This window comes from Bradyrhizobium sp. P3_C3 (genome assembly GCF_056402655.1).
Genome location: NZ_JBFUGY010000046.1, coordinates 1 through 56260, shown reverse-complemented (window position 1 = coordinate 56260; position 56260 = coordinate 1). Strand labels below are relative to the sequence as shown.

56 protein-coding genes (1 of these 56 cut by a window edge) are annotated in these 56260 nt (G+C 64.8%); 28 read left to right on the top strand and 28 right to left on the bottom strand.

What is annotated here, in order from left to right; genetic code table 11:
• The 7 genes from smc to AC1DW2_RS36085 form a co-directional block, all read left to right on the top strand.
• Window positions 1-1512 carry the end of a chromosome segregation protein SMC gene (smc, locus tag AC1DW2_RS36115; RefSeq protein ID WP_354179145.1) on the top strand. Its footprint begins 1953 nt before the window's first position, so the window shows 1512 of its 3465 coding nt (coding positions 1954-3465); its start codon lies beyond the left edge, outside the window; its stop codon occupies window positions 1510-1512.
• Between the two features lie 154 nt (window positions 1513-1666).
• A complete protein-coding gene (locus AC1DW2_RS36110; protein WP_477008364.1) occupies window positions 1667-2644 on the top strand; it encodes a small ribosomal subunit Rsm22 family protein in 978 nt (325 codons plus the stop codon).
• Window positions 2645-2781: 137 nt separating this feature from the next.
• On the top strand, window positions 2782-3342 hold the full coding sequence (locus AC1DW2_RS36105) for a LemA family protein (protein ID WP_014497379.1): 561 nt from the start codon (window positions 2782-2784) through the stop codon (window positions 3340-3342).
• A gap of 32 nt (window positions 3343-3374) precedes the next feature.
• Window positions 3375-4577: a M48 family metallopeptidase gene (locus AC1DW2_RS36100; RefSeq protein WP_477008363.1), complete on the top strand. Its 1203-nt coding sequence runs from the start codon at window positions 3375-3377 to the stop codon at window positions 4575-4577.
• A 194-nt stretch (window positions 4578-4771) separates the two neighbouring features.
• Window positions 4772-5524: a P-loop NTPase family protein gene (locus AC1DW2_RS36095; RefSeq protein WP_477008362.1), complete on the top strand. Its 753-nt coding sequence runs from the start codon at window positions 4772-4774 to the stop codon at window positions 5522-5524.
• Window positions 5525-5584: 60 nt separating this feature from the next.
• On the top strand, window positions 5585-6253 hold the full coding sequence (locus AC1DW2_RS36090; protein ID WP_354131801.1) for a hypothetical protein: 669 nt from the start codon (window positions 5585-5587) through the stop codon (window positions 6251-6253).
• Between the two features lie 93 nt (window positions 6254-6346).
• Window positions 6347-6679, top strand: a complete 333-nt coding sequence (locus AC1DW2_RS36085) for a GIY-YIG nuclease family protein (protein WP_477008361.1) — start codon at window positions 6347-6349, stop codon at window positions 6677-6679.
• A 24-nt stretch (window positions 6680-6703) separates the two neighbouring features.
• Here AC1DW2_RS36085 and AC1DW2_RS36080 read toward each other — a convergent pair whose 3' ends face one another.
• The 5 genes from AC1DW2_RS36080 to petA all read right to left on the bottom strand — a co-directional run bounded on the left by AC1DW2_RS36080 (window position 6704) and on the right by petA (window position 13234).
• Entirely contained in the window at window positions 6704-7243 is a 540-nt protein-coding gene (locus tag AC1DW2_RS36080) for an adenine phosphoribosyltransferase (protein WP_038943444.1), read from the bottom strand.
• 9 nt (window positions 7244-7252) lie between these two features.
• Window positions 7253-9418, bottom strand: a complete 2166-nt coding sequence (locus AC1DW2_RS36075) for an anthranilate synthase component I (RefSeq protein WP_477008360.1) — start codon at window positions 9416-9418, stop codon at window positions 7253-7255.
• Between the two features lie 233 nt (window positions 9419-9651).
• Window positions 9652-10326 (bottom strand): dienelactone hydrolase family protein, encoded by a 675-nt coding sequence (locus AC1DW2_RS36070; RefSeq protein ID WP_477008359.1) that lies wholly within the window; start codon window positions 10324-10326, stop codon window positions 9652-9654.
• Between the two features lie 251 nt (window positions 10327-10577).
• Window positions 10578-12641, bottom strand: coding sequence for a cytochrome b/c1 (gene fbcH, locus AC1DW2_RS36065; protein WP_477008358.1), 2064 nt, complete (start codon window positions 12639-12641; stop codon window positions 10578-10580).
• Window positions 12642-12703: 62 nt separating this feature from the next.
• Window positions 12704-13234, bottom strand: a complete 531-nt coding sequence (petA, locus tag AC1DW2_RS36060) for a ubiquinol-cytochrome c reductase iron-sulfur subunit (protein WP_063985148.1) — start codon at window positions 13232-13234, stop codon at window positions 12704-12706.
• 278 nt (window positions 13235-13512) lie between these two features.
• On the opposite strand from petA, the gene AC1DW2_RS36055 reads away from it, so the two are divergent.
• From AC1DW2_RS36055 to AC1DW2_RS36030, 6 genes are all read left to right on the top strand, one after another.
• The gene (locus AC1DW2_RS36055; protein ID WP_071916175.1) at window positions 13513-13971 is read left to right on the top strand and encodes a tRNA (cytidine(34)-2'-O)-methyltransferase; all 459 of its coding nucleotides are present in this window, start codon (window positions 13513-13515) and stop codon (window positions 13969-13971) included.
• 18 nt (window positions 13972-13989) lie between these two features.
• Window positions 13990-14625, top strand: a complete 636-nt coding sequence (queE, locus tag AC1DW2_RS36050; protein ID WP_477008357.1) for a 7-carboxy-7-deazaguanine synthase — start codon at window positions 13990-13992, stop codon at window positions 14623-14625.
• Between the two features lie 17 nt (window positions 14626-14642).
• The gene (locus AC1DW2_RS36045; protein WP_028153666.1) at window positions 14643-15008 is read left to right on the top strand and encodes a 6-pyruvoyl trahydropterin synthase family protein; all 366 of its coding nucleotides are present in this window, start codon (window positions 14643-14645) and stop codon (window positions 15006-15008) included.
• A gap of 116 nt (window positions 15009-15124) precedes the next feature.
• Window positions 15125-16012, top strand: a complete 888-nt coding sequence (gene hemF, locus AC1DW2_RS36040; RefSeq protein WP_477008356.1) for an oxygen-dependent coproporphyrinogen oxidase — start codon at window positions 15125-15127, stop codon at window positions 16010-16012.
• Complete coding sequence (locus tag AC1DW2_RS36035; protein ID WP_175618024.1) at window positions 16003-16752, top strand: HAD family hydrolase; 750 nt, start codon at window positions 16003-16005, stop codon at window positions 16750-16752. The genes hemF and AC1DW2_RS36035 overlap by 10 nt, the downstream gene beginning before the upstream one ends.
• A gap of 329 nt (window positions 16753-17081) precedes the next feature.
• On the top strand, window positions 17082-17288 hold the full coding sequence (locus AC1DW2_RS36030; RefSeq protein WP_028153663.1) for a YodC family protein: 207 nt from the start codon (window positions 17082-17084) through the stop codon (window positions 17286-17288).
• Window positions 17289-17364: 76 nt separating this feature from the next.
• Here the strand turns inward: AC1DW2_RS36030 and AC1DW2_RS36025 are convergent, their stop codons facing one another.
• From AC1DW2_RS36025 to AC1DW2_RS36010, 4 genes are all read right to left on the bottom strand, one after another.
• On the bottom strand, window positions 17365-18297 hold the full coding sequence (locus AC1DW2_RS36025) for an outer membrane protein (protein WP_477008355.1): 933 nt from the start codon (window positions 18295-18297) through the stop codon (window positions 17365-17367).
• A gap of 115 nt (window positions 18298-18412) precedes the next feature.
• Window positions 18413-18994, bottom strand: a complete 582-nt coding sequence (locus tag AC1DW2_RS36020; protein WP_477008354.1) for a TetR/AcrR family transcriptional regulator — start codon at window positions 18992-18994, stop codon at window positions 18413-18415.
• A 146-nt stretch (window positions 18995-19140) separates the two neighbouring features.
• Window positions 19141-20607, bottom strand: coding sequence for an amidase family protein (locus AC1DW2_RS36015; protein ID WP_477008353.1), 1467 nt, complete (start codon window positions 20605-20607; stop codon window positions 19141-19143).
• Between the two features lie 299 nt (window positions 20608-20906).
• Complete coding sequence (locus tag AC1DW2_RS36010) at window positions 20907-21842, bottom strand: LysR family transcriptional regulator (protein ID WP_247314656.1); 936 nt, start codon at window positions 21840-21842, stop codon at window positions 20907-20909.
• Between the two features lie 98 nt (window positions 21843-21940).
• On the opposite strand from AC1DW2_RS36010, the gene AC1DW2_RS36005 reads away from it, so the two are divergent.
• Window positions 21941-22267, top strand: a complete 327-nt coding sequence (locus AC1DW2_RS36005; RefSeq protein WP_071917664.1) for a hypothetical protein — start codon at window positions 21941-21943, stop codon at window positions 22265-22267.
• 139 nt (window positions 22268-22406) lie between these two features.
• Here AC1DW2_RS36005 and AC1DW2_RS36000 read toward each other — a convergent pair whose 3' ends face one another.
• From AC1DW2_RS36000 to AC1DW2_RS35990, 3 genes are all read right to left on the bottom strand, one after another.
• Window positions 22407-23105 (bottom strand): helix-turn-helix transcriptional regulator, encoded by a 699-nt coding sequence (locus AC1DW2_RS36000; RefSeq protein ID WP_477008352.1) that lies wholly within the window; start codon window positions 23103-23105, stop codon window positions 22407-22409.
• Window positions 23106-23192: 87 nt separating this feature from the next.
• Complete coding sequence (locus AC1DW2_RS35995) at window positions 23193-23819, bottom strand: NAD(P)-dependent alcohol dehydrogenase (protein WP_477008351.1); 627 nt, start codon at window positions 23817-23819, stop codon at window positions 23193-23195.
• A 13-nt stretch (window positions 23820-23832) separates the two neighbouring features.
• Window positions 23833-24213, bottom strand: coding sequence for a nuclear transport factor 2 family protein (locus AC1DW2_RS35990; RefSeq protein WP_259258786.1), 381 nt, complete (start codon window positions 24211-24213; stop codon window positions 23833-23835).
• Between the two features lie 231 nt (window positions 24214-24444).
• Between AC1DW2_RS35990 and AC1DW2_RS35985 the strand changes: the two genes are divergently transcribed.
• A complete protein-coding gene (locus AC1DW2_RS35985; protein ID WP_259258787.1) occupies window positions 24445-25452 on the top strand; it encodes a class I SAM-dependent methyltransferase in 1008 nt (335 codons plus the stop codon).
• A gap of 52 nt (window positions 25453-25504) precedes the next feature.
• Here AC1DW2_RS35985 and AC1DW2_RS35980 read toward each other — a convergent pair whose 3' ends face one another.
• The 6 genes from AC1DW2_RS35980 to AC1DW2_RS35955 form a co-directional block, all read right to left on the bottom strand.
• Entirely contained in the window at window positions 25505-27694 is a 2190-nt protein-coding gene (locus AC1DW2_RS35980) for a PQQ-dependent dehydrogenase, methanol/ethanol family (RefSeq protein WP_477008350.1), read from the bottom strand.
• A 308-nt stretch (window positions 27695-28002) separates the two neighbouring features.
• Window positions 28003-28773 carry a sulfite exporter TauE/SafE family protein gene (locus AC1DW2_RS35975; RefSeq protein WP_477008349.1) on the bottom strand — a complete coding sequence of 257 codons (771 nt, stop codon included), beginning with the start codon at window positions 28771-28773 and terminating at the stop codon, window positions 28003-28005.
• Window positions 28770-30026 (bottom strand): CCA tRNA nucleotidyltransferase, encoded by a 1257-nt coding sequence (locus tag AC1DW2_RS35970; RefSeq protein WP_477008348.1) that lies wholly within the window; start codon window positions 30024-30026, stop codon window positions 28770-28772. Before AC1DW2_RS35970 ends, AC1DW2_RS35975 begins: the two co-directional genes overlap by 4 nt.
• A gap of 10 nt (window positions 30027-30036) precedes the next feature.
• Entirely contained in the window at window positions 30037-30300 is a 264-nt protein-coding gene (locus AC1DW2_RS35965; protein WP_028148642.1) for a DUF6111 family protein, read from the bottom strand.
• A complete protein-coding gene (locus tag AC1DW2_RS35960; RefSeq protein WP_135216917.1) occupies window positions 30297-30968 on the bottom strand; it encodes a CoA pyrophosphatase in 672 nt (223 codons plus the stop codon). Before AC1DW2_RS35960 ends, AC1DW2_RS35965 begins: the two co-directional genes overlap by 4 nt.
• On the bottom strand, window positions 30965-31576 hold the full coding sequence (locus AC1DW2_RS35955; protein WP_477008347.1) for a DUF1285 domain-containing protein: 612 nt from the start codon (window positions 31574-31576) through the stop codon (window positions 30965-30967). The genes AC1DW2_RS35960 and AC1DW2_RS35955 overlap by 4 nt, the downstream gene beginning before the upstream one ends.
• A gap of 257 nt (window positions 31577-31833) precedes the next feature.
• On the opposite strand from AC1DW2_RS35955, the gene AC1DW2_RS35950 reads away from it, so the two are divergent.
• The 6 genes from AC1DW2_RS35950 (at window position 31834) to AC1DW2_RS35925 (ending at window position 41742) form a co-directional block, all read left to right on the top strand.
• Window positions 31834-32832 (top strand): AAA family ATPase, encoded by a 999-nt coding sequence (locus tag AC1DW2_RS35950; protein ID WP_071916189.1) that lies wholly within the window; start codon window positions 31834-31836, stop codon window positions 32830-32832.
• A complete protein-coding gene (locus tag AC1DW2_RS35945) occupies window positions 32832-33776 on the top strand; it encodes a DUF58 domain-containing protein (RefSeq protein WP_028148638.1) in 945 nt (314 codons plus the stop codon). Before AC1DW2_RS35950 ends, AC1DW2_RS35945 begins: the two co-directional genes overlap by 1 nt.
• Window positions 33773-36586 carry a DUF4159 domain-containing protein gene (locus AC1DW2_RS35940; protein ID WP_477008346.1) on the top strand — a complete coding sequence of 938 codons (2814 nt, stop codon included), beginning with the start codon at window positions 33773-33775 and terminating at the stop codon, window positions 36584-36586. Before AC1DW2_RS35945 ends, AC1DW2_RS35940 begins: the two co-directional genes overlap by 4 nt.
• Before the next feature lie 7 nt (window positions 36587-36593).
• Window positions 36594-38657: a hypothetical protein gene (locus AC1DW2_RS35935; RefSeq protein ID WP_166350186.1), complete on the top strand. Its 2064-nt coding sequence runs from the start codon at window positions 36594-36596 to the stop codon at window positions 38655-38657.
• Window positions 38658-38802: 145 nt separating this feature from the next.
• Window positions 38803-39207, top strand: coding sequence for a DUF2946 domain-containing protein (locus tag AC1DW2_RS35930; protein ID WP_063985167.1), 405 nt, complete (start codon window positions 38803-38805; stop codon window positions 39205-39207).
• 147 nt (window positions 39208-39354) lie between these two features.
• On the top strand, window positions 39355-41742 hold the full coding sequence (locus AC1DW2_RS35925; RefSeq protein WP_477008345.1) for a TonB-dependent receptor: 2388 nt from the start codon (window positions 39355-39357) through the stop codon (window positions 41740-41742).
• A gap of 99 nt (window positions 41743-41841) precedes the next feature.
• Here AC1DW2_RS35925 and AC1DW2_RS35920 read toward each other — a convergent pair whose 3' ends face one another.
• Genes AC1DW2_RS35920 through AC1DW2_RS35910 form a run of 3 tightly spaced genes read right to left on the bottom strand, consistent with a single transcriptional unit; the run spans window position 41842 to window position 44096 of the window.
• A complete protein-coding gene (locus AC1DW2_RS35920) occupies window positions 41842-42324 on the bottom strand; it encodes a GNAT family N-acetyltransferase (protein ID WP_477008366.1) in 483 nt (160 codons plus the stop codon).
• 30 nt (window positions 42325-42354) lie between these two features.
• Entirely contained in the window at window positions 42355-42870 is a 516-nt protein-coding gene (locus tag AC1DW2_RS35915; RefSeq protein WP_063986635.1) for a GNAT family N-acetyltransferase, read from the bottom strand.
• A 53-nt stretch (window positions 42871-42923) separates the two neighbouring features.
• Window positions 42924-44096: a hypothetical protein gene (locus AC1DW2_RS35910; protein WP_477008344.1), complete on the bottom strand. Its 1173-nt coding sequence runs from the start codon at window positions 44094-44096 to the stop codon at window positions 42924-42926.
• A 124-nt stretch (window positions 44097-44220) separates the two neighbouring features.
• Between AC1DW2_RS35910 and AC1DW2_RS35905 the strand changes: the two genes are divergently transcribed.
• From AC1DW2_RS35905 to AC1DW2_RS35895, 3 genes are all read left to right on the top strand, one after another.
• A complete protein-coding gene (locus AC1DW2_RS35905; RefSeq protein ID WP_477008343.1) occupies window positions 44221-44970 on the top strand; it encodes a glycosyltransferase family 2 protein in 750 nt (249 codons plus the stop codon).
• A gap of 64 nt (window positions 44971-45034) precedes the next feature.
• Window positions 45035-45415: a DUF2304 domain-containing protein gene (locus tag AC1DW2_RS35900; protein WP_063985170.1), complete on the top strand. Its 381-nt coding sequence runs from the start codon at window positions 45035-45037 to the stop codon at window positions 45413-45415.
• Between the two features lie 55 nt (window positions 45416-45470).
• Window positions 45471-45875 (top strand): VOC family protein, encoded by a 405-nt coding sequence (locus AC1DW2_RS35895; protein WP_477008342.1) that lies wholly within the window; start codon window positions 45471-45473, stop codon window positions 45873-45875.
• A 50-nt stretch (window positions 45876-45925) separates the two neighbouring features.
• On the opposite strand, the gene AC1DW2_RS35890 is transcribed toward AC1DW2_RS35895, so the two are convergent.
• Window positions 45926-46417 carry an NUDIX domain-containing protein gene (locus AC1DW2_RS35890; protein ID WP_477008341.1) on the bottom strand — a complete coding sequence of 164 codons (492 nt, stop codon included), beginning with the start codon at window positions 46415-46417 and terminating at the stop codon, window positions 45926-45928.
• 128 nt (window positions 46418-46545) lie between these two features.
• On the opposite strand from AC1DW2_RS35890, the gene AC1DW2_RS35885 reads away from it, so the two are divergent.
• The gene (locus AC1DW2_RS35885; RefSeq protein ID WP_354131825.1) at window positions 46546-47427 is read left to right on the top strand and encodes a metallophosphoesterase family protein; all 882 of its coding nucleotides are present in this window, start codon (window positions 46546-46548) and stop codon (window positions 47425-47427) included.
• A 134-nt stretch (window positions 47428-47561) separates the two neighbouring features.
• On the opposite strand, the gene AC1DW2_RS35880 is transcribed toward AC1DW2_RS35885, so the two are convergent.
• The 3 genes from AC1DW2_RS35880 to AC1DW2_RS35870 all read right to left on the bottom strand — a co-directional run bounded on the left by AC1DW2_RS35880 (window position 47562) and on the right by AC1DW2_RS35870 (window position 50178).
• On the bottom strand, window positions 47562-48116 hold the full coding sequence (locus AC1DW2_RS35880) for a hypothetical protein (RefSeq protein WP_477008340.1): 555 nt from the start codon (window positions 48114-48116) through the stop codon (window positions 47562-47564).
• 188 nt (window positions 48117-48304) lie between these two features.
• Entirely contained in the window at window positions 48305-48514 is a 210-nt protein-coding gene (locus AC1DW2_RS35875; protein WP_008137787.1) for a DUF4170 domain-containing protein, read from the bottom strand.
• A gap of 29 nt (window positions 48515-48543) precedes the next feature.
• Complete coding sequence (locus AC1DW2_RS35870) at window positions 48544-50178, bottom strand: isocitrate lyase (RefSeq protein WP_166350172.1); 1635 nt, start codon at window positions 50176-50178, stop codon at window positions 48544-48546.
• Between the two features lie 241 nt (window positions 50179-50419).
• On the opposite strand from AC1DW2_RS35870, the gene AC1DW2_RS35865 reads away from it, so the two are divergent.
• Window positions 50420-51865 (top strand): helix-turn-helix domain-containing protein, encoded by a 1446-nt coding sequence (locus AC1DW2_RS35865; protein ID WP_071916200.1) that lies wholly within the window; start codon window positions 50420-50422, stop codon window positions 51863-51865.
• Between the two features lie 176 nt (window positions 51866-52041).
• Here AC1DW2_RS35865 and AC1DW2_RS35860 read toward each other — a convergent pair whose 3' ends face one another.
• Window positions 52042-52335, bottom strand: a complete 294-nt coding sequence (locus tag AC1DW2_RS35860) for an antibiotic biosynthesis monooxygenase (protein WP_014497428.1) — start codon at window positions 52333-52335, stop codon at window positions 52042-52044.
• A 224-nt stretch (window positions 52336-52559) separates the two neighbouring features.
• Here AC1DW2_RS35860 and AC1DW2_RS35855 point away from each other — a divergent pair, with 224 nt between their 5' ends.
• Window positions 52560-53366, top strand: a complete 807-nt coding sequence (locus tag AC1DW2_RS35855; protein WP_354248047.1) for a hypothetical protein — start codon at window positions 52560-52562, stop codon at window positions 53364-53366.
• A 162-nt stretch (window positions 53367-53528) separates the two neighbouring features.
• Window positions 53529-53882: a hypothetical protein gene (locus AC1DW2_RS35850; RefSeq protein WP_247314390.1), complete on the top strand. Its 354-nt coding sequence runs from the start codon at window positions 53529-53531 to the stop codon at window positions 53880-53882.
• Between the two features lie 181 nt (window positions 53883-54063).
• Here AC1DW2_RS35850 and AC1DW2_RS35845 read toward each other — a convergent pair whose 3' ends face one another.
• Together AC1DW2_RS35845 and htpX are read right to left on the bottom strand one after the other, a co-directional pair.
• Window positions 54064-54705 (bottom strand): tetratricopeptide repeat protein, encoded by a 642-nt coding sequence (locus AC1DW2_RS35845; RefSeq protein WP_028158277.1) that lies wholly within the window; start codon window positions 54703-54705, stop codon window positions 54064-54066.
• Between the two features lie 149 nt (window positions 54706-54854).
• Window positions 54855-55811, bottom strand: coding sequence for a zinc metalloprotease HtpX (gene htpX, locus AC1DW2_RS35840; protein ID WP_477008339.1), 957 nt, complete (start codon window positions 55809-55811; stop codon window positions 54855-54857).
• Window positions 55812-56260: the final 449 nt, after the last annotated feature.

Sequence of the window (56260 nt, the reverse complement as noted above, 5' to 3'; positions counted from 1 at the left end):
CAGATCAAGCGTCAGGCGCTGGAGAACGCCGAGTCCGAGCTGCAGATGGCCGCCAGCAGCGAAGGTGCGAGCCGCGAGGCCTGGCGCGCCGCCCAGCGCGAGCTCAACGTCGCGCGTGAGCGCCATGCCACGGCCGAACGCGAGATCAGCCGCCGCGCCGCGCGCAAGGCGACGCTGTCGGAAGCCCATAGCCGCCTCGCCGCCGACCGCGCCGAGGCCGAGGCCGCGTACGAATATGCCGAGGCCGGCATCACCGAGCTGCCGTCGAGCGAGGACACGGAGACCCGTCTCGCCGCCGTCCGCAGCGACATCGAAGGCCATCGCCGCATGGCCGCCCAGGTCCGCGCCGAGGCGCAGGCACTGGCGCGCGAGGCGGAGCTCGCCGACCGGCGCGTGCAGGCGATCCTCGCCGAGCGCACCGAGTGGCAGAACCGCAAGGAGAGCGCGGCCTCTCACATCGACACCATCCAGACCCGCATCACCGAGGTCTCGATCGAGCGCAGCGATCTCGAAAACGCGCCCGCCGTGTTCGCCGAGAAGCGCAGCGCGCTGATCACCGAGATCGAATACGCGGAAAACGACCGCCGCATGGCCGCCGACGCGCTCGCCTCGGCTGAGACCGCGATGGCCGAAACCGACCGCGTCGCCAAGCTGACACTCGAAGCGCTGTCGAGCTCCCGCGAAGCAACCGCCCGCGCCGAGGAGCGCATGGAAGGCGCACGGCGCCGGCTCGAGGACATCGAGCGCGAGATCCGCGACATGCTGGAGGTCGAGCCGCAGGCCGTTGCCGGCCTCGCCGAGATCGAGCCCGGCGCTGAGCTGCCGCCGCTGCACGGCATCGAGGAAGACCTCGAAAAGATGCGCCGCGACCGCGAGCGCCTCGGCGCCGTCAACCTGCGCGCCGAGGAAGAGCTGCGCGAGGTCGAGACCCAGCACACCGGCCTCGTCACCGAGCGCGATGACCTCGTCGAAGCCATCAAGCGGCTGCGCCAGGGCATCCAGAGCCTCAACAAGGAAGCGCGCGAGCGGCTCCTGACCTCGTTCGAGGTCGTCAACAACCACTTCAAGCGCCTGTTCGTCGAGCTGTTCGGCGGCGGCGAGGCCGCGCTGCACCTGATCGAGAGCGACGATCCGCTCGAAGCCGGTCTCGAGATCATCGCAAAACCGCCGGGCAAGAAGCCGCAGACGCTGTCGCTGCTCTCGGGCGGTGAGCAGGCGCTGACCGCGATGGCGCTGATCTTCGCGGTGTTCCTCACCAACCCCTCGCCGATCTGCGTGCTGGACGAAGTCGACGCACCGCTCGACGACCACAACGTCGAGCGCTACTGCAACCTGCTGCACGAGATGACCGGCTCGACCGACACCCGCTTCATCATCATCACGCACAACCCGATCACGATGGCGCGGATGAACCGGCTGTTCGGCGTCACCATGGCCGAGCGCGGCGTCTCGCAGCTGGTGTCGGTGAGCCTGTCAGAGGCGGTGGACATTCTCGACCAGAACGTGGCGTGACGCTGCGGTCGCCCCACACCCATTGACGTCATCATCCGCCTTGTGCGCAAATTGCGCACTGGAGCGGATGATCCAGTACGCCGCGGCCTCTCGGTTCACGGCGCCGTCTCGGAATACTGGATGCCCCGCCTACGCGGGGCATGACGATGAGAAAATGATCTCTCCCACCCTCCCCGCCGAACTGAAAGCCGCCCTCGACGGCAAGCTCCAGGGCTTCTCCCGCACCGACGCCGCACAGCGCTCGCAAAAAATCTCGACCGCCTATCGCGCAGGCGGCAGCTCCGGCACCATCAAGTCGGAGGCCGATGCGCTCGCCTACGCGCTGGCGCGCATGCCGGCGACCTATGCGGCCGTGGCCGTCAGCCTGAATGCGCTGACCGAGATGGCGCCGGACCTCGCCCCGGAAACCCTGCTCGACGTCGGCGCGGGCCCGGGCACCGCGAGCTGGGCCGCTGCTGAGGCCTTTCCGTCGCTGCAGGATTTTACCCTGCTCGACGCCAACGCCACCCTCAGCCGTCTCGCGCTCGAACTGGCGCATGACAGCACGCGGCTCGCCGATTGCCGCTATCTGCCGGGCGACGCCGGCACCAACCTCGCGGAAGCCTCGCAAGCCGATCTCGTCGTCGCGAGCTACGTCATCGGTGAGCTCAGTGAGACCGATCAGCGCAAGCTGGCGGAAACGATGTGGGCCAAGGCCCGCCACGCGCTGGTCGTGATCGAGCCCGGCACACCGGCCGGCTACGCGCGCATCCTCGCGCTGCGCCAGCAGCTGATCGCGCTAGGTGCCTACGTCGCCGCGCCCTGCCCGCACGAGAAGCCCTGCCCGCTCACGGCACCTGACTGGTGCCATTTCAGCCAGCGCCTGCCGCGCTCGCAAGCGCACCGGCAGATCAAGGGCGCGGAGGTGCCGTTCGAGGACGAGCGCTTCATCTACATCGCCCTGACCCGGACAGCGCCCGTAACACGTGCCGCGCGCGTGCTGGCGCCGCCGGATGTCGGCAAGGCCGAGATCACCGCAAAGCTCTGCATGGAGGGCGGCCTCGCCATCACCAAGGTCCCGCGACGCGACAAGGCGGCCTATGCAAACGCCCGGCGCTGGCGCTGGGGCGACGCGGTCATTGCCGAAAGTTAACTTCGTCGGGCGCTTTTGCCTTGAACTCCGATGGTTCCCCATTCGACCAAGTCTTACCTTCCTCTGCGCCGGGCTCTCGTCCTGCGCCAATTTGGTCTAGGCTGCGCCCGCCTTCTTCCCCCCTTCAGGAGTTCTCCATGTCGACCGGCTGGATCGTTCTCGGCGTCATCGTCGTCCTCGTGTTCCTGGCGTTCAGCGCCTACAACCGGCTGGTGGCGCTGGGCCAGCGCGTCGGCCAGGCGTTTGCCGACATCGATGTGCAGCTCAAGCAGCGCCACGATCTGATCCCGAACCTGGTCGAGACGGTGAAGGGCTATGCCTCGCATGAGCGTGGCACGCTCGACGACGTCATCAAGGCGCGCAACTCGGCGATGTCGGCGCAGGGACCGGCACAGGTATCCGCCGCCGAGAACCAGCTCTCCGGCGCGCTCGGCCGGCTGATCGCGCTGTCGGAGGCCTATCCGGACCTCAAGGCCAACGCCAACTTCCAGCAGCTCGCCAGTGAGCTCTCCGACCTCGAGAACAAGATCGCGGCGAGCCGCCGCTTCTTCAACAACGCGGTCCAGGAGTACAACACCGGCATCCAGCAGATGCCCGCCGCCCTGTTCGCCGGCATGTTCGGCTTCACCAAGAAGGACTTCTTCGATCTCGGCGCCAGCCGCACCGAAGTCGAGGCCACTCCGCAGGTGAAGTTCTGAGTTGAGCCGATAGGCCGGCAGGGCATCGCGTCATGGCCGCGTATGGTCTCTACACGCACATCGCCTCGAACAAGTTTCGTTCGATGCTGCTGCTCGCCGGCCTGTTCATGCTGGTCTACGTGCTGGTCTATGCCGGCGCGCTGGTCGCGGAAGTCGTCATCAACAGCAATGGCACTGTCGCCTACTATCTGAGCCGCGCTTTCCACGACCTCATCGTCGCCGCGCCGTTCGCGACGATCGCGGCGGCGGTCTGGATCGTCATCGCCTATTTCTTCCACCAGTCGATGATCGATGCCGTGACCGGCGGCCGCGACGTCACCCGGCAGGAAGAGCCGCGGCTCTACAATCTGCTCGAAAACCTCTGCATCTCGCGCGGCATCACCATGCCGAAGCTGAAGATCATGGAGAGCCCGGCGCTGAACGCGTTCGCGACCGGCCTCAATCCGCGGCAATATTCGATCACCGTGACCACGGGTCTCCTCAATGCGCTTGATGACAAGGAGATCGAGGCGGTGCTGGGCCACGAGCTGACCCACATCAAGAACGGCGACGTGCAGCTCATGGTCGTCGCCGTCATCATCGCCGGCGTGGTCGGCTTCTTCGGCGAGTTGTTCTTCCGCCTGTTCACGAGCTTCAACTGGAGCTCCGGCTCCGGCGGCTCGTGGTCGTCGGGCTCGTCCTCATCGTCGCGATCGTCCTCGTCATCGAGCGACAGCAAGAGCTCCGGCGGCGGCGCAGTGATCGTGATCATCATCGCGGTCGTGCTGATCGTGGTGGCGTGGCTGTTGTCGCAGGTGGTGAAGCTCGCGCTGTCGCGTTCGCGCGAATATCTCGCCGACGCAGGCTCCGTTGAGCTGACGAAAGATCCGGACGCCATGATCTCGGCGCTGCGCAAGATCGAGAACCGCGGCGAGCTGCCGGGCGCGACCTCGGCGGTGATGGAGCTCTGCGTCGACAATCCGCGCGAGGGCTTTGCCGATTTGTTCGCGACCCATCCCTCGGTGCAGTCCCGGGTCGACGCGCTGGTCAAGTTCGCCGGCGGCCATGATCCCGGCCCGCTGCCGCCGCCCGACGAGGCGGACGAGCCTGAGGCACAGGTGGAGCGGCAGGGCGGCCCGCCGCCGTTGCGCCAGGGGCCTTGGGACGATGCAGGCGGCTCGGCCAGTCCGCCGCCCGTGCCCGCCCCCTCCGGAACTGCAGCCGGCAATCCGATGGGTCCATGGGGCCGTCGTTAAGGGCGGGATTTTAAGCGACTTGCGAAGGGTTGCGTTGCGATTGGGAAAAACCTCGGAAATTGCCACAACCATAGGCCGAGGATTTGAATTCTCCCTTGTTTCTGCCATGTTCGCGCCCAACAGCAGACTTGGGACATCGATTTGGGGCCCGACCGATTGCAAGGCGCAATCGGAGGGCGCGTTAGGGGACAGCAATGGCAAAGCCGGCAGTGGTTGTGGTGGGCGCGGACAAGGGCGGGGTGGGCAAGACCACGGTGTCGCGCACCTTGCTCGATTATTTTTCCGCCAACAACGTACCGACGCGCGCCTTCGACACGGAGTCGCCGCGCGGAACCCTGAAGCGCTTCCACCCCGAGATCACCGAGATCGTCGACATGATGACGACCTCGGACCAGATGAAGATCTTCGACACGCTCAACGCGGCGAGCCCGTCGGTGACCGTGATCGACGTCCGCGCCGGCCTGCTCTCGCCGGCGCTGGCCTCGCTGCGCGACATCGGCTTCCTCGACGCCGCCAAGGCCGGCCAGATCACCTTCGCGGTGTTCCACATCCTCGGCCCCTCGATCGCGTCGCTCGACGAAATCGCCGAGACCGCGGGCTTCATGGGCGGCGCAAAATATTTCCTGGTGAAGAACTTCATCAACGACACCCAGTTCTTCCAGTGGGACCAGGCGACCTACAATTCCTACTTCCACCGCATCAAGGACGCGACCGAGCTGACCATCCCCAAGCTCAACGAAATGGCCTATGAGCAGGTCGAGGTGTCCTCCGTCCCGTTCCTGAAATTCGTCGCCAACAAGGGCATCAACGACGAAGCCGCGAACTATTCCTTCGTGCTGCGCGGCTATGTCCGCCACTGGCTGGCGAATGTCTGGAGCGAATTCGACCGGATCCGGCTGACCGACATCGTCGGTTCGAAGCCCGCCACCCGCCAAAGCGAAAAATAGTTGCAGAGCCCGGGCGGATACGGCTGGATTGGGCGGTGAGTTCGCCTGATATAGCTGTCGATGCCCGCGACGCCCCTTTACATCATCTGCTCGCCCCGCCCGCAGGTCGGCAAGACGCTGCTGGCGCGGCTTTTGAGCGAATTCTTGCTGCTCAAGAACGGCGACGTCGCGGCCTTCGACGTCAACCTGAAGGAGCCGTCGCTGCTCGACTATCTGCCGAAGGTCACCGAAACGGCTGATGTGATCGACACCTACGGCAAGATGCAGCTGATGGACCGCGTCATCGTCGATGACGGCATGGCCAAGGTGATCGACCTCGGCTTCCACGCCTTCGACGAGTTCTTCAAGATGAGCGACGAGATCGGCCTGTTGAAGGAGGCCGCGCGCCGCCACGTCGCGCCGATGATCCTGTTCGTGGCCGATACCGATCGCGTCTCGGCCCGCGCCCACGAGATGCTGCGCGGGCAGATCCCCCGGATGAACCTGATCACGGTGGACAATGAGCACATCGTGCGCGGCGAGCTGCCGGCCGCGATGGCGACCGGGCGGCTGTTCCGCCTGCCCGCGCTACCCGGCTTCCTCAAGACCTATATCGACCGGCTCAACTTCTCCTTCACCGGCTATCTGCGCCAGGAGAAGGACGCCTCCACCGAGCTGCACCAGTGGACCCGGCGGAACTACCTCGCCTTCCGCGAGCTCGAGCTCAGCCTGATCCTGCAAAGCTCCTGAGGCGATAATTTTACCCGGATAATATTGACTGCGGGGCTGACCGCGCCTATTGAGGCGGAGATCGGTATCCCTCTCAGCAAGGTCCCACCCCCCGTGAGCATCGACCGGAAGGCAGCCATCGCCGCCTACAAGGAGCGCAAGACCATTGCGGGCATCTACGTCGTCCGCTGCGCGGCATCGGGCGAGGCCTGGGTCGGCCAGGCGCCGAACCTGCAGACCATCCAGAACCGCATTTGGTTCTCGCTCCGCCAGGGCAGCCACACCTGCCGTACCCTCCAGGCTGCCTGGAACACGCATGGCGAGGCGGGCCTGACGTTCGGCGAATGCGAGCGGCTGGAAGATGAGGAGACGGACTACGTCAGGAACGCGCTCCTGAAGGAGCGCATGCTGCATTGGCGGTCGGCATTGAAGGCCGAGGCGATCTGACGACCGCCGGGGCGCCGACGCGGCTCAATGCCCTTCGAACGTCATCAGCGTGCGCACCGGCACGTCCATCGCGCGCAGCTTGGCGGCGCCGCCGAGATCGGGGAGGTCGACGATGAAGCAGGCGGCGACGACATTGGCGCCGATTTGGCGGAGGAGCTTCACCGCGCCTTCCGCGGTGCCGCCGGTGGCGATGAGATCGTCGACCAGGATGACGCGCTCGCCGGGCTGGATCGCGTCGACATGCATCTCCATCTCGTCGATGCCGTATTCGAGCGAGTAGGCAATGCGCACGGTGGTGTGCGGCAGCTTGCCTTTCTTGCGGATCGGCACGAAGCCGGCCGAGAGCTGATGCGCCACCGCGCCGCCGATGATGAAGCCGCGCGCCTCCATGCCGGCGACCTTGTCGATCTTGTTGCCGGCCCAGGGATTGACCAGCTCGTCGACCGCGCGGCGGAAGGCGCGCGCATCGGCGAGCAGCGTGGTGATGTCGCGGAACATGATCCCCGGCTTGGGATAGTCGACGATGGTGCGGACGCTCGCCTTCAGATCGTGGTCAAAAGTCATTGGTGCCTCTCAATCAACGCGCGCATCCAGCCGGAACGCATTCTCGACAATCCGCAGGCCCACCTCGCCGCTGAGCGACATCAGCGATTCCGGGTGGAACTGCACGCCGGCAACCGGCAGGGTCTTGTGCTCGAGCGCCATGGCGACGCCGTCCTCGGTGCTGGCGGTGACATCAAGCACCTCGGGCATGCTGTCGCGCTCGACATAGAGCGAGTGATAGCGGCCGATGACGATCTCGTTCGGCAAATTGCGCATCAGGCGGCCGCCGCGCACCTGCACCCGCGAGGGCCGGCCGTGCGCGGGATGCGTGAGTTGACCGAGCTCCCCGCCGAAATATTCGCCGATCGCCTGCACGCCGAGGCAGACGCCGAACACCGGCAGCTTCTTCTCCAGCGCCGCATCGATGGTATTCTTGATCCCGAAATCTTCGGGCCTGCCTGGTCCGGGTGACAGCACCAGCAAATCCCACCTCTTCCGCTTGAGCATGTCGAGCGCATGCACATGGCGGACCACGGTGACGTCGGCGCCGACCTGGCGGAAATAATCGGCCAGCATGTGCACGAAGCTATCGTCGTGATCGATCAGCAGCACCTGCTTGCCCGAGCCGGTCGCATCGGGCGCGAAGGCCGAGAGCGGCTTTGGCGGATCGCCGCGCAGCGCCTGGAACAGGGCTGCAGCCTTGACCTGGCACTCGCGGTCTTCGGCCGCGGGATCGGAATCGAACAGGCAGGTGGCGCCGACGCGCACCTCGGCGAGACCATCTTTCATGCGGATGGTGCGGATGGTGAGGCCGGTGTTGATGCTGCCGTCGAAATTCACCGCGCCAATCGCACCGGCATACCAGCGCCGCGGCGAACGCTCGTGATCCTCGACGAACTGCATCGCCCAGAGTTTGGGCGCGCCAGTCACCGTCACCGCCCAGGCATGGGTAAGGAAGGCATCGAGCGCGTCGAAGCCGGGACGCAGCATGCCCTCGACGTGATCGACGGTGTGGAACAGTTTTGAGTAGGTCTCGATCTGGCGGCGCGCCAGCACCTTGATCGTGCCGGGCACGCAGACGCGCGCCTTGTCGTTGCGGTCGACGTCGGTGCACATGTTGAGCTCGAACTCGTCCTTCTCCGAGTTCAGGAGCTGGCGGATCTGCTCGGCATCGCCGATCGCATCGGTGCCGCGCGCGATCGTCCCTGATATCGGGCAGGTCTCGACGCGGCGCCCGTCCGAGCGCACGAACATTTCCGGCGAGGCGGAGACGAGGAACTCGCCCTCGCCGAGATTCATCAGCGCGCCGTAGGGCGACGGGTTGATGACGCAGAGGCGCTGGAACACTTCCGCCGGCGAGCGATCGCAGGGCTCGGCGAACAGCTGTCCGGGCACGGCCTCGAACAGATCACCGCGCGCAAACGCCGCGCGTGCGGTTTCGACGGTGGCCTGATATTCGCTGGGCGCGTGATCGGCAAAGCCCTGGCGCGGCGTCTTCAGATACGGGCTCTCGACGGTCTCGCGCGGCAGGCCTTCGGTGGACTTGCCCTTCCACGCAAAATCGTAACTCAGCACAACGCCGCGGCCGGTGGCGCGGTCGTAGGCGAACAGGCGATCGGGGACGTAGAGCACGATGTCGCGCTGGTCCTGCTCGCGTGCGCGCTTCTGCACGAGGTCCTCGATCTGGAACACGAGGTCGTAGGCGAAGGCGCCGAACAGGCCGAGCAGCCCGTCATCGTTGGCGGAGAAGGCGGCGACGAGATCGCGCACCAGCGACATCACGCTGGCGCGCCGCGTGCGCTGGTCTTCCTCGACCGGCGCATCGCCGCGGATGATGTGGCCGGCAAGCCGTGTGGCGCTCTTCTCGGAGATCACGACGCAGGGCTCGCGCAGCACGTCTGCGAGGAAGGCGATCAGCACCTGGCCGCGTTCATTGAGCGCTTCCAGCTTGAAATTGACGCCAGTGGTCTCGAGCTTGAGCGGCGGATCGGAGAAGCCGAGGTCAAAGCTCTCGTAGCGGCCGGGCACGGTCGTGCCCGAGGACAGCACCACACCGCGGCGGCGGTCGAGCAGGTTGATGAGATCGTCGAGCCTGTTGGCGCCGCCGGTGAACTGCTCCGCCACACGCGCGATCGCGAGACCGCCGCGGGTCACGTAGTCACTTCGGGCCGGGAGGGCAAAGATTGTCCTGTTCATGTCGTCCTCTTACGAAACTTGCCGAGGAAACGCCACACAGGACAAACGATCAGGCCGCCGCACTGCGTGGCGACCTTCGACGATTTTGAGAAATGAAATCGCACCGGCCACCTCTTTAGGAGGTGCGCCACCAAAGACGGGCTGGGCGGACGGCGGTGCTCATGGGGCGGATACTCACCATGGCTCGGGGACGGCGTCAAGGGCGGGCCCGATGCCGTCCGGGCTCCAGGCGATCAGCCGAGATGCTTCCTGAAAAACTCCGTCGCCCTGCCCCAGGCGAGCTCGGCGGCTTCGCGGTCGTGCACGGCCTGGCGCTGCTCGTTGACGAAAGCGTGCTCGGCATCATAGCGGAACAGCTCAAGCGACTTGCCGGCGGCCTTCATGCCGTTTTCAAAGGCATCGACCAGTTGCGGCGTGCACCAGTCGTCCTTGTTGGCGAAATGGGCCTGGAGCGGGATCTTGACGTCGGCGGGCTTGGCCGCCTGCTCGGGCGGGATGCCATAGAACACGACGCCGGCCGCAAGCTCCGGAATCTTGGTCGCACCGATGATCGTGACGGCGCCGCCGAGGCAGAAGCCTGTCAGCCCGACCTTGGCGCCGTTGCGCGACAAATATTGCGTGGCGCCGCGCACGGTCTGCGTGGTGGCGTCCATGAAATCGAGCGAGTTCATCTCTTTGCCGGCGGCGTCCGTGTCGTGATACGGCACCACCTTGCCCTTGTAGAGATCGGGCGCCAGCGCATCAAAGCCGGCGAGCGCAAAGCGGTCGCACAGGCCCTTGATCTGATCCGACAGGCCCCACCATTCCTGGATCACCACCACGCCCGGCGCATTGCCGCGCGCGGCGTTGGCGAGATAGCCCGAGGTGTCCTTGCCGTCAGGGCGCTTGAAGGTGATGGCGGTTCCCATGGTGTCCTCCGATGAGTTTCTGGGGGAGCGGTTGAAGGTATTTTGGCGGGTGTGAGGGCGATAGGCAATCGCGCCCGGATGCAATGCAGCGCGCCGCCCTTCGCGCGTGGTGCGTTGCTGATCCGGGGCCGAGCCACAAGCATGCTGGGTCCCGGCTGTGCGCAGCAGCGTTGCACGCTGCAGCGCGTCCGGGACACGGGCAACAAAAAAGCCCCCTCGCGGGGGCTTCTTCATGTCTCGTCTTGCACCGCTCAGTGGGAGTCGGCCCAGACCTTTTTCTTCGTGAAGTACATCAGGCCCGCGAAGATGATCAGGAACACGAACACCTGGAAGCCGAKGCGCTTGCGCGCTTCCATGTGGGGTTCGGCGGTCCACATCAGGAACGTGGTGACGTCCTTGGAATATTGCGCGACCGTGGTCGGCGAGCCGTCGCCATAGGTTACCTGGCCGTCGCTGAGCGGCTTCGGCATCTTGATGGCGTGGCCCGGGAAGTACTTGTTGTAGTAGGAGCCTTCGGGGATGGTGACGCCTTCAGGCACCTTGTCCTCAAAGCCCTGGAGCACCGCCGCGACATAGTCCGGGCCCTGCTCCTGGTACTGGGTGAAGAAGTCGAAGATGAACCAAGGGAAGCCGCGGCCGTAGGAGCGCGCCTTGGTGATCAGCGACAAATCGGGCGGCGCCGCACCGCCGTTCGCCGCACGGGCCGCCTGCTCGTTCGGGAATGGCGAGGGGAAATAGTCCGCCGGCCGGCCCGGGCGCTCGAACATGTCACCCGCATCGTTCGGGCCGTCCTTGACCTTGTAGTCGGACGCAAACGCCGCTGCCTGCGCCACCGAATAGCCGGGGCCGCCGGCTTCCGCGAGGTTGCGGAAGGCGATGTAGGACAGGCCATGGCAGCTCGAGCAGACCTCCTTGTAGACCTGCAGGCCGCGCTGGAGCGCGCCGCGGTCGTACTTACCGAAAGGGCCGGAGAACGACCATTTGTTGCCCGGCGGCCTGTCGCTGCCTTCGGAGGCGCGAGCGTCCTGAAGGCTGCCGAGGAACAGCGCGCCGGCGGCAACGAGCGCGATGGCGACCGAAGCCACCGCCTTGCCGCCCTTGGCCAGGATCGCCTCCGAGATCGAGTTCGGCACCGGCCGCGGCGTCTCGATGCGCGAGAGCAGCGGCAGCACGATCAGGAAATAGGCGAAGTAGCAGACCGTCAGGACCCGGCCGGCGATCACGTAGATGCCTTCCGGCGGTTGCGCGCCGAGATAGCCGAGCAGGATGCAGACCGCGACGAAGATCCAGAAGAATTGCTTGGCCAGCGGCCGGTACTTCGACGACCTGGTCTTGGCGGCATCGAGCCAGGGCAGGAAGCACAGGATGATGATCGCCGAGAACATCCCGATCACGCCCGCGAGCTTGTTCGGGATCGAACGCAGGATCGCGTAGAACGGCAGGTAATACCATTCCGGCACGATGTGCGGCGGCGTCACGCCCGGGTTCGCCGGGATGTAGTTGTCGGCGTCGCCGAGATAGTTCGGCATGTAGAAGATGAACCAGGCGTAGAGCAGCAGGAAGCAGGCGACTCCGAACCCGTCCTTGATGGTCGCGTGCGGCGTGAACGGCACCGTGTCCTTTTCCGTCTTCGGCTCGACGCCGTCAGGATTGTTCTGGCCGGCGACATGCAGCGCCCAGACGTGGAGCACGACGACGCCAGCAATCAGGAACGGCAGCAGATAGTGCAGCGAGAAGAAGCGGTTCAGCGTCGGGTTGCCAACCGAATAACCGCCCCACAACAGCGTCACGATGCTCTCGCCGACATAGGGAATGGCGGAGAACAGATTGGTGATGACGGTGGCGCCCCAGAAGCTCATCTGGCCCCACGGCAGCACGTAGCCCATGAAGCCCGTCGCCATCATCAGGAGGTAGATGATGACGCCGAGGATCCACAACACCTCGCGCGGCTCCTTGTAGGAGCCGTAATAGAGACCGCGCAGCATGTGGACGTAGACCGCGAAGAAGAACATCGACGCGCCGCAGGCATGCATGTTGCGCAGCAGCCAGCCGTAATTGACGTCACGGACGATCAGCTCGACCGACTTGAAGGCGAGATCGGCGTGCGGCGTGTAGTGCATCGCCAGGACCACGCCCGTCAGGATCTGCATCCCCAGCATGAAGGAGAGGATGGCGCCGAAGGTCCACCAGTAGTTCAGGTTGCGCGGGGTGGGATAGACGACGAAGGAGGAATGGACGAGACCGATGATCGGCAGACGTCGCTCGATCCATTGCAGGGCCGGATTGCTCGGCTGGTAGTCGGATGGTCCGCTCATGATGCGATCCTGAGGAAATATAACGACGAGACGGCGCGAAGCATCGGGCGAAGGCCCGAAGCTCAGCCGATCTGGATTTTGGTGTCGGAAACGAACTGGTACGGCGGCACCGGCAGGTTCGCGGGCGCGGGCCCCTGGCGGATGCGGCCGGACGAATCGTACTGCGAACCATGGCAGGGGCAGAAGAACCCGTCGTAATTGCCCTCATGAGCGATCGGGATGCAGCCGAGATGGGTGCAGATGCCGATCACGACCAGCCACTGCTCGTGGCCCGGCTTGACCCGGGCCTCGTCGGACTGCGGATCGGGCAGGCTCGCCACGTTGACGGCGCGCGCCTCGTCGATCTGCTTCTTGGTGCGGTGGCTGACGTAGATCGGCTTGCCGCGCCAGAACACCTTGATGTCCTGCCCCTCGGCGACCGGGCTGAGATCGACCTCGATCGGCGCACCGGCGGCGATGGTCGACGCATCAGGATTCATTTGAGAGATGAAGGGCCAGAGCGCAGCTGCGCCCCCTACTGCTGCAGCTGCCCCCGTTGCAACGAATAAGAAATCACGGCGTGTCGGATGGTCCGCCGAAGACGCTGTCGTCACGATTCCAACCCTTTCTTCTTATGCTGCCGACGGAACCGTTCCGGGAGCCCCCAAGGTCCCCAAAACAGTGTGCCGGCGCCCGCGGCCCCCCGCGGCGGCAGAACTTCACTTGTCCCCACCGAAACAGGGCGAAAACAGCAGTCCAGAATCGTTCTATTGGCACCCTTGCCGGGCGAGCGCAAGCCCGCTAACGGCGTGGGGGCGTGCAATGCACGAATTCCGCAGCCAGCGATGTTTTATTGAGACATTTCCGGCCCGCACCGACCCCGATACAGCCCATGCAGATCGCGCTTTTCCAACCCGACATCGCCCAGAACACCGGCACGATTCTCAGGCTCTGTGCCTGCCTGGGCATGGCCGCCCACATCATCGAGCCGGCGGGCTTCCCGTTCTCCGACCGCTTGTTCCGCCGGGCGGGAATGGACTACCTCGATCATGTCAGCGTGACCCGCCACGACTCTTGGTCGAAATTCGAGGACTGGCGTGCGACACAGGGCTACCGCCTGCTGCTGTTCACCACCAAGGCCGCCACCGATTACCGCGATTTTCATTACCAGACGGCGGACATCCTGCTATTCGGGCGCGAGAGCGCCGGCGTCACCGACGCGGTGGTCGAGGCTGCGGATGCGCGGCTGGTAATCCCGATCACGGCGGGGCTGCGGTCGCTCAATGTCGCCATGACCGCGGCGATGGCCGCAGGCGAGGCGCTGCGGCAGCTCCGGAACCCGCAAGTTTGAGATGTTGAGGAGAGACCATTGAGTTACGCGGTCAAGGAAATCTTCCTGACCCTGCAAGGCGAAGGCGCCCATGCCGGGCGCGCGTCCGTGTTCTGCCGCTTTGCCGGCTGCAACCTCTGGAGCGGCCGCGAGGCTAACCGCGAGGCCGCGACCTGCAAATTCTGCGACACCGATTTCGTCGGCACCGACGGCACGCTCGGCGGCCGCTATGCCTCGGCCGCGGAACTCGCCGACACCATCGCCGCGCAATGGACGGCTGCCGCTGACAACAACCGTTACGTGGTGCTCACCGGCGGCGAGCCGCTGCTCCAGGTCGATGCCGCCCTGATCGACGCCCTCCACGCCCGCGGCTTCGAGATCGGTGTCGAGACCAACGGCACGATTGCAGCGCCTGAGGGGCTCGACTGGATCTGCGTCAGCCCCAAGGGCGGCAGCGAGCTCGTCCAGCGCCGCGGCCACGAGCTGAAGCTGGTCTATCCACAGGCCCTCGCCGCACCCGAGACCTTCGAGAGCCTCGCCTTCGAGCGCTTCTCGCTGCAGCCGATGGACGGACCCGAGGTTGCCCAAAACACCGTGCGAGCGATCGACTATTGCCTGCGCCATCCGCAATGGCGGCTGAGCGTGCAGACGCATAAATCGCTCGGCATCAGATAGGATTGGTTTTCGAACAGATGTGGGAATTGACGAAATCGTTCCGCTTCGAGGCGGCGCACTCATTGTCGGGAACGACCTTTGGCGCCGCGAGCGAGGAGATTCACGGCCACTCCTTCCGCGCCGAGGTGACGTTGCGCGGCACTCCGGACCCTGCGACCGGCATGGTGGTCGATCTCGGCCTCGTCCAGCGCGCGATCGAGGACGTACGGCTCACGCTGGACCACAAATACCTCAACAAGATCGAGGCGCTGGGCACACCGACGCTGGAAAACCTCTCGCGCTTCGTCTGGGAGCGGCTCCAGCATATCGGCAAGCTCACCCGCGTCAGCATCCACCGCGACAGTTGCAACGAGAGCTGCACCTATTACGGTCCGCAGGGGTGAAATTCGTAGGGTGGGCAAAGCGCAGCGCGCCCACCAATCAGGACGACAGTGAAGATGGTGGGCACGGCGCAAGAGCGCCTTTGCCCACCCTACGAGATCGGTTTTTGGAATTGGATATGGACGCCTCAACGATCGAAGACCGCAAGACGCGTGCCCGCGCCTGGTTCGAAGCTTTGCGCGACGACATCTGCACGAGCTTCGAGCGGCTGGAGGATGACGCCCCCCAAAGCCTTTATCCGGGCGAGGCCGGGCGCTTCAAACGCACGCCCTGGCAGCGCACCGATCATACCGGCGCGCCCGGTGGCGGCGGCGTGATGTCGATGATGTCCGGCCGCCTGTTCGAGAAGGTCGGCGTGCATTGCTCGACCGTGCACGGCGAATTCGCGCCCGAGTTTCGCGCCCAGATCCCGGGCGCGGCGGACGACCCCAAGTTCTGGGCCTCCGGCATCTCGCTGATCGCGCATCTGCGCAATCCGCACGTGCCCGCCGTGCACATGAACACCCGCTTCGTCGTCACCACAAAAGCCTGGTTCGGCGGCGGCGCCGATCTCACGCCGGTGCTCGACCGCCGGCGCACGCAGGACGATCCCGACACGCTCGCCTTCCACGCCGCGATGAAGGAGGCCTGCACGGGCCCGAACGGCGTTGCCGACTACGACAAGTACAAGAAATGGTGCGACGAGTATTTCTACCTGCCGCACCGCAAAGAGGCGCGCGGCATCGGCGGCATCTTCTACGACTGGCACGACAGCGGCGACTGGGACGCCGACCTCGCCTTTACCCAGGATGTCGGCCGCGCCTTCCAGAAGATCTACCCCGACATCGTCAGGCGCAATTTCGCGAGCGCATGGACCGCGGAGGATCGCGAGGAGCAATTGATCCGGCGCGGTCGCTATGTCGAATTCAACCTGCTCTACGACCGCGGCACCATCTTCGGGCTCAAGACCGGCGGCAACGTGGACTCCATCCTGTCGTCGCTGCCGCCGGAGGTGAAATGGCCATGAGCACCGCGATGCCTCCGCTGCCGCGCGCCATGCTGATCGACATGGACGACACCATCCTGTCGGCCTACGGCCGGCCCGAGATCGCCTGGAATACGATCGCAGAAGAATTTGCCGACGAGCTCGCGCCGCTGCCGCCGCAGCAGGTCGCGACCGCAGTTTTGGCCTTCGCACGAAACTTCTGGGCGAATGCGGAAGCCGCGTGGCGGATGAAGCTTGGCGAGGCACGGCGGCTCACGGTGCGGGGCGGCTTCGCCGCGCTCGCCGCCGACGGCCACCGCGCCCTCTCCGACGATCTCGCCGATCGCCTCGCCAACCGCTTCACGACCTATCGCGAAGAAGCGATCTTCGTGTTCCCCGGTGCGCATGATGCGATCGATGCGTTCAAGGCACGCGGCGTCAAACTCGCGCTGGTCACCAACGGCGCCGCCGACATGCAGCGCGCCAAGGTCGAGCGCTTCGAGCTCACGCATCGCTTCGATCACATCCAGATCGAGGGCGAGCACGGTTTCGGCAAGCCCGAGGAGCGCGCCTATCTGCACGCGATGGAGGCGCTCGGCGTCACCGCGAAAGACACCTGGATGATCGGCGACAATCTGGAATGGGAAGTCGTGACGCCGCAGCGCCTCGGCATCTACTCGATCTGGATCGACGTGCATGGCGACGGCCTGCCCGAAGGCTCGGCCGTCAAGCCCGACCGCATCATCCGCTCGCTGACCGAACTCGTGCCGGACCAGCCGTAACCCAGGCGAAAACAAAACATCGAAAACAACCCCATGCACAGTAGCCGGCTGCTGCAATTTCAACAGCTTGCCGCAAGCGCAATTCATTGCTGATTTTACGAAATCATTTGACGCGTCGGGCAAAACAGGCGCATGATGCCATCATCGCCGCGCCTGGGACGGAATAGCCCCTGGTGACCTCGAGCGATCCCCCACTCGAACCTCTGCCATCGACGTTTCGGCAGTCTGTGCAAGCCGCAGCAAATTCACGGGTCCCATAGCCCGTGATCGGCCTGTCATGACGGCTTGCTAGCCTCCCCTCTCGTCGATCAACCCCGAAAGGACCATCCATGGAACTGAAAACCGGCGACGTCGTGATGCTGAAATCCGGCGGCCAGCCGCTGACCGTCGCAGAGGTGAAAGGCGACGACATCCTCTGCCTCTGGATGGGCTCGGAAGGCGATCTGTTCCGCGAGACACTGCCGCTGGCCGCGCTCGACCGCCTGGAAGTGGAAGATCACGACGAGGATGAGGACGAAGACGAGGATGACGAGTAGGCACGCCTAAGCGGCCTGCGATTGCGAGAAAGGGAGACCTGAAGTCTCCCTTTCTTCACGTCTTCAGATCCGCTGATCAGAAGCGATAGTTCACACCAACGCGGGCGATGTCGAAGCTCGGCTTGATATCGACGTGAGTCGCGATGACGCCCGTCAACCCGGCCGGCGATTGAAGCGAGCCGGTCAAGTTGTAGCCTTTCGTGCCGAAACCCATGTGCAGATACTCGCCCTTGACCGACCACCCTGCCCCCAGAGCATATTCGAAACCGCCACCAACCGCGTAGCCGATCAGGACGGCGCTGTCAGAAGCGCTCATGGAGCCCAGCGGTCCCAGGGTTGGCGGGAAGAGGGCAGTGACGATACTGCCCGTAGCGTTCGCACTGACCTTGGTATCGGCCAACGCAATACCGCCGGTCGCGTAGAGCAACGCCGGCCCAAACGCATAACCCACTCGGCCACGGAAGGTCGCATACCAATCGGTGCTGACGGAAGTGCTGCCGCTGAAATTGCCGCCGATGAAGACGGGAACAGCAATAGCCGAGTTGCCGGTGCCGGCCTTTGAATTGAGATACTGCCAATCAGCCTCGATGCCGAGCACCGTCTGCTCGATCTGCCAATTGTAGCCGGCCTGGATACCGGCGGTGACGCCATTGCCGTTTCCGGATACGGGGTTGAAGGCATAGATGCCCGAACCGCCATTCGAGTTCACGATTGTCCCAGTGGCGTTCGACGCATCGTAGCTGCCCCAGCCATAACCAACGTTGCCGCCGATATAGAATCCCGTCCAGTTGCCCACCTGAGCGGGAGCCTTCGACGACATACGGACCGGCGCCAGATCCGCAGCCTGGGCTGTGATCGGGCCGAGAGCGACTGTCGACAGCAATACAAGCGAAAACTTCCTCATTTCAACACCCCCCTTATTGAGCCGCACTGGCGGCCTGCCAATCATCATGAAGCAAAACCAACGCAGCATCAAAGCGCGATTGAACGCGCGAATCAGATCGCCCAATCGTTGCGCTCGGAGCCGGCGACGCCCTTCGCTGCTCGGGGCGGACAATGCGACGCGGTGTCTGCTCTGGTTGGTGAAGCGGACCTCGAGCGACTGCCTCTCCCGGCTTCCTAATCTAGGGAGAGGGAGCTCGTGCCAAGTGCAAGGCGGCCTCAACGCCGCCTTCCAGGATCTGCTCGGCCTGCGCAGCGTTGGGCACGGCCCGCGCGAACTGAAGGGTGCCCACCATGAGGCCGAAGATGGCGGTCGCGCGGCGGCGGCTCGCTGATGCATCTGCGTCAGGAAGCAGTGCAGCCAATGTCGCAACGTAGCTTCGCAGCCCCTTCTCGTAATCTTTCCTGGTGGACAGGGGCTGTCGGGCGATTTCGGGGAGCAACGCCGCCGAGGGGCATCCGCCCGTCGGGTCTTCGAGGTGAGCGCGGTTCAGGTATCTCCGGATCGCGCCCTCAAGGTCCAGGCCTCGCCGCTGATCCTCATCGAGGCGATGTTGCTGGTCGTCGAGCGCGCTCGCCAGCACCTCGCGAACGAGCGCGTCTTTGGATTCGAAGTGCGGAGAGAATGCGCCTTTGGTCAGGCCGGCCTCGTCCATGATCCCGGCGATCCCGGCGGCGGAGATGCCGTTCCGGCGCATGCACTTCGACGCCACATCGATGATGTGCCGTCGCGTCGCCGCCTTATGACCTTTCTCGAAGCGCATGTTCTCTCCTCTCCACCAATATCCGGCGGCCCTTACGCTGCGGCCGCTTCCAGCAAAGCCTGGAGGTCGCGATCAAGTTGCTGGGCCACTGGATCGACATTATCGCTGCCGAACTGACTGAAAACGGATGCTGGTCGATCACGACGTTAGATCGCACTCGACTCTGCGCCCAAGATGCCTTCGATGCCGCGGGCAAGGTTTAGAAGTCCCCGGTCGCTCCCTAAGGGGGCATCCAGCTCAAGCCCAATCGGCAGCCCAGCGCGAGACAAGCCAACAGGAAGGCTGACACCAGGCAACCCCACGCTGCTTGCCGACACGGTGTGGTTCGCCAAAGCGAGGTAGCTAACTTCCCGCCCCGCCATATGGACGGCCGCCTGCTCCTCGATCAAAGGCGCCGTGCAGGGCGTGGTCGGTTGCAGAATGACCAGCGCCCCATGAGAGACGAACGCCCTGTTGAGCCGGCGCTGGATTTCCGGCCGGCTCACGTCGAGCGCAGTCTGATAGGCCTCTGCCGAGGTAGCACCTGCACCACTCGGCAGTACGATGTGCCCCCACGCCTGCCGAAGTTGGGGCTTAAGGCCCTCGTAAATGGCCTCGAACGTGGTCGGAATGTCATGGCGGCGAAGAAACTCTGAAATTTCGCCCATCGTCTCATGAGCGAAGATGCCCCATGTTGCGGTTTGGACGAGGGAATTGAAATCGTCGCCAAGATCTACTTCAACGATCTCGGCGCCGGCGTCCTGCAAGCGCCGAACCACCTCGCGGAAGCGGGTCTCGACTTCCGAGTCCACCAGATCCAGGAACTGTCGCGGCGCGAAGGCCAGCCGGGCACCCTTCAGGCCGTAGCCGCCGTCGGAGGACTCGGCAGCCTGTTCACCGGTCACGACCTGATCCACCAGAATGCAGTCCTCAACGCTACGCGCGAACACGCCCGTCGTGTCGAGCGTATGGGAGATCGGCGCAACGCCGTAGCGCGGCCAACGCCCGGTGGTTGGCTTAAATCCCACGACCCCACAGAACGATGCGGGGACCCGGATGGACCCAACGGTGTCACCGCCCAAGGACGCGGGAACGATGCCGGCGGCCACGGATGCGGCGGAGCCGCTCGAGGAGCCGCCCGACACGCGATCTCGTGCGTGCGGATTCTTCACCTGGCCGTAACGTGCGTTGTGACCGGTCAAGCCGTATGACATCTCGACGAGGTTGTTCTTGCCGAAGACCAAAGCGCCCGCACCCTTAATGGCCCGGACAGCGTCGGCATCTTCGCGCGGCACGAAGTGAGCGAGACCTTCGACGCCCAGGCTGGTAGGTAACCCTTTCGTCAAATAACTGTCCTTCACCCCAAGCGGCACGCCAAGGAGCGGGGCCGCCGATCCGGCCGCACGCGATTTGTCTGCGGCCCTCGCGGCCGCCAGCACCCCGGCCTCGTCGATGGTGATGAAGGCGTTCAGCTCGGAAAGCGCTCGGGCGCGCTGTAAAAGCGCCGCGGTGTAGGCCTCCGAGGTAATGTCGCCGTTGCGAACCGCTGCTGCAGCGGTTGCGAGCCCAAGCGAGTCGACATCTGTGGTTTGTCGCGATGCGACGTGGCGTGAGGCCTTGGTCGTGTCGTCCATGAAATCCTCGCTTGGAGCTGTTTGGCGGCACCCGGCCGCCGCCGAACAGCGGCTCAGCTCGATGCCATTACGATCACAATATTAAATTACGATCGTAATTCAATAGAAGTGACGGCTTCGCCGGGGACACATGAGCGTGAGGTGCCGACGGATTGCGGGCAATGATCGGTTTCAACGGCGATTTCTGCTTCGGGTCACAAGCCGGCATCGACCCAGAGCGCTGGAACGTCTGCTAATGGGCTAAAAGGCGACATGCGGCCTGTGGAGTCGGCACCGCTCCACGCCGGGTAGCGGCCAGCTCAAAGCTCGGAGACCAATTCCACCAAGATCTGACGCAGCCACGCATGAGATGGATCGTGATCGTAGGAAGCGTGCCAGAGCAGTGAAACAGCTACGTCCTGCAAATCCACCGGAGGCTGGCTCAGGCTAAGCTTGAGTTCTGTGGCGAACAACCGAGCCAGCCGCGCGTGCATTGTCACGACGACAGGTGCGCGTGCCACCAAGGCAGGGACAGTGAGGAAGCGAGGCGTGGTCAGGACAACCGTCCGCCGCAATCCTAGTTTCTCAAGGGCGTCGTCTACCACGCCGCGCACAGTCCGGCCCGGCCGCAGGCTCGTGAGAACATGAGGTAACCGCACATAATCTTCGAGCGAGATTTGGGCGTCGGTGATGCCCGTTATCTCCGCGTTGAACATGCACAGATAGCTCTCGTTGAACAGCAGACGCCGCTTGTGGTGGATCTGGCCCTGAGGAAAGACGTCATAGCCAATAGCGAGGTCCAGTTCGTCAGCATCGAGATCATCCAGAAGTCTCGACGAGTCGATGTTGTAGAGCCGCAGATGGACGCCAGGCGCGACCTCGCGCAGGCGTGCGAGGAGAGCGGGAAGGACCAGGATTTCCATGCTGTCTGGGAGTCCGAACCTGAAGGTCCGCTCTGCCGTCGCTGGATCGAATGCGTCGTCGCGTGAGACAATCGTTTGGATTTGAGACAGCGTAGCCCGCACCGGCTCTACCAGCATCACTGCACGAGGAGTGAGGCGCAAGCCGTCGGGCCCTCGCGTCAGAAGCTCGTCGCCGAACAGGTCACGCAGGCGGGCGAGGTTGTGGCTCATCGCCGACTGACCAATGCCTACGCGGCCCGCAGCTCGCGTGACGCTACGTTCGCGAAGCAAGGCATCGAGGTGAACCAGTAGGTTTAGGTCGAGATGGCTTAGATTGACGGCATCGATACCCATCATCGATCCAATCTGTTTGATCAATGAGCATAGGCCGCCCATCTTATGTGGCAAGGGAACGGAGGGCGTGGCCCACCGCCCAGCTAAAGGAGATCAACATGTCAATCCGCAGTAGCCTTTTAGCCGCCACACTAGCCTTGGCCACCTTTGGAACCGCTCATGCAGATAGCCTCAGGCCAATTCAGGCAAAGAGCATCGATCTCGGCGGGGTGTCCGGCGTCGCCTACTACACCGTTGAGCGCGATGGGTTCCATGTCGTGACGACCCTTGCTCAGGGCGAGACGGGAACGCCAATCCGCGTAGTCTCTGTTCTTGCGCCAGGCCAAAGCGTTGTTCTCTCAACGTCCCAGCAGCCACGTGCGCTTGAAATCAGCCGGGCGGGCAACGAAGTGTTGGTCCGCAAGGCGGCGCTCGTCACGAACTAAGGTTCGAGCCTAGCGGGCGCGGTAATTTTCGGCGCCCGCTCTAACCCCGGAAGGCGTCAGGCGGCCCTTACGCCGGCGATGGTGAAGCGCACCAGCAGGTGATAGCTCGCCAGCATCGGCGTCGGACCCGGTGGTGAGATCAGCCGAGAGTCTTGCGACGTTCCGCGTCGACTTGAGCCCGCCATTGCTTGACGAGATCGCGCCGGCGACCGGGATAGCGTTCCGTCCTGAGCTTGATCTTTTCTATCCGATCCGCCCGGAATGAGCGGAAGTCTTTCCTGATTTCGCACCAGCCGGCAATGATGCGCCGGGAATCGAAAAAGCCGACGCCAATTGGCCAGATGATCCGCGTGGTCTTCGCGCCTTGCGGGACGCGATACACAATGGAAAGCTTGTGTTGGTCGCGCATGGCTTGCCGCACGACGCGAAGGTCGACGGCTTCGGGCTGCTTAGGCCTGCGCCCTACGTGAAAGGCACTGTCGTCCAGCTTGTGTTGCAGCTCCGAGGGAAGGACCGCGCCAATTTTAGCGAGCGCGTCACGCGCCGCCAGCGCGAACTCGTCATCGGTCTGGCGAGCTACCCATTGGGCGCCCAGCGCCAAGGCTTGGATTTCCTGTTCCGAGAACATCAGGGGAGGAAGGAGGAAGCCGGGTTGCAAGACATAGCCAAAGCCAGGCTCACCGTCGATTTGGGCGCCCAAGCCCTGCAAGTCGGCGATGTCGCGATAAATTGTTCGCAACGACACACCCGCCTCAGCCGCAAGGTCGTTGCCCGACACCGGGGTGCGGTGTCGCCGCAAGATCTGCATGAGGTCGAATAATCGTTGGCTCTTCGACATAGACCAAGTCTAGCACGAATCCTGCCAAAAAATGGCAGTAGGCATCGCGGGCCACGGGCGGCGGGGCTTTACTGGCCCAGACGGCATTTACATCGCTACCAGAGCCTTTCCGGCGAGCTTGTGCCCGGCTTCAAGCGCCGCGATGAGCGGGATCGCATCGTTCAGACGCACGGTCTCAGCAACTGGCAAGCGCAGCTTTCCATTCGCCGAAGCGACGGCAAGGCCGTCAAGGATATCAGCCCGCGCGGTGCAGACGATCGGCTTGAGTTTCCGGTTGAAGATCGCACGGAGGGCAGCCTTGTCCACGAGGCCGTTCCATGCGGTGACCCCCGGCGTAGCCAGGCAAGCCGCGTCCTCGAACGAGACTGAATCCGGCCTCCTGGCGACGAAGGTTTGGGGAGCGATGACGGCTTCCCCAAGCGCGCCGCCATGCTTTATCTGCGCCATGCCGAATACGGGATCGCCAATCTTGAAGCGCGTGACACCAGCGCCGACAGCGGTCACGATGCCGGAAAAATCGCTGCCCATGGCACGCGGAAATTTCTTCCCCGTCACCATTTTGAGATAGCCATTGCGCACCTTCCAATCGATGGGATTGATGGCAGCGAACTCGACCTTGACCGCGACTTCGCCGGTCCCCGGAGCCTTCAGCTCGAAGGCTTCGAGCTTCATCGTTTCAGGGCCGCCGTAGCTGTCATATTGAATCCGTTTCATGGTCGATCGTGCCTTAGTGCGGTTGGACGGTCGCCGTGTAGGCGGCGAACGGAGTCGCGTCGTAGATCACTTCGGTCGACGCGATCTTGCCGTTCTTCACCTTGAGGAGTTCCGCGACGACGGCGTTGGCAACCGGATGGGTGTCCGCGCTGTAAACGACGACAGCCTGATCATCGTCGCCGTAGACGGCGAGAACCGTGACCTTCTTGATCATGCGGGCGAAACCCTCGTGGAATTCGCGAAACTTCTGCATGCCGGCGATCCGCCCGCGTGGCGACGTGCAAACAACGTCGTCCGCCGACACGGAAGTAATCGTATCCACGCTCCTGCTGGCGATGGCCTCGATGTAGGTCCTGGCGATCTGCAGCGCCTGGCCGTTGCTCTGGGTTTTCATCGTCTTCCTTTCAGTAAAAATGCCCTGAAAGAAGACCTAGCGCAGGCCAGTGACAGATTCTGGCAGTAGGAAATCGGCGCAGCCAAAGGCGCCTTCGCGCCGCGAGCGGCCTGCCTCCCCTGTCCTGTCCACTGCCCCGGACCTCGCGCTCCGCCAACCTTCATTTGAATGATGACGAGACAATTGGTCGCAACCACTTTCCACCGAAAGACCTGAATGAGGTCAGGAGAGATGAGCACTTGTCCAGCATGCGGCAGTGGATCAACTGCCAAACTGTTTGAAGTGACCGCAGATCAGGCCTCTCGATCCTTCGTCAGTCCGCGCCAGTATCCGGATCGCTCTCGAAAGTTAATAAGCCACCTGTCGCTGCTCTGGGGCCGCGACACCTGCGATATCCGCAAATGCGCGGATTGCGGATTTGGATTTGCAGATCCGTTCGTCGCGGGCGGCGCCGAGTTCTATAACCTGGCCGCGCCCCACCCTTCCTATCCAACCATGAAATGGGAGTATGAGAGGACGATCGAGGAGCTGAGCGGCCTCGGCACTGCCGGAAAAACGGCGATCGATGTCGGGGCCGGGTTTGGCTATTTTCTCGATCACATCAAGGACAAACTCTTTCGCGCGTCCGATATTTACGCGGTCGATTACAACGAAGCAGCGCAACAGGCATTGCGTTCGAAAGGCTACAAGACCTTTTCGGTCGACCTTCGGGAGGATGGCTTCACTCCGATGAAGGAGGCCTTCGACATCATCTTCATGTTTCAGGTGTTCGAGCACATGGACCGGGTGGATGACGTCTTCGCGCGATTGAAATACCTTCTCAAGGCGCAAGGCTCTGTCTTCATCGCCGTGCCGAATGATATCCGAACGCACTACATGGAGGGCCACGGATCGCTCATCGACATGCCGCCGAACCACATTGGCCGCTGGACGAAGGACGCGTTTGATGCGGTATGTCGACGACACGGCCTGCAATTGAGCATTTGCGAGCGGGAGCCATTCGATCTCCTGAAGTTCCTCAGGGAAGACATCGTGGACAGCTTTTTGCGCAGGGCGGAGAAACCGGGCAGCGTCAGTGAATTCGTGCGCGGCCTGCCGCGAAGCAAAGCGCAGCGGATTGGGCAGGCCGTGATCGCACTTGCGCTTGCACCATTGCGCTTGCCGGCATGGGCCTACGCGGCCAGGAACTCATCGACGCTGGGGAGTGCGCTCTGGGTGAAGATCGACAAAGGCGCGTGACGGGCGGCCACGGTCGAACGGGCCGCTCGCTGCCGCAGCGCCTGCTGGCTCATCACCTGCTCTTCGGTCTGATGGCATCAACAGTTCCCTGTATGAAGGCCTGAAGTTTCCCGACGTCCCCTTCCGTCAACTTGCCGCTGAAATCCGGCATGCCCTGGTCGCGGAATGGACCGTGGAAGAGGATATGCCTCAGATTGGTGATCTCTTCGGCGCTGGCGTAGCCGAGATTGATGATGTTGCCGCCGCGGCCGACGCCAGGCACGCCGTGGCAGGCGACGCAGGCTGCCGCGACATAGATCTCGCCGCCTTCCCTGATGTCCTTCGGATCATACTTCACGCCCTGCAGCAGACCTTCGGTTTGATATTTGACGAACGCCGGCAGCTTCGCCGTGCCGCCGAGTGCGTAGGTGTAGATCGTTCCCGGGTTCTGGTACTCGGTCGCGCGGTGCGTCAGGCCGTAGGAGCCGCCCCAGCCGACCGCAATCGAGATGTATTGCCTGTCGTCGACCATGTAGGTTGCGGCGGCCGCCACCGCGCCGGTGCCGGTCGGCATTTCCCACAGCTTGGTTCCGTTTGCTGCATCATAAGCGACGAAGCGGCCATCCGCCGTCCCCTGGAAAACCAGGTTGCCGGCGGTGGTCAGCGTCCCGCCGTTCCACGGCGACACGTGCTCGACGCGCCAGACTTCCTTTTGATGCACCGGATCCCAGGCGAGCAGACGTCCGAATGGGGCCGACTTCGGAGGGTTGAAAACGAAACCGATATTCCCGCCCAGCAAGCCGCCGAGCTTGCCCGGCGCAGCAGCATTCTGCGCGAACGACTTTTCCGGCGACAGATTGACCGGGATGTGCTGCGCCGGAAGGTAGACGAGGCCGGTCAGCGGATTGAACGACATCGGCTGCCAATTGTGAGCCCCGTCCGGTCCCGGAATCGACTCGTATTGATCTGCGTCGCGCGCCGCCGGCAGCTCAATCGGCCGTCCGTTGGCGTCGTATCCCGTCGCCCAATTCACATCGACAAAATTCTTCGCCGAGATGAACTTGCCGTTGGTGCGATCGATGACGAAGAAGAAGCCGTTTTTCGGCGCGTGCAGGATCACCTTGCGCGGCACATCGTCGATCTTGATGTCGGCCAGGATCATCGGCTGGGTCGATGTATAGTCCCAATTGTCGCCGGGCGTCTCCTGATAGTGCCAGATATACCGGCCCGTGTCGGCGTTGAGCGCGACGATCGAGCCCAGATAGAGATTGTCGCCACCCGACGGACTGCGAAGCTTGCGATTCCAAGGGCCGCCGTTGCCAGTGCCGACATAGACCATGTTCAGATCGGGATCGAACGTGATCGAGTCCCATGGCGCGCCACCGCCGCCGTTGATCCAATACTTCCCTGAGGGATCCCAGGTCTTCGCCGCGGCTTCCATCGAGGCGTCTTCAAATGGCTTCGATGGATCGCCGGGCACGGTGAACCAGCGCCAGAGCTGATGACCGGTCTCGCTGTCGTAGGCCGTGACGTAGCCGCGCACACCATATTCGGCACCGCTCTGGCCGATCACGACCTTGCCGTTGAAGACGCGCGGCGCGCCGGTGATCGTGTAGGAATGCTCGTGATCGATCAGCGTGTCCGTTTCCCAGAGCTTGGCTCCGGTCGCGGCATCGAGCGCGATCAGGCGCCCGTCATAGGCGGCTTCGAAGACCTTGCCCTTGTAGAGCGCGAGGCCACGACTGACGGCATCGCAGCAGCCGCGATAGGTCTTCGACCGGTCAACACCCGGATCGAACGACCAGATTTTTGTCCCGGTCCGCGCGTCAATAGCATGGACCACGTTCCAGGGTGCCGACTGATACATGATGCCGTCGACGACGAGAGGCGTTGCCTCGATCCCGCGCGATGATTCCAGATTGTAACTCCAGACGAGCCCGATATCCCTGACGTTGTCAGTGTTGATCTGATTGAGCTTGCTGAACCGCGTTTCGGCGTAGTCGAGGCCGACGGTCGGCCAATCCCTGGATCTCTTCGTATTGGCTTCAATGAAGGCGCTGTCGACTCTCGAGATATTCGCCTTGATGCGGTCCGGCTTCGCGTCAGTCCCGGTCTGCGCCCATGCACTGGAAGGGAGAGAAAGACCCAGGAGAGCAGGAAAGAGAACAAGAACGGCACTGATCTCACGGAAGGCAATCTGAATCCTGGACCGATTGCGCGACTTTTTTTCAGGCCATTGGCACTCTGTGTTGGATCGTCCCATGCCTCACCTTCCTCCGTGCATGTCGAGACCACGATGCGTGCGCATGCCTGCGCCCGCTTCCGTTGATATGAAGTCTCAAACCTGCCTCGACGGTGCTACTGAAGCATTTCAGTCCTGACATGCCCGATTGCAGTTGTAAGAAAGCGTCCTGCTTGGCCCACCGGCCCACGGCCGTCATCGGCGGAAATCTTTTCAACCCTCGGCAGTCAGGATCCGCCGTTTCGGCTAGCATTTGGTGGCGTGCAAGCATCGGGACGGAATGTCCGTCCTTGAAAGGACATCGCGAACGCCAATCGGACCGGAGTCATCTATGCTATCAGCGACCTTGCCGCCGCCGAGATCATCACCAGCCCGCCGGTGATCACGGCGACATCGAGGATCGCCGTGTGGATATGCACCGGCATCCGCTCGACGAAAGCCTTTGCCAGAAACGCGCCGGGGATCGCAATCGCGCCGATCAGCAGCGCGAAGGCGAGCACCTGCGCGGTGACGGCGCCGGCCAGCCCGAACACCGAGATCTTGATGAGACCGGTGCCGAGCGAGATCATCGCATCGGTCGCGATTACGGCGGCACCTTCGAGGCCCGTGGCCATCAAGAGCGAGAGCAGGATCACGCCGGAGCCCGAGGTGCCGCCGACCAGCACGCCGTAACCAACGGAGCCGGCAGCAAGGCCGGTGTCGCCGATCCTGACCTGGCGGCGGCGGAGCACGCGGCGCAGCGGCACGCTCAGGATCAGCATGGAGCCGATCACGAGTGCTGCGCCCGCATTGGTCAGCCGCGTGTAGCCGTAGGCGCCGAGCGCGGTCGTCAGCGCCGCACAGGCCAGCACGATCAGCGCGCGACGGCGATCGGCATAGCGCAGATAGGCGAGCGCGCGGCTCGAATTGGTGAAGATCGCGGAGATCGCGATGATCGGCACCACGGGCTCGGCGCCGACCAGCGGCACCAGCACCAGCGGCATCAGGGCGCCGGTGCCGTAGCCGGCGAGACCACCGATGATCGAAGCAAACAACGCCATCAACGCGACCAGCAGGAGCTGAAGGATCGAGATGTCGGCGAAGCCTGAGACGATGGTCACGTTCTCTCATCGCGGCTGACGCGTGCCGCTGCTTGATCGGCGATGGAAGCGAGCGCGGCTTCCTCTAGGGGAAAATCCGCCGCAAGCCAAGCGTCCTCGGCAAGCGTCAGCACATGCCCGAGCGCGGGTCCTTCCGCCATGCCGCGGGCGATGAAGTCGGCGGCGCGAAGTGGAAATTTCGGCGCAGTCCAGCGCTGCGGCAACTCGGCGAGCGCGCGCCAGCGCGACGATCCAACGTCGCCGCCGGCCCGCGCCCAGCCGAGCAACACGCGATCGTGATAGCGCTCCGCGCCGAGCCGGTAGAGCAACCGCCGCGCATTGGCCTCGTCCTTGGTGGCGAAGCGCCACCAGCGGTGCCCCATCGAATCCAGCGCCTTGCTTTCTACATTGGAGAGCCGCAAGCGCGTGGCGACGCGCTTGGCATCTTCGGTCACGGCGACCGTCAGCGCGGCGAGCCGCCGCGTGTTGCTTGCCGGCAAGCCAAGCGCGCCCTCGATCGCGATCATGGCCGACAGCGGCCCGGTATAGACGACGCCTCCGCTCAGCGCTTGCAGCAACCCGCCATCCGCCATCGCGACCGCGGCGTCAGAGGCACCGTGAGCGACCAGCAGCTTCAGCATCTCCATGCGCACCCGCTCGGCCGACAGGCTCGCAAGACCCGCGCGGCCGCGGATGCAGGCGAGATAGCCGTCGCGGTCGGGCTCGCCGGCCCCGAAGGCGGCGTGGATGCGGAAGAAGCGCAGGATGCGTAGATAGTCTTCGGCGATGCGCTGGTCGGGGTCGCCGATGAAGCGTACGCGCCGCACGGCCGCATCCGCGATCCCGCCGACATAGTCGTAGACGACGCCCATCGCATCGGCCGAAAGTCCATTCATGGTGAAGTCGCGGCGCTCGGCGTCCTTCACCCAGTCGCGGCCGAACGCGACCTTGGCCTTGCGGCCGAAGGTCTCGGTGTCCTCGCGCAGCGTCGTGACTTCGTAGGGTTGGCTGTCGATGACCAGCGTGATGGTGCCGTGGTCGATGCCGGTCGGCACGCTCTTGATGCCGGCAGCCTTGGCGCGCCGCATCACCTCGTCGGGCCGCGCCGTGGTCGCGATGTCGATGTCGCCGGGCACGAGACCGAGCAACGCATTGCGCACGGCGCCGCCGACCACGCGCGCTTCCTCGCCGTTGCCGTTGAGCAGCGTCAGGACGCGCGCCGTCCCGCCAGAGGTCAGCCAGGGCGCATTGGCGAGTAACGGCTCTGCGCTCATGGTCCAGCCCCTATTTTTCCACGCCCGGCACGAGCCTGCCGTTCTCGATATGGGCGGGAACGTAGGTCGAATCCGGTGCGGCGCCGGAGAAATGCGCGAAGCCGATCAGCCCCGCGATGACAAGCACGAGCGCGGCCAGGACCAGTCGCGCGACGACGGTGACCGGCCAGGACGATCGCGCGAACAGGCCGGAGCGGGTGGCGGCCAGGAACAGCGCATAGACGGCAAAGGGGATGAGGAAGATTCCGATCTCGGTCAGAATCGGCCGGATCATGATGAGTAGATCCGCTCATACAGCACACGCAGCATTCCTGCCGTCGCACCCCAGATGTAGCGTTCCGCGAACGGCATCGCGTAATAAAACCGCTCCATGCCGCGGAATTCCTTGCTGTGCACCTGGTGGTTCACCGGGTTCATCAGGAAGGATAGCGGTACCTCGAAGGCATCATCAACCTCCGAATGGTTGATGGCGAGCTCGAAGCCGGGCCGCACCTTGGCGACCGTGGGCAGGATGCGGAAGCCGAAAGCGGTGCCATAGAGATCGAGGTAGCCGATCGGCTCGACGAAGTCTCTGGACAGGCCGACCTCCTCCTCGGCCTCGCGCAAAGCCGCATCGAGCGGCGAGGCGTCGATCGCGTCGATCTTGCCGCCGGGGAAGGCGATCTGGCCGGCGTGGTCGTTGAGATGCGCCGAGCGCTGCGTCAGCAGGATGGTCGGCTCGGGACGGTCGACCACGGCGATCAGGACCGCAGCCGGCCGCACCGGCTGCTCGCGCGCGACGATCTCGAGCATCTTGTCGGTGCCGGGATCGCCCGAGGCGGGGATGACGTTCGGATCGTAGAGGCCGGGCGGCACGTCGAAGCCGAGCCTCGCCCTGGATCGGGCGAAGAAATCGGCCGCGCCGATCACGACCGGACCGCTCTTCAGGATAGGCTTGTTCAAAGTGCGGCCCTCACCTGCTCCGCGTCGGCCATGGCGAAGAATTCGCCGGCCGACTCGACGCCGAACATCGGCTGGCCATCGACCATCCGCTCCTCACCCATGTCAACCAGATCGTAGTAGAGCGCGCGGGTGACCTTGGCCCAGAGATCGGCGCGGACATGCAGATATGGCGTCAGCCCGCCTTCCCTGGCCTGTTCGAAGCGCAGCCGGTGCGCGGCATCGCAGGTGACCCAGTCGTCGACATTGGTGCGGAAGCGGAGCACGCGATGGTTGTCCTCGCCGTCCTTCTGCATCTCGACCGCCATGAACGGCGCTTCATCGACGCGAATGCCGATCTTCTCCACAGGCGTGACGAGGAAGTGCTTGTCGCCTTCGCGCTTCAGGACCGTCGAGAACAGGCGAACCAGCGCAGGGCGGCCGATCGGCGTGCCCATGTAGAACCAAGTACCGTCGGACGCGATTCGGATGTCGAGATCGCCGCAAAACGGCGGATTCCACAGATGCACCGGCGGCAGGCCCTTCTTGGCGCCTTCGGCATTGGCGGCACTTTTGGCGGCGGCAGTCAGCCCCTCAAGACCTCGATCGGCGCTCTGCCCTTGGTTCGCCATGGTTTGCCCTGACTTTGTCTGTTGGCACGATTGGTGCAGGTTTTACGTTGTACCCGGGTGCGCGGTTCCACACCGGATTAACCCGGTGTGGAGGTCGCCACTTCGTGATGCCCTACATATCCCTAAGCCGATAAGGTGGGGATAGGTTAATTCAACGAATACATGGCCTTCCTGCAAGTCTAGCATAGGGCCCATGTGCGACTTGTGATGACTTGACGACGCAAGCGGGCCGCGTGGCGGACTTAAGGAGCTGACGGATGGCGGAAAGTGTCGAGAAACTGGAAGACGGAATCGTCCGTTCGGCCGAGCAGGTGTCGAGCCAGATTCGCGCGGCGAAAGACGCAATCGCGTCCGTCATCTTCGGCCAGGATCGGGTGATCGAGAACACGCTCGTCACCATCCTCTCCGGCGGCCATGCGCTGCTGATCGGCGTGCCCGGCCTCGCCAAGACCAAGCTTGTCGAGACGCTCGGCATCACGCTGGGTCTCGACGCCAAGCGCATCCAGTTCACGCCCGATTTGATGCCGTCGGATATTCTCGGTGCCGAAGTGCTCGACGAAAGCACCGCCGGCAAACGCTCCTTCCGCTTCATCTCCGGTCCCGTGTTCGCGCAGCTGCTGATGGCGGACGAGATCAACCGCGCCAGCCCGCGCACGCAGTCGGCGCTGCTCCAGGCGATGCAGGAGCAGCACATCACCGTCGCCGGCGCGCGTCACGACCTGCCGAAGCCGTTCCACGTGCTCGCCACGCAAAACCCGCTGGAGCAGGAAGGCACCTATCCGCTGCCGGAAGCCCAGCTCGACCGCTTCCTGATGGAGATCGACGTCGACTATCCCGATCGCGACGCCGAGCGCCGCATCCTGTTCGAGACCACGGGTGCCGAGGAGACGCTGGCGAAGGGATCGATGAACGCAGATGCGCTGATCACCGCGCAGCGGCTGATCCGCCGTCTGCCGGTCGGCGATTCCGTGGTGGAGGCGATCCTGTCGCTGGTCCGCTCGGCCCGTCCGGGCGAGGAGAGCGGCGAGACCGGCAAGTTCATCGCCTGGGGTCCCGGCCCGCGCGCCAGCCAATCCTTGATGCTCGCCGTGCGCGCACGCGCGCTGATCGACGGACGCCTGGCGCCCTCGATCGACGACGTGCTCGACCTCGCCGAGCCCATATTGAAGCACCGCATGGCGCTGACGTTCCAGGCGCGCGCCGAAGGCCGCACGATTCCGGACGTGATCAAACAATTGAAGGCTCGGATCGGTTGATGGCCGCAGACAACGGGCACACAGCGAAGGAGATCATCGCGATCCGACGTGCCGATGGCGAAAGCCGTACGCTCGCCGCTTCGCTGCCGCGCCTGGTGCTCGAAGCCCGCCGTATCGCCGCCAACGTCATCCACGGCCTGCACGGAAGGCGCCGCGCCGGTTCCGGTGAAAATTTCTGGCAATACCGCCGCTTCGTCTCCGGCGAGCCGGCGCAGAACGTCGACTGGCGCCGCTCGGCGCGCGACGACCATCTCTATGTGCGCGAGCTTGAATGGGAAGCCTCGCACACTGTGTGGATCTGGCCCGACCGCTCGCCCTCGATGGCGTTCGCCTCCAAGACCGCTCGCGAATCCAAGCTTGAGCGGACGCTGATCGTCGCCTTCGCGCTGGCCGAGCTTCTGGTCTCGGGCGGCGAACGCGTCGGCATTCCCGGACTGATGGCGCCGACCGCGAGCCGCAGCGTCATCGACAAGATGGCGCAGGCGATGCTGCATGACGATGCCGACCGGCTGAGCCTGCCGCCGTCCTTCGTGCCTTCCGCGCTCGCCGAGATCATCGTGCTGTCGGATTTCTGGTCGCCGATCGCGGAAATCAAATCCACGCTCGCGGGCCTGTCCGGCTCCGGCGCGCATGGCACGATGGTGCAGGTGGTCGATCCCGCCGAGGAGTCCTTCCCTTATTCCGGCCGCGTCGAGTTCGTCGAGCCCGAGGGCTTCGGCGTGATCACGGCGGGCCGCGCCGAGACCTGGGCGCAGGACTACACCGCGCGGCTCGCGCTGCACCGCGACCAGATCCGCGCCGAGACCAGCAGACTCAACTGGCTGTTCACGACCCATGCGACCGACCGCTCCGCCGCCGAGCTCTTGCTGTTCCTGCATGCCGGCATGCAGGTGAGCAAATCGGGCACCCGCACCACGACGATCAAGGTGGGGCCGGCCGCATGATGGGATTGCCGCTCGCCTTCACCGAACCGCTGCTCCTGATCGGCCTCGTCAGCCTGCCGGTGCTGTGGTGGCTGCTGCGCGTGATGCCGCCGCGGCCGCGCCGCATCGAGTTTCCGCCGACGCGCCTGCTGTTCGACATCGCGCCAAGGGAAGAGACGCCCTCGCGGACGCCGTGGTGGCTGACCGCGCTGCGGCTTTTGGCTGCGGCCCTCGTCATTTTCGCCGCCGCCGGCCCGATCTGGAATCCGCAAACGGGCGCCGCCGGCAGCAAGGCGCCGCTGATGATCATGTTCGATGACGGCTGGAGCGCCGCATCGCACTGGGATGTCAGGGTCAGGGCCGCCGACGAGCTGATCGCCAATGCCGACAACGACCGCCGCGCCATCGCGCTGGTGCCGCTGTCCGAGCCGAACCGCGACATCACCCTGATGCCGGCGGGTGCGGCGCGCGTCGCATTGCGCCAGCTCGCGCCAAAGCCCTACTCGATCGATCGCGTTGAAACCCTGACCGCCATCGACCGTTTCCTGAAGGCCACCGGCGACTGCGAGATCGCCTGGCTCTCGGATGGCGTCGATACCGGCCGTGGCGAGGATTTCGTGCAGGGCCTTGGCAAGACCATCGGAGATCGCAGCCTGACAGTGTTCGAAGGCGGCACGTCCGCCCCGCTGGCGCTCGTCGCCGCCGAGAACGCCGCCGCCAAGATGACGGTGAAGGTGCTGCGCACCGAAAGCGGCATCGCCGTCGGCACCGTGCGCGCGCTGGACCAGAAGTCCTCGCCGATCGGCGAAGCGCGTTATTCGTTCGGCCCGCAGGACAAGGAGACCGAAGCCTCGTTCGACCTGCCGGTCGAGCTGCGCAACGACATCACGCGGCTCGAGATATCGGGCGAGCGTTCGGCCGGCGCGGTGCAACTGCTCGACAAGCGGTGGCGCCGCCGCGCCATCGGCATCGTCACCGGCACGACCAGCGAGACCGCGCAACCGCTGCTGGCGCCGACCTTCTACCTGACCCGTGCGCTGGCGCCGTTCGCCGACGTGCGGCTCGCCGACCGGGGCTCGCCGCAGCAGGGCATCACCCAATTCCTCGACCAGAAGCTGCCGATGATCATCCTCGCCGATGTCGGCACCGTCGCTCCTGAAATCCGCGAGCGCCTCAACGCCTGGATCGACCAGGGCGGCGTGCTGGTGCGCTTCGCCGGTCCAAGGCTCGCGCAGGCCGAGGACGATCTCGTGCCGGTCAAGCTGCGCAAGGGCGGCCGCACGCTCGGCGGCAGCCTGACCTGGGAGAAGCCGCAGCATCTCGCCGCCTTCGCGGCGAACGGCCCGTTTGCCGGCGTCGCCGTCCCCAAGGACGTCACCGTAAACCGCCAGGTCCTGGCCGAGCCCGACGCGGTGCTCGCCACCAAGAGCTGGGCCTCGCTGGAAGACGGCACGCCGCTCGTCACCGGCGAGCATCGCGGCAAGGGCCTGGTCAGCCTGTTCCACGTCAGCGCCGACATGCGCTGGTCTGACCTGCCGATGTCGGGCACCTTCGTCGAAATGCTGCGCCGGGTCGTCGACATGTCCGGCTACACCGCCAAGCCCGGGCCCGGGGTCGCGGCCGAGGCGAGCACCGAGACGGTGGCGCCGCTGCACATCCTCGACGGCTTCGGCGCGTTCGGTCCGCCGCCGGCCACCGCAAAGCCGCTGCCCGCGGATTATCGCGACCGCGCTACGCCTGATCATCCGCCCGGCTTCTATGGTCCGGCAGAAGGACCGCTCGCCGTGAACACGCTCGCAGCTTCCGACCGCATCGCCGCGCTGAACACCACAGGCCTGCGCGCCCGGCACGCGACCTACACCAATGCCGAACCGCGCGACCTGCGCGGCTGGCTGCTGTCGACGGCACTCGCGCTGTTCCTGATCGACGCCATCATTGTCGCGGTGCTCGGCGGCGGGATCGCCGCGCTGCTGCGCCGGCGCGCCGCGACAGCCATGATCGTCGTCGGGCTGGCGCTTGCAGGCCTGGTGTCGCTTACGCCCGCGCCGTCGCGCGCCGATGGCGCGTCCGACGAGTTCGCCATGAAGGCGGTGTCGCAAACCCGCCTCGCCTATGTCGTCACCGGCAATGCCGACGTCGATTCCATCGTCAAGGCCGGCATGTCCGGTCTGACGCAATTCCTGGCGCAGCGCACCGCGCTGGAGGCCGGCGATCCCGTCGGCATCGATCCCGGACGCGACGAGCTCGCCTTCTTCCCGCTGATCTACTGGCCGATCGTGCCGGGCGCACCCAAGCCGCCGCAGGATGCCATCAACAAGATCGACGCCTACATGAAGCAGGGTGGCACCGTGCTGTTCGACACCCGCGACGCGATCGAAGCGCCGCCCGGCGAGAACGGCGCGGCACAGACCCCGGGCATGCAGACGCTGCGCGAGATCCTGTCGTCGCTCGACGTGCCCGAGCTCGAACCGGTGCCGCGCGAGCACGTGCTGACCAAGACTTTTTATCTGTTGCGCGACTTCCCGGGCCGTTTCAGCACCGGCCAGACCTGGGTCGAGGCCCTGCCGCGCGATGAGGACGACGACAGCGCGCAGCGGCCGGCCCGCGGCGGCGACGGCGTCTCGCCCATCATCATCACCTCGAACGATCTGGCCGGCGCCTGGGCGCAGCGGCTCGACGGTCAGTTCATGCTGCCGATGTCCGGCGGCGACGCCCGCCAGCGCGAATTCGCCTACCGCGCCGGCGCCAACATCGTGATGTACACCCTGACCGGCAACTACAAGGCCGACCAGGTGCACGCACCGGCCCTGATCGAACGGCTGGGGCAATAGGATCGACATGAATTACGGCATTGCGTTCACGCCGCTTGTTCCCGCGATCGTCCTGTGGCTCGCGCTCGCCGCGATCGTCGTCGTTGCGCTCGTGCTGCTGGTGGCGCGTGCGCGCGGTGCAGCCGTGCGCGTGGCCGCGCTGGCGCTGTTCCTGCTGGCGCTCGCCAATCCCTCCTTCACCCGCGAGGACCGCGATCCCCTCACCTCGGTCGCCGCCGTCGTGGTCGACAAGAGCCCGAGCCAGAATTTCGGCAACCGCAATCGCGAGGCCGCGCAAGCGCAGGAAGCGCTGGTCGACAGCCTGAAGAAGATCAAGGGCCTCGAGGTCCGCGTCGTCGACGCCGGACAGGCCGATGGCGAGACCGACGGCACAAAACTGTTCGGGGCGCTGGCCACCGCGCTGTCGGACGTGCCGGTCGACCGTGTCGCCGGCGCGTTCCTGATCACCGACGGCCGGGTCCACGACATCCCGGCCAACACCGCCGGGCTCGGCTTCCAGGCGCCGGTGCACGCGCTGATCACCGGGCAGAAGGACGAGCGCGACCGCCGCATTGCGATCACGGCCGCGCCGCGCTTCGGCATCGTCGGACAGACCCAGACCATCACCTACCGCCTCGACGACCAGGGCGTAACCGGCGAGCGCGCCAAGGTCACGATCCGCAGGGACGGCGAGGTCCTGGGCGAGCGCACGCTGGGAAGCGGCCAGAGCGCAAGCGTCGACGTCGACATCAAGCATGCCGGCCCGAACATCGTCGAGATCGAGGCCTCACCGCTCGAGAAAGAGCTGACGCCGGTGAACAACCGCGCGGTCGTCGCCATCGACGGCGTGCGCGACAAGCTGCGCGTGCTGCTGGTCTCGGGTGAGCCGCATTCCGGCGAGCGCACCTGGCGCAACCTGCTGAAGTCCGACGCCAGCGTCGACCTCGTGCACTTCACCATTCTGCGTCCGCCGGAGAAGCAGGACGGCACGCCGATCAACGAGCTGTCGCTGATCGCGTTTCCGACCCGCGAGCTGTTCCAGCAGAAGATCAACGAATTCCAGCTGATCATCTTCGACCGCTATGCCCGCCAGGGCGTGCTGCCAATCGCCTATTTCGACAACATCGCGCGCTATGTCCGCGCGGGCGGCGCAGTGCTGGTCTCGGCCGGCCCCGACTATGCCTCCAACACCAGCATCTGGCGCACGCCGCTGGATTCGGTGCTGCCGGCAGAACCCGTCGGCGTGACCGAGAAGCCGTTCTATGCCCATCTGTCGGAGATCGGAAAACGCCATCCGGTCACGCGTGGCCTCGAAGGCTCCGCGAGCGAACCGCCGCGCTGGAGCCGGTTCTTCCGCACCGTCGACACCCGCAATGCGGTCAACCCGCCGGTGATGACGGGCGTCGACGGCAAGCCGCTCCTGTTCCTGTCGCGCTTCGGCGAGGGCCGCGTCGCGCTCTTGCTCTCCGACCACATCTGGCTGTGGGCGCGCGGCTATGAAGGCGGCGGCCCGCATCTCGATCTCTTGCGGCGGATGTCGCACTGGCTGATGAAGCAGCCGGACCTCGATGAAGAGGCGCTGCGCCTCCAGGTGCAGGGCAAGGACCTCGTCGTGGTGCGCCAGACCATGTCGGACAGCGTCCAGCCGGTCAGCGTGACCTCGCCGTCCGGCGTATCGCAGGACCTGACGCTCGCGCCTGCCGATCCCGGCGAGTGGCGCGCCAGCCTGCCGGCCAGCGAGCTCGGCCTGTGGCAGGCGACCGACGGCACGCTGAAGGCGCTGATCAATGTCGGCCCGACCAATCCGAAGGAGTTTTCGGAAGTCACCTCCACGACTGAGACCCTGAAGCCGCTGACGCAGGCGACCGGCGGCAATGCCGTGCGCGTGGTCGACGGCACCAGCGTCGAGCTGCCGCGCATCGTGCCGGTGCGTTCGGCGAGCGTCTTCGCCGGCGATGGCTGGATGGGCGTGCGGATGCGCGACGCCAGCGTCGTGAAGGGCGTCGGGGTGCTGCCGATCTTCGCCGGCCTGATCGGCCTGCTGCTGCTGCTCGGCGCGTTTGCTGCGACCTGGGTCCGCGAAGGGCGTTAGTTGCCTGAACGACACATCGCGCGGCCACCCGCGCGAGATCGTCTGACTTCCGTTGACATAAGCTGACCGTTCCTGCGATGTTACATTATAACATCGCAGGAAGCCGAGGGGGTCGGCGCCTCGCGATGTGGGGTGGCTTTTCCAGATGAAGTGGTTCCGGTCGAATATCAGGCACGGCGCCCGGCTCGCGTTGTTCGCGATGCTGGTGCAGTTCGCGTTGACGTTCGGCCATAGCCATTGGTTCGCCCAGGCCGCTCCCCTCGCCCAGTCCTCGCTTCAGCAGACCGACAGCGGCAAGAGTATCGCTTCGATCGACCGCGCCGCGGTCCAGAAGCAATCGCCCGCCGGCCCCGACCGGGAGCAGCCGGGCGAGGACAATTGCGCGATCTGCGCCGTGGTCGCGATGGCGGGTACCGTCGTATCCGCGACGCCGCCTGTGCTCCTGCTGCCGCAGGCGATCGAGCTGCTTCAGCTCACCACCGATGCCGAATTCGTCCATCTGAAATCGGCCGGCACCGCGTTCCAGCCCCGCGCCCCTCCCGCGTCCTGACTCCAGACATCACTTGATCACGCCCGGCTCGCCGCTTTCAGGCGAACGCACGGGAGAAGTTGAAGTCGAATTCCGTCGCGCTGCGACGGCAGGCCGCCTCCGATCAGCACCAAATCTTGCGGACGGCGCCTGACTGGAATCAGGACTATGTCATTTGAATTGCGACGCGCGCAGCGTCTGGGTGGAGCAAGCCTGCTCCTGCTCGGCGCCGCCGCCACATCGGCGCTCGCCCAAGAGCCGGTACAACAGCCTGCGCAAGATAAATCATCGACCGAGATCCCCGCCGTCACCGTGACGGCGCCGAGCCCGATCGTGCGCAGGGTGGTGCCGACCCGCAGCCCGGTCCATGTCGCGCGCACCGGACGGTCGCGCGGCCAGCAACGCGCGGCGGAAGCTGCGCCGGCGGCGCCAGCGACGGCCTCCACGCCCCAGCAGGGCGTGCTGCCGATCGTCACCAACCAGTTCGCCACCGTCACCGTGGTGCCGAACGAGGAGATCCGCCGCGAGGGCGGCGGCCAGCTCGGCGATCTGCTGTTCTCCAAGCCCGGCATCACCGGCTCGAGCTTTGCACCTGGCGCCTCCAGCCGGCCGATCATCCGGGGCCTCGACGTCAACCGCGTCGGCATCGTCGAGAACGGCACCAATGCGAACGGCGCATCCGATCTCGGCGAGGATCACTTCGTCCCGATCGATACGCTCGCGACCAACCAGGTCGAGGTGGTGCGCGGGCCGGCCGCCTTGCGCTACGGCTCGACCTCGATCGGCGGCGTCGTCAGCGCGACCAACAACCGGATTCCGGACGCGCTGCCAACCTGCGGTGCCCAGCCGTTCCAGAGTTATGGCATGCCGGTGAAGGCGCCACTCGCAACCGCCGGAACATCGCCCTGCGTCACGGCCGAGACGCGTTCCGCGTTCAGCTCGGTCGATCGCGGTGTCGAGAGCGGCGTGCTGCTCGACACCGGCGCCGGCAATTTCGCGCTCCATGCCGACGTCTACGGCCGCAACACGACGGATTACGGCATCCCGAGCTACCCCTATTTGACCGACCAGACCCGGACCATCACAAACGGGCGCCAGCCCAATTCGGCGTCGCGCACGGACGGCGCCTCGATCGGCGGCTCCTACTTCTTCCAGGGCGGCTATATCGGCGCGTCGATCACGCAGAACGACTCGCTCTACCATATCCCCGGCATCGACGGCGCCGACCACAACACCCGGATCGACGCGCACCAGACCAAGATCAACGTCAAGGGCGAGTACCGGCCCGATGCCGCCGCGATCGACACCATCCGCTTCTGGGCTGGCGCCACGGATTATCGACACAACGAGATCGGCCTTGCCGATCCCGCCGATCCCAACACCGACGGTGTGCGGCAGACCTTCACCAACAAGGAGCAGGAGATCCGCACCGAGGTGCAGTTGATGCCGTTCAACGCGCGCTTCGCCGAGGTGACGACGGCGCTGGGCTTTCAGGTCGGCCATCAGGAATTGACCGCGCCGAGCCCTGACAATCCCGGTACGCTGTTCAACGGCCTGTGGGACCCCAACAACAACACCCGCGTTGCCGCTTACGCCTTCAACGAGTTCAAGTTCACGGACGCGACGCGAGCCCAGATCGCCGGCCGCATCGAGCATGTCGAGCTGCACGGCACGACGCCGAACTTCCCGCCGGATTATCTACCCGACGGCACGCCGCAGGTGGGCATCGCACGCAATCCGTCCTTCACGCCGAAGAGCGGCAGCATCGGCCTGTTGCAGGACCTGCCGGGCGGCATGGTCGGCAGCATCACCGCACAATATGTCGAGCGCGCGCCGAAGCCGGCCGAACTGTTCTCGCGCGGTGCGCATGATGCGACCGCGACGTTCGACATCGGCAATCCGAACCTCACGATCGAGACCGCTGAGTCGGTCGAGGTTGGACTGCGCAAGGCGACGGGGCCGTTCCGGTTCGAGGCGACCGTCTACTACACGCATTTCGACAATTTCATCTTTCGCCGCCTCACCGGCGTGATGTGCGACGACAGTTTTGCGTCCTGCGGCACGCCGGGCGCCGAGTTGAACCAGGCCGTCTATTCGCAACGCAATGCCAATTTCCGCGGCGGCGAATTCCAGTCGCAGCTCGACGTCGGCGCATTCCAGGGCGGCATCTGGGGCATCGAGAACCAGTTCGACGTGGTGCGCGCCACCTTCACCGACGGCACCAACGTGCCGCGCATTCCGCCGCTGCGGATAGGCGGCGGCGTGTTCTGGCGCGACGACAACTGGCTGATGCGCGTCAACCTGTTGCACGCTTTCGCGCAGAACAACGTCGCCGTGATCGCGGAGACGCCGACGCCGGGCTACAATCTGCTGAAGGCCGAGGTCAGCTACAAGACCAAGCTCGATCCGCGTCTGTTCGGCGCGCGCGAGATGACGGCCGGCATCGTCGGCAACAATCTCCTCAACGAAAACATCCGCAACTCGGTGTCCTACACCAAGGACGAGGTTCTGATGCCCGGCATCGGCGTGCGGGCGTTTGCCAACTTCAAGTTCTAGCCTTTTCAAGTTCTAGCCTTGCGACAGCCGGGGCCCGCGGGCCCCGGCACAGGCGCGTTGAGTGAGCCGTAGCCCGGATGGAGCGGAGCGAATTCCGGGCTACGGGCTGCGCGTCAGCCGCTTCTCGAAGCGCCATTGATCGACGGGGAACGGCCCGTTCGAGGTGTCCGTCATCATCACGAAGGTGCCGGCGTTGCGCCAACCGCTCTTCTCGTAGAACCGCGCAGCGCGCGCGTTGCCGACGGCGCAGGCCAGCCACGCCAGCTCCACGCCGCGCGCGGCAAGGCGGGCCTCTGCGTCGGAGATCAGCGCCGCGGCCACGCCCGCGCCGTGCGCCTTCGGCGATACGAAGAGCTGATACAATTCGTCAGCCCTGACGGCGCAGAAGCCGAGCGGCGCGCCGGCCGGGCCGACGACGCGGATGTCGGGAAGCATGACCGCCAGCCGATCGCGAAAATTCGGGAGCGTGCGAAGGCGGACCAGTTCTGGCGGCGCAAGCGAGGCATGTGACCCATGCCAGGCATCGTGCCACAGCTGAGCGAGATGATCGACTTCACCGGCATCAACGGACCGCACCTGCATCATGGATACTCCGCAAGAGGTATCGTAGCCCTAGCCTCGCGCCTTGCTCCAGTCGGGCGTTACCTGCCCCGACACGCCCTCGAATGCGCCGTCGACGAGTTCGAACACCAGCACGCGCGCGGCGTCGACCGGGCCCGGCATGGTGACGCGGCCCTTCGGCACCGGCTTGAAGCCGACGCGGCTGTAATAGGGCTCGTCGCCGACCAGCAGCACCAGACGGTGCCCCTTCTCCTTGGCGTCCTTCAGCGCGCGCTCCATCAGGAGACGGCCGATGCCGCGGTCGCGGAACGGCGGCTCGACGGTGAGCGGACCGAGCAGCAGGGCCTGCGTCTCGCCGACCAGCACCGGCAATTGCCTGACCGAGCCGACCAGCAGCGTGCCGATGCGGGCGGTGAAGGACAATTCGAGCAGATGGTCGACGTGCTCGCGAATGCGGTAAGCGCTAAGCACGAAACGGCCGGGGCCGAAGGTGCGCTCGTGCAGCCGTTCGATCGCCTGGGCGTCGCCGGCGGCTTCCGGAAGGATGGTGAGCGAGAGATCGGTCATGTCGGCATGCGTCTTCGAGCGAAGTGGTTTCAGGTTCGCGTCAGGAAAACGCGTCAATGCGAGATGCGGGATAACATCTCAGACGGCCGCGGTCCATCGGCCTCGTGGGCGATAAAACCCTGTGCCGGACCGCGGCTGAGGACCGCCGCGAACAGCAGCGTCCAGAGCGACAGCATCAGGATCGGGATGACGTAATACTGCGTGAAGACCGGATGCGTGGCAAAGAACGCCAGATTCAGCGCGAGATTGCCTGCCACCAGCAACGCGAGTTTCCTGACGCCGCCATGGCCGGCGAAGCGCCACAACAGCGCGGTCCCGACGCAGGCAATCACGATCAACGGGAATTGCGTGTCGCGGAGATAGGCCAGCAGCACGGCCGGGTCGAGGCTCCGCGGGGCCGTATCCTGGCCGCCATAGGCCGAGACCAGCGGATTGCCCGAATTGACCAGGTTCGCCGCAAACACCGGCAACAGCCCGACGAGGAACGAAAGGCCGAGCGCGAGACCTGAGACGAACGTCTCGCGGGTACGCCAGATCAGGAACGACAATCCGAAGAACAGGAAATAGCCGGCCGACAGAACCACGTTCGCGATCCGAAAGCTCGCGGACAGGCCGAGCAGCACGCCGACGGCAGCGACCATCAGCAGGCGGCGCCGGCCTTCATCGACGAACAGTCTTGCGGTGAGCAGACCCGCCAGCGCGCAGACGACCATGGTCGGCGCCATCGAATAGCTCGCCTTGGTCGGATTGATCATGAAGTAGATCGAGAGCGCGCCGAGCAATGCGGCGAGCGTCAAGCCGACCTTCTCCTGCGCCCGCCACAAGCCGAACAGCGCAAGGCCGGCGACGATCGCGTTGGCCAGCATATAGAGCGGAACGACCTGGAATCCCTCCGGGAACAGTGCCAGCACGAAGCCCGTGCCCGGCGGCGGCGTCATCACCCATTTGCTGCCGTCGGCAGTCTGGGTGTGGCAGGGTGCCCGCGTCGGTTCGGTCCAGTTCGGAAAATCGATACTGCGCAACTTGGCCGCGAGATAGCCGTCGGTTTCACGGGCGAGACTGGTGTCGAGCCCTTGCCAGCCGAAGCGCTGGAACAGATGCGCCTGCCTGAGATAGCAGATGTCGTCATAAACGCCGCGGCTCTCGCTCCAATGCGAGATCAGCCTGATGTTGCTGGCCAGAATTGCCAGAAACACAATTGAAAAAAATACTTTAACAGCTCTCATCGGCATTCGCCGGGCGGCCCCCGCAGCTTGAAATGGCCCGCCGCCTGTACAGGAAAAGCACCGGCAAGTATAGCAAAGTGGGGATTCTGGAGGTGAGGCAGACGTGGCCGATATGGGACTGGGCTTGGGTTCAACTGACACGTGCCGCAACGGTGTCGCCGCACCGCAGCAGGGCACGTCGCGCGTCCTCATCATCATTCCCTGCTTCAACGAGGAGGCCTCGGTCGGCGGTCTGCTGAGCGAGATCGCCGCGACCGGCCGCGGCTACCACACCTTGGTCGTCGACGACGGCTCGTCGGACGCGACGTCCGCGGTGGCAAGCTGCCGCTCGCCGGTCGCCCGCCTCGCGCAGAATCTCGGCATCGGCGGCGCCGTGCAAACCGGCATCAAATACGCGGCGCGTCAGAATTTTGATTTCTGCATCCAGATCGACGGCGACGGGCAGCATGATCCGCGCGCCATCGAGACGCTTCTGGAGGCCTATCGCAACGAACCGACCAACATCACCATCGGAAGCCGCTTCATCGACCATGCCGGTTTCTGCTCCACGCGCATGCGGCGCGCCGGCATCAGGCTGATCGTGCTGGCGCTCAACGGTCTCTTCAGCGGCGGCCGCATCACCGATCCGACCAGCGGCATGCGCTTGCTCGACCGTTCCGCCATCGCCTTCTTCGCAAAAGCGTATCCGACGGATTTTCCGGAGCCGATCTCGCTGGCCTGGGCCATGCGCGCAGGCCTCACCGTCAGCGAAGTTCCGGTCGAGATGCGGGCGCGCGAGACCGGCGTCAGCTCGATCGACGGATTGAAGTCGGCGAGCTACATGATCCGCGTCCTCGGTTATATCCTGCTCGCGCGCCTCGTGAGGGCGTCATGACGCCGAGCGTCCCCGCCCCGATTTGTGGTCTCATCATCTCGTCGAACCTTCTGAGGAGGCAACCGTGACAGATGCCCTTCCAAGTCCGGAGACGGTCGTCGTCGTCTCCGCCTTTGCGCTGATCTACATGCTGGTGCTGCTGCGCAAGACGATGCAGGGCAAGTTCGATCTCTATGACTTCCTGATGCTGTCCATGGTGGCGATCATCCCCGCGGGCTTCACGCTGTTTCCGACACTGGCCTACCTGGTCAGCCATCTGACCGGCGTCGTGTTTCCGTTCGTCGTGATGTTCGGCGCCCTGTTCCTGGTGGTGTTCGCGTTCATGCACAACATGACGGCGCGACTGCACAGGCTGGAGCGGCAGAACTGCGCGCTGATCCAGGAGCAGAGCCTGCTGGTGCTGGAGTTGCAGGCGAAGCAGGGCCGTCAGGGCGTCGAGTCATGACCGCGTAGCCGAAGAAATCCAGCGTCGTCGCGAGGCAAAGACAGGGAGAGCGGGCATGCTGAAGAACGCGAAAGTGGCAACCCGGCTTCCAGCCAAAGACCTCGACCGCGCGCGGGCGTTCTATTCGGAAAAGCTCGGGCTCGAGCCGGTCGAACAGCGCGAGGGTGGGCTCCGTTACGTCTGTGCGGCCGGCGAGTTTGCGATATTCGTCTCGGCCGGCACGCAATCCGGCACGCACACGCAAATGGGGTGGGAAGTCGAGGATCTCGAGGCAACTGTGCGCGAACTTCGCACACGCGGCGTCGCGTTCGAGGACTATGACCTGCCCGGCTTGAAGACCGTCGATGGAATTGCGGAGATCGCGGGAAACTATCCGAGCAAGGGTACTGGCGAGCGGGGCGCCTGGTTCCGCGACAGCGAAGGTAACTTGCTGGGGATCGGGCAGCCGGTTCGGGCTTGAGGATTCGGCCGGATCGCTTCAACGTCAGATCGCTTCAACGCCAAATCTCCTCACCGCCACGTCGCGGTCGGCGGCTTGCCATCCAGCACTTCCGCGAGCCTTTGCCGCGTGCCGTGCGTGGTGCCCTCGGGCAGCGCATTGATCGCGAAGAATCCGCATTCGACGATCTCGTGGTTGGGCTCAGGGACGCGATCCTGCTTGAACTGCCTGACCACGTAGACCGCGACGTGGTCGCGGCGGGAGACGTGGCTGTTGAGGAAGATGCCGTGCAGCACCGCGTCACCGGTGAGATCGATGTCCCCTTCCTCCTTGAGCTCGCGCCGCATCGCCTGCTCCATGGTCTCGCCGAGATCGACGCCGCCGCCGGGCAGATACCAGCCGGTGATGTAGCTGTGCCTGACCAGGAACACCCGGTTCTCGGAATCCAGCACCACGGCGCGGACGCCGAGCGTCATGCCGCGGACAAGCAGGAAATAGACGTGGAAGATTCGCCGCAGCAGCGGTTCGAATGTCCGTCGGACGCTGTTCAGACGATCCCCCATCAGGCTCCCAAAGAAACTCCCAAGAAAACTCCCAAGAAAACTGCCATGAGGCCCCGGTCCGGGCCCCGCTTGCACAGTCCTCGCGACCTTGCCATTACAGCGGACGAATAGCGAGGCAATCGCGCGCCATGGCCCCCTTCACGCTCGCCCATCTGTCCGACCCGCATCTGCCGCCGTTGCCGAAGCCACGGCTGATCGAGCTCGCGGGCAAGCGCGCGCTCGGCTACGTCAACTGGACGCGCAACCGCCACAAATACCAGCGCCGCGAGGTGCTCGACGCGCTCGTCGCCGACGTCCAGGCGCAGACGCCCGACCACATCGCGGTCACAGGCGATCTCGTCAATCTGGCGCTGGAGGCGGAGTTCGCGCCGGCGCGCGCCTGGCTCGACGGCGTCGGTCCGCCCGACCGCGTCACCACCATTCCCGGCAATCACGATGCCTATGTCCGCGCCACCTCTCACCGCTTCGGCGAGACGTTTGCGCCTTATCTCACTGGCGATGACGGCAGCGTCGGCTTTCCGGGCGTACGCCGGCGCGGGCCGCTCGCGCTCATCAGCCTGTCCACGGCGGTGCCGACCCTGCCGCTGATGGCGACGGGCACGCTCGGCCGCGATCAGCTCGCGTCCCTCGAGGCGGTCCTCGACCGCCTCGCCGCCGAGGACGCCTTCCGCGTGCTGCTGGTGCATCATCCCCTGAAGTCCGGCGCGCGCCAGAAACGGATGACCGATGCGGGTGCGCTGCTGGCACTGATCAAGCGTCACGGCGTCGAGCTGATCCTGCACGGGCACGACCACATTCATTCGACGATGTGGTTCGAGGGCCCCAACGGCAACATCCCCGCGGTCGGCGTGCCGTCGGCCTCCGCGCTCGCCCACGGGCGCTACCCGGCGGCAGCGTATAACCTGTTCACGATCGAGAAAGACAATGCCGGCTGGCGCTGCGAGCAGACGGTGCGGGGCCTCGGGTCCGGATTTCAGATCCGGCAGATCAAGCAGGCAAGGTTGATCTAGTTCGCCGTCATTGCGAGCCAACGGGTCCGCGCGAAGCGCGGCCCGATGACAGGCTCCGCGAAGCAATCCGGAGTTTCTCCGCGGAAAGATTCCTGGATTGCTTCGCTGCGCTCGCAATGACGACGGCGAGCGTCTCACCAGCTCCGCAGGGCCGCCAGCACGGCGAGGCCGAACAAGGCGGCCGCGCCGAAAATGAATCCGAACACGAACGGCCACAGGCGCGAGCGGCGCGGCGGCTCGGCGGCCGCGGGCTTCGGCTCTGATGGCACCACCATGCCGTGCTCGCGCTCGATCATGCGGCGGGCGACGTAGTCCGTCACGGCTTCGACGATCATTGCGGTGTCGTGCGATTCGGCGAGCACGATGCGGCCGAAGCGGGTGTCCTGGACGAAGCGATACATCCGCTTGTCGCGCCCCATCATGATGTGTGCGACGACATCGATCCAGAGCCTGGGCGTATCGCCCTGGCTGATGCCGCGATCGAACAGGTCGATCTGGTCGGGCACCTGCGCGAACAGGGGATCGAGCGCATCGTTGAGGATCTCCAGCCGCGCCACCTCCGCGTCGCGCAAATCGACGACCACACCAGTCCGGTCGGCGGCCTCGATCCGTGCGCGCAGCAGCGCGTCGCGCAGCCGCACCGGGCGCGGCTGGCTCGGATGGGTCCCGCTGGTCTCAGGCTCTGACATTGTCGGCCTCGTCCTCGACTTTACGCCATTAACCTATCAGCAACCAAACGGTCCGCAAAGGGCCCACAATTCCAGAGACTTACGCGCCCACAGCCGATTCACCTGTACCAAAAACAGACGATCCCACCCGGCTTGCGCCGGATGGGACCCTCCGTCCTTGGACGTCTTCTTAATTGGTCAGGCAGCCGTCAGGCCGAGACCCGCGACGGCTCTTCCACGATCGAGAAGCGGACGCCGGCCTTGTGGCGGTTCTCTTCCGAGACCGAGCGCCAGGCATCCTCGGCTTCCTTGCGGGTCTTGAACGGACCCTGCACCTGGGCGGAGCCTTCCACGAGCTTATGGAAGTTCATCGAACCGAACTCGCCGCCGATCACCCAGAAATTGCTGCCTTTGGTCATGTCAGTCTCCTCTTGGATAGCGTGGTGCGTTAGCCGAACTGGTTCATCGTGTTGTGGGCGCCGCCCGCCTTCAGGGCAGCCTCGCCCGCGAAGTATTCCTTGTGGTCGTCGCCGATGTCGGAGCCGGCCATGTTCTGATGCTTGGCGCAGGCGATACCCTGGCGGATCTCGGCGCGCTGCACGTTCTTCACGTAGCCGAGCATGCCCTGGTCGCCGAAATATTCCTTGGCCAGATTGTCGGTCGAGAGCGCCGCCGTGTGGTAGGTCGGCAACGTGATCAGGTGATGGAAGATGCCGGCACGCTTGGCTGAGTCGGCCTGGAAGGTGCGGATCCGCTCGTCGGCTTCCTTCGCCAGCGGCGTGTCGTCGTATTCCGGCTTCATCAGCTCGGCACGGTTGTACTTGCTGACGTCCTGGCCGGCTTCCTTCATTGCGTCGTAGACCTGCCAACGGAAGTTGAGGGTCCAGTTGAACGACGGCGAGTTGTTGTAGGCCAGCTTCGCGTTCGGAACCACCTTGCGGATCCGGTCGACCATCTTGGCGATCTGCTCGATATGCGGCTTCTCGGTCTCGATCCAAAGCAGGTCGGCGCCGTTCTGCAGCGAGGTGATGCTGTCGAGCACACAGCGGTCTTCGCCAGTGCCGGGACGGAACTGGTAGAGGTTGCTGGGGAGGCGCTTGGGACGCATCATCTTGCCGTTACGGTTGATGATGACGTCACCGTTGCGGGCGTTCTCCGGCGTGATTTCCTCGCAATCGAGGAAGCTGTTGTACTGATCGCCGAGGTCGCCGGGCTTGTGGCTGACGGCAATCTGCTGCGTCAGGCCGGCGCCGAGCGAGTCGGTACGGGTCACGACGACACCGTCTTCGATGCCGAGCTCGAGGAAAGCATGGCGGCAGGCGCGGATCTTCGCCAGGAACACCTCGTGCGGCACGGTGACCTTGCCGTCCTGGTGACCGCACTGCTTCTCGTCCGAGACCTGGTTCTCGATCTGGAGCGCGCAGGCGCCCGCCTCGATCATCTTCTTGGCGAGCAGATAGGTCGCCTCCGCGTTGCCGAAGCCCGCGTCGATGTCGGCGATGACAGGCACGACATGGGTCTGGAAGTTGTCGATCTTCTCGATCAGCTCCTTCTCCCTGGTCTTGTCGCCTTCCTTGCGCGCCTTATCGAGGCTGCGGAAGATGTCGTTCAGCTCGCGCGAGTCGGCCTGACGCAGGAAGGTGTAGAGCTCCTCGATCAGGGCGGGCACCGAGGTCTTCTCGTGCATCGACTGGTCAGGCAGCGGTCCGAACTCGGAGCGCAGCGCAGCGATCATCCAGCCGGACAGGTACAGATAGGTGCGATCGGTCTTGCCGCCGAAGTGCTTCTTGACCGAGATCAGCTTCTGCTGGGCGATGAAGCCGTGCCAGCAGCCCAGCGACTGCGTGTACTTGGTCGGATCGTTGTCGTAGGCCGCCATGTCGGTCCGCATCAAAGCCGCGGTGTAGCGAGCGATGTCCAGACCGGTCTTGAAGCGGTTCTGCAGGCGCATGCGCGCGACGGCCTCGGCGGACACCCCGTTCCAGGTCGGCTGGGTCTTGAGGAGCGCCTGGGCTGCCTCGACCTCGCTCTGATACGAGGCCGGGCTCTGCAGGGCGTTGATGCCACGGGGCTGGTAATTCATCTGCTCGATCCTTTCGCTGATGACAACTCAACTTGTCATCGACATTTTTGACAGTGCATTGCGAAATGCGTGTCATGAGCTAAACGCCAGAAAGCGAAGTTCGTACAGAGGCCTTGTATTCGAATGGTGATGTCATGTAACATCAGAACATGTAATAGATGTTATTTTGTAAATCTTGTAAAGAATATTGGTCAACAAGACTGTCCTTGATGCGCTTGTCGTGCCCTTGGGAGATCTGAAAATGCCCGCCGTCTCGGGGAAAAAGCTGTTCGTCGGCCCGCGCTTCCGGCGGATCCGGCAGCAATTGGGGCTGTCGCAGACCCAGATCGCCGAGGGGCTCGGGATCTCGCCGAGCTATGTCAACCTAATCGAGCGCAACCAGCGCCCGGTGACGGCGCAGATCCTGCTGCGGCTGGCCGAGACCTATGACCTCGACCTGCGCGACCTCGCGACTGCCGACGAGGACCGCTTCTTCGCCGAGCTGAACGAGATCTTCTCCGATCCGCTGTTCCGCCAGATCGACGTTCCCAAGCAGGAACTGCGCGACCTTGCCGAGCTCTGCCCCGGCGTCACCCATGCGCTGCAACGGCTCTATGCCGCCTATGCCGAGGCCCGCCAGGGCGAGACCTTGGCCGCGGCGCACATGGCCGACCGCGACGTCGGCACGCGCTATGAGGCCAATCCCGTCGAGCGCGTGCGCGAGCTGATCGAGGCCAACCGCAATTATTTTCCGGAGCTGGAGCAGGCCGCAGAGACTCTTCGCGACGAACTGAACGTGCCAGCCGAGGGGCTCTATGCCGCGCTCGCCGCACGCCTGCGCGAAAAGCATTCGATCCAGACCCGCATCATGCCGGTCGACGTGATGCGCGAGACGCTCAGGCGTTTTGACCGCCATCGCCGCCAGCTCTTGATCTCCGAGCTGGTCGATCCGCCCGGCCGCGCGTTCCAGCTCGCCTTCCAGCTGGGCCTGGGCGAATGCGCGCAAGCCCTGGAGACCATCATCGGCCGCGCCGGCCCGCTCGACGACGCGCCACGCCGCCTGTTCCGCATCACGCTCGCCAACTATTTTGCGGCGGCCGTGATGATGCCCTACCCGGCCTTCCTGGCCGCGGCGGAGGCCTTGAACTACGACATCCACGTGCTGGCGCAGCGCTTCAATTCCGGCTTCGAGCAAGTCTGCCATCGCCTCACCACGCTGCAACGGCCGAACGCGCGCGGCATTCCGTTCTTCCTGCTGCGCGTCGACAATGCCGGCAACGTGTCGAAACGCTTTTCCTCCGGCACGTTCCCGTTCTCGAAATTCGGCGGCACCTGTCCGTTGTGGAACGTGCACTCGACCTTCGACACGCCGGATCGCCTGTTGAAGCAGGTGATCGAGCTCTCCGACGGCACGCGCTATTTCTCGATCGCGCAGATGGTGCGACGCCCCGTCGCGCCGCATCCGCTGCCGCAGCCGCGCTTCGCCATCGGCCTCGGCTGCGAGATCCGTCACGCCGCCCGTCTCGTCTACGCCTCCGGCCTGGATTTGGAGAAAACGGAGGGCACGCCGATCGGCGTCAACTGCCGCCTCTGCGAACGCGAAAACTGCGCCCAGCGCGCCGAGCCGCCGATCACGCGCACGCTGATTTTGGATGAGACGACAAGGCGGGTGTCGAGTTTCGCGTTCTCGAATGCACGGGAGTTGTGAGCGGCACGGCTACGCCTTTGGCGGAAGGCGCAAGCCACACCCACCGCTGTCATGCCCCGCGAAGGCGGGGCATCCAGTACGCCGCGGCTTATCGGTTCGATCACAGCCGTCTCGGAGTACTGGATCGCCCGCCTTCGCGGGCGATGACAGTTGAATGTGTGGCGGCAGCCAGCACCTCACGCCAGCGTATGCACGATCACCGGCCCGGCTGCGGCGCTCGCATGCCCTGCAAGCAGCGGCCCCAGATCCTTCTCGATCCAGGCGATCGCTCGCCGGTTCGCCTCCTCCGCCTGCTCGAACTTGTCGAAGATGGAGATCGCGGTGACCGTGTCGTCGCCGGCATAGACGACGTAGTAGGCACGGAAACCGTCGACGTCGCTGATGATCGGAACGGCGCCGTCCTTGATGCGGCGCGCCAGCTCTTCGGCGCTCCCGCTTTTCGCCTTGGCCTGACGGATGGCGGCATACATGGCATCCTCCTCCGGCTATTGCTGTCGGGCATGTGCCCGGCTTCGATCCTACGCCGAAGCGCGCCGCCGATCCACGCTTGGTTAACCCGGCACTAATCCGTCTCCGCGATCTGCAACCAACGGTTAAGCACGCCTCAACATCGGTGCCTTAGTCTCGCCCCACTCACTTTTCGCAAACGGCGGCGGCCTATTCTGCCGGGTGAAGTGACATCAGGGGGTTCATCATGCGCGTTGCGCTGCTGCTGACCGCGACCGTTGTGGGCGCGCTCTTCGCCAATCCATCCCATGCCGGAGCGCTCGACGCGTCGGCCGGGGCAGCGCAGGCGCTGCCGCCKGGCTTCCAGAGCTACCGCGGCTACATGTTCGACCTGACGGAGAATTCCGAGCGCAAGGACGTCGACAAGCTCACCGACAATCTGAAGCAGCAGATCGACGTCGTCGAGGCTTCCGGCCTGTCGCCGCGCGTGCTGCGCTTCTTCCACACCGTTCCGATCGTCGCGAGCGAGCTCGCCTGCCTCGACGAAGGCGCCGCGACCGCGTGCTACGGCCGGGTCACGCCGGACATCCAGCGCACCGCACCCCGGACGCTGACGGTCTGGGACCCCGACAAGCAGCGCTGGACCAATCCGAACGCCGTCGACCTCGCGGTCGATTCGGGCCTCGGCGTGATCATGCTGCGGCCGGACATGATGCGCTACGAGAAGGAAGCTGTGCTGCTGCACGAGCTGCTGCACGCCTATCACGCGCGGCTGCTGCCGGACGGCTACGCCAACAAGGGCGTGATTGGCTATTACGCCCTTGCCAAGTCCAAGGATATGTTACCCAAGGAATCCTATGCGATGAAGAATCCCATGGAATTCTTTGCCGTGACCGCCAGCATCTTCCTGGCCGGCAAGAGCGAATTCCACGACCCGAAGTCGCGCGAGGCGCTCAAGGAGAAGATGCCGGACTATTACAAATATCTGGTCGGCGTGTTCGGCTTCGACCCCGACCCGGCACCGGCGAGCGGTCCGGTTGCCTCGCTGAAGTAAGGCGTCTGCGCCAAGCCACCCCAGAAAGCCGCGCGAAAATGCGCGGCTTTTTTGTTTTGGTAACCGGAAGCTGCGGATGACGCGCCGCCGGGAATTGCCAAGGCGGGGCCCGATCTGCATAGTCCCGCCCGCATCGATACCGTTTTTAGAGGATAGAACAACATGGCGGACGCCGACCTGGATGTCGTGATCCGGCAACTGGCCAGACAGCTGCATACGGGCCTTTTGACCCGCGCCAAGGAGCGCCGGGATCGCTTCAACGGCCTTGCGGCCAAGGCCAAGGGCAAGGAGACCGGCGACCGCTTCAAGATGATGGCCAAGGCCACGATGGAGCAGGCCACCGCCGCCGCCAAGCGCCTCCAGATGTCCGCCGACAACGTCGCCGACAGCTACGCCCGCTCGATGCGCCTCGTCGCCAGCACGCCGATCCCGGCGAAGGTGGAGAAGAAGGCGAAGGAGAAGCCGGTGAAGAAGGCGAAGAAGGCCAAGAAGGCCAAAGCCAAGAAGGCGAAGTAGTCGCCCTGCTTTCTTCCTTCTCCCCTTGCGGGAGAAGGTGGCGCGAAGCGCCGGATGAGGGGTCGTTTCCGCGCGCAACACTGTTCGTGAGGATAGATACCCCTCACCCGTCTCGCCGCTATCGCGGCGAGCCACCCTCTCCCGCAAGGGGAGAGGGGAAGAGCCCGCAGCTCTAAATATCTCACCGCCTCGGCGCGGGGGCCTGGTTCGGCTCGGCGCTCGCGAGCTCGGCGAGCTTGGCGCGGGCTGCGTCGCGGGTGCGGCCGTCCTTGCCGGCCGGCAGCGCGAGAGCCGCTTCGAAATCGGCGCGGGCGTCGTCGGCCTGGCCGCGGGCGAGGAATGCAAGGCCACGATCGAGGCGGGCCTGCGCATCCGACGGGTCGAGACGGACCGCCGTGTTGTAGCTCAGGATGGCGCGATCGAGATCGCCGGTGGCGGCGAGCGCGAGACCGCGCTGGTGATAGGGCGCGGCGTGCCTGGGATCATGCGCGATCGCCTCGTCGTAATCCTCGATGGCAAGCTCCAGGTCGCCGTTCTGCCGGCGCGCCTGCGCCCGGTCGCGATACAGCGAGGCGCGGTTGGGATTGAGGTGGATGGCCTCGTCGAAATCCGCGATCGCCCGCCGCCAGTCGCCGTGGCGCAACGCGATCCGTCCGCGCCCTTCATAGGCGAACGCGATCAGCGATCCCCGCAGCGGCGAGAATCCGATCACCGCCGAGCAGATGTCGGGCTCGTCCTCGTCCCCGCAATTGACGACCGTGTGCGTGGACAGGCCAATGAGCACGCCCAGGACGATCAGCAATGGTACCGCAGCTTTGGTCATCTTCGACCGTGGCAGGCAGAGGACCGGCCACGCATCCCCTTTCGAAGGAACAGTCTCGCCATGGTGTTAACACCGGCCGGGACCATCCTGTGTGCGCCAGGTCACAAAAGCTGGTCACAAAGCCGGGCGCGATTCCGGCCGGTTCCGCATCAGCCCCAAGGGCCACGGGAAGGACCAGGTGAAGGGCCGCGTGAGGACGACTGCCCCCACGGGCTCCGCGGCGGATAGTTTTCGTTGGCGCCGACCGACGGAGATGCCTGCGCGCCGAGCTCGGCCGCGAGCTGCTGGAGCGCCGCGATACGGTTCTGCGTCGAAGGATGGGTGGCGAACAGATTGTCCACTCCATGGCCCGACAGCGGGTTGATGATGAACATGTGCGCGGTCGCGGGATTTCTCTCGGCATCGTAGTTCGGGACCTGATGCGCGGCGCCTTCGATCTTCAGCAGCGCCGACGCCAGCCACATCGGCTGGCCCGCAATGCGCGCGCCGAGATTGTCCGCGGCATATTCGCGGGTACGGCTGATCGCCATCTGCACCAGCATGGCACCGATCGGGGCGAGGATCATCATCAGGATCGAGCCGACGATGCCGGGGCCGTTGTTGTCGCGATGGCCGCCGAAGAACATGCCGAACTGCGCCAGCATCGAGATCGCGCCGGCAATGGTCGCGGTAACAGTCATCAGCAGCGTGTCATGATGCTTGATATGCGCGAGCTCGTGCGCGATCACGCCGGCAAGTTCCTCGCGGCTGAGCTGATGCACAAGGCCGGTGGTGACGGCGACCGCCGCATTCTGCGGGTTGCGCCCGGTCGCGAACGCGTTGGGCTGAGCCTCGTCGATTACGAACACACGCGGCATCGGCAGCGAGGCGCGGCCCGCAAGCTCGGCGACGAGCCCGACCAGCTCCGGCGCGCTGGTGCGGTCGACCTCATGGGCGCCGTACATGCGGAGCACCATGCGGTCGGAGTTCCAGTAGGTGAAGAGATTGGTCGCGGCGGCAATGACGAGCGCGATCATGGCGCCGGTGGCGCCGCCGATCAGATAGCCGACGCCCATGAACAGGGCGGTGAGGCCGGCGAGCAGCATTGCGGTACGCAGATAGTTCATGGCCGTCTCCTGGGGCGGCCGCAGGCGAGCCATCGGCCGGCGCTATTCAGGTAGGGATGACCCCGGCCCGGGTGCAAGGTTTCAAGGTGCGTCGCGGGGCCGCGGCTATGCCCAACATTGCATTTCCGTCATGCCCGGGCTTGTCCCGCCTGCGCGGCCGAAGCCGCTTCGGCGCGGCGAAGGCCCGGGCATCCACGTTCTTCCTCTACACAAGGCCAGAAAGGCGTGGATGGCCGGGACAAGCCCGGCCATGACGTAGGGATGGATTGAGTCGCTCAATTCACTTAAGATTTAGCAAGATTCCACCCGCGCCCTTCTCCCCGCCTGAAACCTCATGCTCCAGACCCGATTTGCGATCGCGGCCGCCGCTCTGCTCGCCTTCGCCCTCCCCGCCTCCGCCCAGTTCGCGCCACCCCCCGCCAAGCCCAACGCGCCCAACGCCACAACCC

Coding starts and splice junctions, on each gene's coding strand:
- AC1DW2_RS36110 (WP_477008364.1), top strand. CDS start 1,667: ATGATCTCTCCCACCCTCCCCGCCGAACTGAAAGCCGCCCTCGACGGC.
- AC1DW2_RS36105 (WP_014497379.1), top strand. CDS start 2,782: ATGTCGACCGGCTGGATCGTTCTCGGCGTCATCGTCGTCCTCGTGTTC.
- AC1DW2_RS36100 (WP_477008363.1), top strand. CDS start 3,375: ATGGCCGCGTATGGTCTCTACACGCACATCGCCTCGAACAAGTTTCGT.
- AC1DW2_RS36095 (WP_477008362.1), top strand. CDS start 4,772: ATGGCAAAGCCGGCAGTGGTTGTGGTGGGCGCGGACAAGGGCGGGGTG.
- AC1DW2_RS36090 (WP_354131801.1), top strand. CDS start 5,585: ATGCCCGCGACGCCCCTTTACATCATCTGCTCGCCCCGCCCGCAGGTC.
- AC1DW2_RS36080 (WP_038943444.1), bottom strand. CDS start 7,243: ATGACTTTTGACCACGATCTGAAGGCGAGCGTCCGCACCATCGTCGAC.
- AC1DW2_RS36075 (WP_477008360.1), bottom strand. CDS start 9,418: ATGAACAGGACAATCTTTGCCCTCCCGGCCCGAAGTGACTACGTGACC.
- AC1DW2_RS36070 (WP_477008359.1), bottom strand. CDS start 10,326: ATGGGAACCGCCATCACCTTCAAGCGCCCTGACGGCAAGGACACCTCG.
- AC1DW2_RS36055 (WP_071916175.1), top strand. CDS start 13,513: ATGCAGATCGCGCTTTTCCAACCCGACATCGCCCAGAACACCGGCACG.
- AC1DW2_RS36045 (WP_028153666.1), top strand. CDS start 14,643: ATGTGGGAATTGACGAAATCGTTCCGCTTCGAGGCGGCGCACTCATTG.
- hemF (WP_477008356.1), top strand. CDS start 15,125: ATGGACGCCTCAACGATCGAAGACCGCAAGACGCGTGCCCGCGCCTGG.
- AC1DW2_RS36035 (WP_175618024.1), top strand. CDS start 16,003: ATGGCCATGAGCACCGCGATGCCTCCGCTGCCGCGCGCCATGCTGATC.
- AC1DW2_RS36030 (WP_028153663.1), top strand. CDS start 17,082: ATGGAACTGAAAACCGGCGACGTCGTGATGCTGAAATCCGGCGGCCAG.
- AC1DW2_RS36020 (WP_477008354.1), bottom strand. CDS start 18,994: ATGCGCTTCGAGAAAGGTCATAAGGCGGCGACGCGACGGCACATCATC.
- AC1DW2_RS36015 (WP_477008353.1), bottom strand. CDS start 20,607: ATGGACGACACGACCAAGGCCTCACGCCACGTCGCATCGCGACAAACC.
- AC1DW2_RS36010 (WP_247314656.1), bottom strand. CDS start 21,842: ATGGGTATCGATGCCGTCAATCTAAGCCATCTCGACCTAAACCTACTG.
- AC1DW2_RS36005 (WP_071917664.1), top strand. CDS start 21,941: ATGTCAATCCGCAGTAGCCTTTTAGCCGCCACACTAGCCTTGGCCACC.
- AC1DW2_RS36000 (WP_477008352.1), bottom strand. CDS start 23,105: ATGTCGAAGAGCCAACGATTATTCGACCTCATGCAGATCTTGCGGCGA.
- AC1DW2_RS35995 (WP_477008351.1), bottom strand. CDS start 23,819: ATGAAACGGATTCAATATGACAGCTACGGCGGCCCTGAAACGATGAAG.
- AC1DW2_RS35990 (WP_259258786.1), bottom strand. CDS start 24,213: ATGAAAACCCAGAGCAACGGCCAGGCGCTGCAGATCGCCAGGACCTAC.
- AC1DW2_RS35985 (WP_259258787.1), top strand. CDS start 24,445: ATGAGCACTTGTCCAGCATGCGGCAGTGGATCAACTGCCAAACTGTTT.
- AC1DW2_RS35980 (WP_477008350.1), bottom strand. CDS start 27,694: ATGGGACGATCCAACACAGAGTGCCAATGGCCTGAAAAAAAGTCGCGC.
- AC1DW2_RS35970 (WP_477008348.1), bottom strand. CDS start 30,026: ATGAGCGCAGAGCCGTTACTCGCCAATGCGCCCTGGCTGACCTCTGGC.
- AC1DW2_RS35965 (WP_028148642.1), bottom strand. CDS start 30,300: ATGATCCGGCCGATTCTGACCGAGATCGGAATCTTCCTCATCCCCTTT.
- AC1DW2_RS35955 (WP_477008347.1), bottom strand. CDS start 31,576: ATGGCGAACCAAGGGCAGAGCGCCGATCGAGGTCTTGAGGGGCTGACT.
- AC1DW2_RS35950 (WP_071916189.1), top strand. CDS start 31,834: ATGGCGGAAAGTGTCGAGAAACTGGAAGACGGAATCGTCCGTTCGGCC.
- AC1DW2_RS35945 (WP_028148638.1), top strand. CDS start 32,832: ATGGCCGCAGACAACGGGCACACAGCGAAGGAGATCATCGCGATCCGA.
- AC1DW2_RS35940 (WP_477008346.1), top strand. CDS start 33,773: ATGATGGGATTGCCGCTCGCCTTCACCGAACCGCTGCTCCTGATCGGC.
- AC1DW2_RS35935 (WP_166350186.1), top strand. CDS start 36,594: ATGAATTACGGCATTGCGTTCACGCCGCTTGTTCCCGCGATCGTCCTG.
- AC1DW2_RS35930 (WP_063985167.1), top strand. CDS start 38,803: ATGAAGTGGTTCCGGTCGAATATCAGGCACGGCGCCCGGCTCGCGTTG.
- AC1DW2_RS35925 (WP_477008345.1), top strand. CDS start 39,355: ATGTCATTTGAATTGCGACGCGCGCAGCGTCTGGGTGGAGCAAGCCTG.
- AC1DW2_RS35920 (WP_477008366.1), bottom strand. CDS start 42,324: ATGCAGGTGCGGTCCGTTGATGCCGGTGAAGTCGATCATCTCGCTCAG.
- AC1DW2_RS35915 (WP_063986635.1), bottom strand. CDS start 42,870: ATGACCGATCTCTCGCTCACCATCCTTCCGGAAGCCGCCGGCGACGCC.
- AC1DW2_RS35910 (WP_477008344.1), bottom strand. CDS start 44,096: ATGAGAGCTGTTAAAGTATTTTTTTCAATTGTGTTTCTGGCAATTCTG.
- AC1DW2_RS35895 (WP_477008342.1), top strand. CDS start 45,471: ATGCTGAAGAACGCGAAAGTGGCAACCCGGCTTCCAGCCAAAGACCTC.
- AC1DW2_RS35890 (WP_477008341.1), bottom strand. CDS start 46,417: ATGGGGGATCGTCTGAACAGCGTCCGACGGACATTCGAACCGCTGCTG.
- AC1DW2_RS35885 (WP_354131825.1), top strand. CDS start 46,546: ATGGCCCCCTTCACGCTCGCCCATCTGTCCGACCCGCATCTGCCGCCG.
- AC1DW2_RS35880 (WP_477008340.1), bottom strand. CDS start 48,116: ATGTCAGAGCCTGAGACCAGCGGGACCCATCCGAGCCAGCCGCGCCCG.
- AC1DW2_RS35875 (WP_008137787.1), bottom strand. CDS start 48,514: ATGACCAAAGGCAGCAATTTCTGGGTGATCGGCGGCGAGTTCGGTTCG.
- AC1DW2_RS35870 (WP_166350172.1), bottom strand. CDS start 50,178: ATGAATTACCAGCCCCGTGGCATCAACGCCCTGCAGAGCCCGGCCTCG.
- AC1DW2_RS35865 (WP_071916200.1), top strand. CDS start 50,420: ATGCCCGCCGTCTCGGGGAAAAAGCTGTTCGTCGGCCCGCGCTTCCGG.
- AC1DW2_RS35860 (WP_014497428.1), bottom strand. CDS start 52,335: ATGTATGCCGCCATCCGTCAGGCCAAGGCGAAAAGCGGGAGCGCCGAA.
- AC1DW2_RS35850 (WP_247314390.1), top strand. CDS start 53,529: ATGGCGGACGCCGACCTGGATGTCGTGATCCGGCAACTGGCCAGACAG.
- AC1DW2_RS35845 (WP_028158277.1), bottom strand. CDS start 54,705: ATGACCAAAGCTGCGGTACCATTGCTGATCGTCCTGGGCGTGCTCATT.
- htpX (WP_477008339.1), bottom strand. CDS start 55,811: ATGAACTATCTGCGTACCGCAATGCTGCTCGCCGGCCTCACCGCCCTG.